Source organism: Candidatus Dormiibacterota bacterium, from assembly GCA_036495095.1.
Taxonomy (GTDB): domain Bacteria; phylum Chloroflexota; class Dormibacteria; order Aeolococcales; family Aeolococcaceae; genus CF-96.
Map to the genome: position 1 here is coordinate 1 of DASXNK010000200.1, position 57202 is coordinate 57202.

52 protein-coding genes and 1 pseudogene (1 of these 53 cut by a window edge) are annotated in these 57202 nt (G+C 73.4%); 22 read left to right on the plus strand and 31 right to left on the minus strand.

Features of this window, described 5'->3' with window-relative positions; all coding sequences use genetic code 11:
- Nucleotides 1-437 precede the first annotated feature (437 nt).
- Nucleotides 438-566 (plus strand): annotated as a pseudogene (locus VGL20_20335) (metallothionein).
- A 33-nt stretch (nucleotides 567-599) separates the two neighbouring features.
- The gene (locus VGL20_20340; protein ID HEY2706037.1) at nucleotides 600-740 is read left to right on the plus strand and encodes a metallothionein; all 141 of its coding nucleotides are present in this window, start codon (nucleotides 600-602) and stop codon (nucleotides 738-740) included.
- A 35-nt stretch (nucleotides 741-775) separates the two neighbouring features.
- On the opposite strand, the gene VGL20_20345 is transcribed toward VGL20_20340, so the two are convergent.
- A complete protein-coding gene (locus VGL20_20345; protein HEY2706038.1) occupies nucleotides 776-1138 on the minus strand; it encodes an amidase in 363 nt (120 codons plus the stop codon).
- A 17-nt stretch (nucleotides 1139-1155) separates the two neighbouring features.
- On the minus strand, nucleotides 1156-1734 hold the full coding sequence (locus VGL20_20350) for a sialidase family protein (protein HEY2706039.1): 579 nt from the start codon (nucleotides 1732-1734) through the stop codon (nucleotides 1156-1158).
- Nucleotides 1735-1762: 28 nt separating this feature from the next.
- Between VGL20_20350 and VGL20_20355 the strand changes: the two genes are divergently transcribed.
- Entirely contained in the window at nucleotides 1763-2122 is a 360-nt protein-coding gene (locus tag VGL20_20355; protein ID HEY2706040.1) for a hypothetical protein, read from the plus strand.
- 329 nt (nucleotides 2123-2451) lie between these two features.
- Here VGL20_20355 and VGL20_20360 read toward each other — a convergent pair whose 3' ends face one another.
- The gene (locus tag VGL20_20360; protein ID HEY2706041.1) at nucleotides 2452-2673 is read right to left on the minus strand and encodes a hypothetical protein; all 222 of its coding nucleotides are present in this window, start codon (nucleotides 2671-2673) and stop codon (nucleotides 2452-2454) included.
- A gap of 584 nt (nucleotides 2674-3257) precedes the next feature.
- Here VGL20_20360 and VGL20_20365 point away from each other — a divergent pair.
- The gene (locus VGL20_20365; protein HEY2706042.1) at nucleotides 3258-3968 is read left to right on the plus strand and encodes a hypothetical protein; all 711 of its coding nucleotides are present in this window, start codon (nucleotides 3258-3260) and stop codon (nucleotides 3966-3968) included.
- Between the two features lie 113 nt (nucleotides 3969-4081).
- Here the strand turns inward: VGL20_20365 and VGL20_20370 are convergent, their stop codons facing one another.
- Nucleotides 4082-4660 (minus strand): DUF5134 domain-containing protein, encoded by a 579-nt coding sequence (locus VGL20_20370; GenBank protein ID HEY2706043.1) that lies wholly within the window; start codon nucleotides 4658-4660, stop codon nucleotides 4082-4084.
- Between the two features lie 188 nt (nucleotides 4661-4848).
- On the opposite strand from VGL20_20370, the gene VGL20_20375 reads away from it, so the two are divergent.
- Both VGL20_20375 and VGL20_20380 read left to right on the plus strand, forming a co-directional pair.
- Nucleotides 4849-7605 (plus strand): heavy metal translocating P-type ATPase, encoded by a 2757-nt coding sequence (locus VGL20_20375; GenBank protein ID HEY2706044.1) that lies wholly within the window; start codon nucleotides 4849-4851, stop codon nucleotides 7603-7605.
- 5 nt (nucleotides 7606-7610) lie between these two features.
- The gene (locus VGL20_20380) at nucleotides 7611-7835 is read left to right on the plus strand and encodes a cation transporter (GenBank protein ID HEY2706045.1); all 225 of its coding nucleotides are present in this window, start codon (nucleotides 7611-7613) and stop codon (nucleotides 7833-7835) included.
- Between the two features lie 151 nt (nucleotides 7836-7986).
- Here VGL20_20380 and VGL20_20385 read toward each other — a convergent pair whose 3' ends face one another.
- Together VGL20_20385 and VGL20_20390 are read right to left on the minus strand one after the other, a co-directional pair.
- Nucleotides 7987-8658, minus strand: coding sequence for a hypothetical protein (locus VGL20_20385; protein ID HEY2706046.1), 672 nt, complete (start codon nucleotides 8656-8658; stop codon nucleotides 7987-7989).
- A gap of 185 nt (nucleotides 8659-8843) precedes the next feature.
- Nucleotides 8844-9509 carry a hypothetical protein gene (locus VGL20_20390; GenBank protein HEY2706047.1) on the minus strand — a complete coding sequence of 222 codons (666 nt, stop codon included), beginning with the start codon at nucleotides 9507-9509 and terminating at the stop codon, nucleotides 8844-8846.
- Between the two features lie 261 nt (nucleotides 9510-9770).
- On the opposite strand from VGL20_20390, the gene VGL20_20395 reads away from it, so the two are divergent.
- Both VGL20_20395 and VGL20_20400 read left to right on the plus strand, forming a co-directional pair.
- Nucleotides 9771-10478, plus strand: coding sequence for a hypothetical protein (locus tag VGL20_20395; protein HEY2706048.1), 708 nt, complete (start codon nucleotides 9771-9773; stop codon nucleotides 10476-10478).
- A gap of 91 nt (nucleotides 10479-10569) precedes the next feature.
- Entirely contained in the window at nucleotides 10570-11025 is a 456-nt protein-coding gene (locus VGL20_20400) for a hypothetical protein (protein ID HEY2706049.1), read from the plus strand.
- Between the two features lie 63 nt (nucleotides 11026-11088).
- On the opposite strand, the gene VGL20_20405 is transcribed toward VGL20_20400, so the two are convergent.
- The 5 genes from VGL20_20405 to VGL20_20425 all read right to left on the minus strand — a co-directional run bounded on the left by VGL20_20405 (nucleotide 11089) and on the right by VGL20_20425 (nucleotide 16690).
- Nucleotides 11089-11832 carry a hypothetical protein gene (locus tag VGL20_20405; protein HEY2706050.1) on the minus strand — a complete coding sequence of 248 codons (744 nt, stop codon included), beginning with the start codon at nucleotides 11830-11832 and terminating at the stop codon, nucleotides 11089-11091.
- A gap of 260 nt (nucleotides 11833-12092) precedes the next feature.
- Complete coding sequence (locus VGL20_20410) at nucleotides 12093-13862, minus strand: biotin carboxylase N-terminal domain-containing protein (GenBank protein HEY2706051.1); 1770 nt, start codon at nucleotides 13860-13862, stop codon at nucleotides 12093-12095.
- Entirely contained in the window at nucleotides 13859-14689 is an 831-nt protein-coding gene (locus VGL20_20415; protein HEY2706052.1) for a CoA ester lyase, read from the minus strand. The genes VGL20_20410 and VGL20_20415 overlap by 4 nt, the downstream gene beginning before the upstream one ends.
- Nucleotides 14690-14705: 16 nt before the next feature.
- Nucleotides 14706-16226, minus strand: coding sequence for an acyl-CoA carboxylase subunit beta (locus VGL20_20420; protein ID HEY2706053.1), 1521 nt, complete (start codon nucleotides 16224-16226; stop codon nucleotides 14706-14708).
- Nucleotides 16227-16228: 2 nt separating this feature from the next.
- Complete coding sequence (locus tag VGL20_20425; GenBank protein HEY2706054.1) at nucleotides 16229-16690, minus strand: MaoC family dehydratase; 462 nt, start codon at nucleotides 16688-16690, stop codon at nucleotides 16229-16231.
- 101 nt (nucleotides 16691-16791) lie between these two features.
- On the opposite strand from VGL20_20425, the gene VGL20_20430 reads away from it, so the two are divergent.
- Entirely contained in the window at nucleotides 16792-17376 is a 585-nt protein-coding gene (locus VGL20_20430) for a TetR/AcrR family transcriptional regulator (protein ID HEY2706055.1), read from the plus strand.
- Between the two features lie 159 nt (nucleotides 17377-17535).
- Nucleotides 17536-19008, plus strand: a complete 1473-nt coding sequence (locus VGL20_20435) for a PAS domain S-box protein (protein ID HEY2706056.1) — start codon at nucleotides 17536-17538, stop codon at nucleotides 19006-19008.
- Nucleotides 19009-19044: 36 nt separating this feature from the next.
- Here VGL20_20435 and VGL20_20440 read toward each other — a convergent pair whose 3' ends face one another.
- Both VGL20_20440 and VGL20_20445 read right to left on the minus strand, forming a co-directional pair.
- Nucleotides 19045-19998 carry an aldo/keto reductase gene (locus tag VGL20_20440; protein HEY2706057.1) on the minus strand — a complete coding sequence of 318 codons (954 nt, stop codon included), beginning with the start codon at nucleotides 19996-19998 and terminating at the stop codon, nucleotides 19045-19047.
- Between the two features lie 111 nt (nucleotides 19999-20109).
- Nucleotides 20110-20475, minus strand: coding sequence for a hypothetical protein (locus tag VGL20_20445; GenBank protein HEY2706058.1), 366 nt, complete (start codon nucleotides 20473-20475; stop codon nucleotides 20110-20112).
- A 301-nt stretch (nucleotides 20476-20776) separates the two neighbouring features.
- On the opposite strand from VGL20_20445, the gene VGL20_20450 reads away from it, so the two are divergent.
- The 5 genes from VGL20_20450 (at nucleotide 20777) to VGL20_20470 (ending at nucleotide 27110) form a co-directional block, all read left to right on the plus strand.
- Nucleotides 20777-21523, plus strand: a complete 747-nt coding sequence (locus VGL20_20450) for an SGNH/GDSL hydrolase family protein (GenBank protein HEY2706059.1) — start codon at nucleotides 20777-20779, stop codon at nucleotides 21521-21523.
- Nucleotides 21520-22236 carry an ABC transporter ATP-binding protein gene (locus tag VGL20_20455; GenBank protein ID HEY2706060.1) on the plus strand — a complete coding sequence of 239 codons (717 nt, stop codon included), beginning with the start codon at nucleotides 21520-21522 and terminating at the stop codon, nucleotides 22234-22236. The genes VGL20_20450 and VGL20_20455 overlap by 4 nt, the downstream gene beginning before the upstream one ends.
- Nucleotides 22233-24941, plus strand: a complete 2709-nt coding sequence (locus VGL20_20460; protein HEY2706061.1) for an FtsX-like permease family protein — start codon at nucleotides 22233-22235, stop codon at nucleotides 24939-24941. Before VGL20_20455 ends, VGL20_20460 begins: the two co-directional genes overlap by 4 nt.
- Before the next feature lie 64 nt (nucleotides 24942-25005).
- On the plus strand, nucleotides 25006-26349 hold the full coding sequence (locus VGL20_20465; GenBank protein ID HEY2706062.1) for an ABC transporter permease: 1344 nt from the start codon (nucleotides 25006-25008) through the stop codon (nucleotides 26347-26349).
- Nucleotides 26346-27110, plus strand: a complete 765-nt coding sequence (locus tag VGL20_20470) for a GDSL-type esterase/lipase family protein (GenBank protein HEY2706063.1) — start codon at nucleotides 26346-26348, stop codon at nucleotides 27108-27110. The genes VGL20_20465 and VGL20_20470 overlap by 4 nt, the downstream gene beginning before the upstream one ends.
- Before the next feature lie 24 nt (nucleotides 27111-27134).
- Here VGL20_20470 and VGL20_20475 read toward each other — a convergent pair whose 3' ends face one another.
- Nucleotides 27135-29006, minus strand: a complete 1872-nt coding sequence (locus VGL20_20475; GenBank protein HEY2706064.1) for a DUF4214 domain-containing protein — start codon at nucleotides 29004-29006, stop codon at nucleotides 27135-27137.
- A 313-nt stretch (nucleotides 29007-29319) separates the two neighbouring features.
- Here VGL20_20475 and VGL20_20480 point away from each other — a divergent pair, with 313 nt between their 5' ends.
- Nucleotides 29320-30534: a PHB depolymerase family esterase gene (locus tag VGL20_20480; protein HEY2706065.1), complete on the plus strand. Its 1215-nt coding sequence runs from the start codon at nucleotides 29320-29322 to the stop codon at nucleotides 30532-30534.
- A 133-nt stretch (nucleotides 30535-30667) separates the two neighbouring features.
- Here the strand turns inward: VGL20_20480 and VGL20_20485 are convergent, their stop codons facing one another.
- From VGL20_20485 to VGL20_20495, 3 genes are all read right to left on the minus strand, one after another.
- Nucleotides 30668-31606 carry an SGNH/GDSL hydrolase family protein gene (locus VGL20_20485; protein HEY2706066.1) on the minus strand — a complete coding sequence of 313 codons (939 nt, stop codon included), beginning with the start codon at nucleotides 31604-31606 and terminating at the stop codon, nucleotides 30668-30670.
- 106 nt (nucleotides 31607-31712) lie between these two features.
- Complete coding sequence (locus VGL20_20490) at nucleotides 31713-31886, minus strand: hypothetical protein (GenBank protein HEY2706067.1); 174 nt, start codon at nucleotides 31884-31886, stop codon at nucleotides 31713-31715.
- Nucleotides 31887-32016: 130 nt separating this feature from the next.
- Nucleotides 32017-32784, minus strand: a complete 768-nt coding sequence (locus VGL20_20495) for a DUF427 domain-containing protein (protein ID HEY2706068.1) — start codon at nucleotides 32782-32784, stop codon at nucleotides 32017-32019.
- Nucleotides 32785-32884: 100 nt separating this feature from the next.
- Between VGL20_20495 and VGL20_20500 the strand changes: the two genes are divergently transcribed.
- Nucleotides 32885-33940: a methyltransferase domain-containing protein gene (locus tag VGL20_20500; GenBank protein HEY2706069.1), complete on the plus strand. Its 1056-nt coding sequence runs from the start codon at nucleotides 32885-32887 to the stop codon at nucleotides 33938-33940.
- On the opposite strand, the gene VGL20_20505 is transcribed toward VGL20_20500, so the two are convergent.
- The gene (locus VGL20_20505) at nucleotides 33918-38150 is read right to left on the minus strand and encodes a multicopper oxidase domain-containing protein (GenBank protein ID HEY2706070.1); all 4233 of its coding nucleotides are present in this window, start codon (nucleotides 38148-38150) and stop codon (nucleotides 33918-33920) included. The two genes, VGL20_20500 and VGL20_20505, sit on opposite strands and share 23 nt — an antisense overlap.
- A gap of 118 nt (nucleotides 38151-38268) precedes the next feature.
- The gene (locus VGL20_20510) at nucleotides 38269-39522 is read right to left on the minus strand and encodes a hypothetical protein (protein HEY2706071.1); all 1254 of its coding nucleotides are present in this window, start codon (nucleotides 39520-39522) and stop codon (nucleotides 38269-38271) included.
- A gap of 178 nt (nucleotides 39523-39700) precedes the next feature.
- On the opposite strand from VGL20_20510, the gene VGL20_20515 reads away from it, so the two are divergent.
- On the plus strand, nucleotides 39701-41653 hold the full coding sequence (locus VGL20_20515) for an acetate--CoA ligase (GenBank protein HEY2706072.1): 1953 nt from the start codon (nucleotides 39701-39703) through the stop codon (nucleotides 41651-41653).
- Here VGL20_20515 and VGL20_20520 read toward each other — a convergent pair.
- The 11 genes from VGL20_20520 to VGL20_20570 form a co-directional block, all read right to left on the minus strand.
- The gene (locus VGL20_20520; protein ID HEY2706073.1) at nucleotides 41619-42485 is read right to left on the minus strand and encodes a dioxygenase; all 867 of its coding nucleotides are present in this window, start codon (nucleotides 42483-42485) and stop codon (nucleotides 41619-41621) included. The two genes, VGL20_20515 and VGL20_20520, sit on opposite strands and share 35 nt — an antisense overlap.
- 22 nt (nucleotides 42486-42507) lie before the next feature.
- Entirely contained in the window at nucleotides 42508-43593 is a 1086-nt protein-coding gene (locus tag VGL20_20525) for a maleylacetate reductase (GenBank protein HEY2706074.1), read from the minus strand.
- 53 nt (nucleotides 43594-43646) lie between these two features.
- Complete coding sequence (locus VGL20_20530) at nucleotides 43647-44513, minus strand: fumarylacetoacetate hydrolase family protein (GenBank protein ID HEY2706075.1); 867 nt, start codon at nucleotides 44511-44513, stop codon at nucleotides 43647-43649.
- Between the two features lie 114 nt (nucleotides 44514-44627).
- The gene (locus VGL20_20535) at nucleotides 44628-45158 is read right to left on the minus strand and encodes an SRPBCC family protein (protein ID HEY2706076.1); all 531 of its coding nucleotides are present in this window, start codon (nucleotides 45156-45158) and stop codon (nucleotides 44628-44630) included.
- A 157-nt stretch (nucleotides 45159-45315) separates the two neighbouring features.
- Entirely contained in the window at nucleotides 45316-45621 is a 306-nt protein-coding gene (locus VGL20_20540) for a hypothetical protein (GenBank protein ID HEY2706077.1), read from the minus strand.
- Entirely contained in the window at nucleotides 45588-47774 is a 2187-nt protein-coding gene (locus tag VGL20_20545) for a BTAD domain-containing putative transcriptional regulator (protein HEY2706078.1), read from the minus strand. Before VGL20_20545 ends, VGL20_20540 begins: the two co-directional genes overlap by 34 nt.
- 111 nt (nucleotides 47775-47885) lie before the next feature.
- On the minus strand, nucleotides 47886-48854 hold the full coding sequence (locus tag VGL20_20550) for an aldo/keto reductase (GenBank protein HEY2706079.1): 969 nt from the start codon (nucleotides 48852-48854) through the stop codon (nucleotides 47886-47888).
- 110 nt (nucleotides 48855-48964) lie between these two features.
- A complete protein-coding gene (locus tag VGL20_20555) occupies nucleotides 48965-51838 on the minus strand; it encodes an AAA family ATPase (protein ID HEY2706080.1) in 2874 nt (957 codons plus the stop codon).
- 132 nt (nucleotides 51839-51970) lie between these two features.
- Nucleotides 51971-52954 (minus strand): beta-propeller fold lactonase family protein, encoded by a 984-nt coding sequence (locus VGL20_20560; protein HEY2706081.1) that lies wholly within the window; start codon nucleotides 52952-52954, stop codon nucleotides 51971-51973.
- Nucleotides 52951-54219 carry a Dyp-type peroxidase gene (locus tag VGL20_20565; GenBank protein HEY2706082.1) on the minus strand — a complete coding sequence of 423 codons (1269 nt, stop codon included), beginning with the start codon at nucleotides 54217-54219 and terminating at the stop codon, nucleotides 52951-52953. The genes VGL20_20560 and VGL20_20565 overlap by 4 nt, the downstream gene beginning before the upstream one ends.
- Nucleotides 54220-54236: 17 nt before the next feature.
- A complete protein-coding gene (locus tag VGL20_20570) occupies nucleotides 54237-54452 on the minus strand; it encodes a hypothetical protein (protein HEY2706083.1) in 216 nt (71 codons plus the stop codon).
- Nucleotides 54453-54741: 289 nt separating this feature from the next.
- On the opposite strand from VGL20_20570, the gene VGL20_20575 reads away from it, so the two are divergent.
- Nucleotides 54742-55158 (plus strand): hypothetical protein, encoded by a 417-nt coding sequence (locus VGL20_20575; protein ID HEY2706084.1) that lies wholly within the window; start codon nucleotides 54742-54744, stop codon nucleotides 55156-55158.
- Between the two features lie 10 nt (nucleotides 55159-55168).
- Nucleotides 55169-55612 (plus strand): hypothetical protein, encoded by a 444-nt coding sequence (locus VGL20_20580; GenBank protein HEY2706085.1) that lies wholly within the window; start codon nucleotides 55169-55171, stop codon nucleotides 55610-55612.
- A gap of 17 nt (nucleotides 55613-55629) precedes the next feature.
- Here the strand turns inward: VGL20_20580 and VGL20_20585 are convergent, their stop codons facing one another.
- Nucleotides 55630-56226: a TIGR03086 family metal-binding protein gene (locus VGL20_20585; GenBank protein HEY2706086.1), complete on the minus strand. Its 597-nt coding sequence runs from the start codon at nucleotides 56224-56226 to the stop codon at nucleotides 55630-55632.
- A 199-nt stretch (nucleotides 56227-56425) separates the two neighbouring features.
- On the opposite strand from VGL20_20585, the gene VGL20_20590 reads away from it, so the two are divergent.
- Complete coding sequence (locus VGL20_20590; protein ID HEY2706087.1) at nucleotides 56426-56908, plus strand: DUF4395 domain-containing protein; 483 nt, start codon at nucleotides 56426-56428, stop codon at nucleotides 56906-56908.
- A 108-nt stretch (nucleotides 56909-57016) separates the two neighbouring features.
- Nucleotides 57017-57202, plus strand: the 5' portion of a protein-coding gene (locus VGL20_20595; protein HEY2706088.1) for a hypothetical protein. It continues 537 nt past the right edge of the window; only the first 186 of its 723 coding nucleotides appear in the window; it begins with the start codon at nucleotides 57017-57019; the stop codon falls past the right edge of the window.

Consider the following 57202-nt stretch of genomic DNA (forward strand, 5'->3'; position numbering starts at 1 on the left):
TTCTCGTCGAGGTGGTCGCCGGCACAGTGCGGGGGTAGCCGGCGACCACCCTGAGCGGGATCACGGTGGTCATCAGTCCGACATGCCGGCGATTTCGCACTCGTGCAGTTCTGTGATGCACGGTGCGCTCCGCCTCTGACAGGCCCTCTCGACGTCTCCGCCACCCTGACAGCCGTGCACGCGACCTCTTGAGGGCCGTCCCTCATCACGGCGCCTGGAATGGGGCGCAGCCTGTGATCGCCGCCGGACGTACGCCACCGACGAAGAGCATCGAGCCCGAAGGCGCAGGTTCCTTCGACGTGACCTCCACTGACACGGAGAGCCTCACCGAGCGAGCGTTGCGACGCTGACGACCGCCGATCGCCGCGTCTGACGCGAAGGCTCGCAGCCGCCGGTCCACACACGGCACAATGGCGCCCACAGGGACTGATGGAGGGATGGCCATGACTACGGTCGAAAGCGGCACCGCGCTCACCTGCGGTCACGAGGGCTGCGGCTGCCAGGTTCGCATCGACGAGGTCTGCAACTGCTCCGGCGCAGGCGACAGCTACACCTGCATCTGCGGTGCCACTCTCGTGGAGAAAACCGACGCCTCCCCGATCTCGGGCGGCGCCGTGCTCACCTGCGGCCACGATGGCTGCGGCTGCGCTGTTCGCATCGAGGCGGGGTGCAACTGCTCTGGCGGAGGCGACAGCTACACCTGCATCTGCGGTGCGCCTCTGGTCGCGAAGGCCGCCTGAGGTTCCGGGGCTGGCGAGCGCCCCCTCCGGGATCCTCAGCGGACCACGACCTCCCCGAGCATGTGGGGATGGATGGTGCAGCGGTACGAGTGGGTGCCGGACCGGCTGAAGGAGCGGTCGAAGCCGCCCGAGCTCTGGTCGGGGCTGGCGAAATCGTCACCGGTGACGTTGTGCGGGTTCCTGCCGCCCCACTGCCACTCCACCGTCGCACCCTCCGGCACGGTCAGGACCTGGGGCGTGAAGCTGTTGTCCTCCACTCGCACGGTGGCGGTCGCGGCGGCGGTGGTCCGGGTTGTCGTCGGGGTGGCGAAGCCGCCAGGCGACCGATTGCCACACCCGACGGTCAGCGCCACCACGCCCAGACCCGTGACCGCCCACCGCAGGGTTGCCGCGTTCACAGCAGCCACGGACGGGGTCAGACGTCGCCGTACTTCGTCCAGCTGGCTCCGCCGTCGGTGGAGCGCCACACGTGGACACCCCACTGGAAGGCGAGCAGGTCACCGTTGGGAAGCCCGAGCGCGTAGTCGATCAGCGGCTGGTCCAGGACCCTGGTCCACGTGGCTCCCCCGTCCACCGAACGCCACACCCCGCGGTTGTGGTCGGACTCGGTGGCCACCATGCCGAAGAGCGCACCCACGGTGGACGTGAAGGACACCACGCTGTCGAAGCTGAGGGTGGTCTGGACCCGCTCCCAGGTCTGCCCTCCGTCGCGGCTGGTGGTCACGCCGCCATGCTCTGTGGTGGCGACCAGGCAGGTGGTGCACGCCGACCACTGCGCCACGGAGTTCATCGAGGTTGGGATCGTCGGTGTCGCCGGGACGCTCGGCGTCGCGTCGCTGGTGATGTCGAGGCCATCCTGGGTCGAGTAGAGAAGCGACGCCCCGCTGTCGTAGATGGCGGTGATCAGTGCGTTGGTGGACAGCGCCTGCTGCCAGTTCCGACCGCCGTCGGTGCTCCGGTAGATGCCCTGACCGTTGATCGAGGCCCACGTCACCCTGCCATCGGGTGAGGCGACGAGATTGGTGACCGATACCCCCGACGGTAGTCCCTGGACCGACATCCACGTCCTGCTGTCGCCGGAGCTCCTGACCTCGGCGGGCCCGCTCATCGACATCGAACCCGTGGCACCGCCGGGGGTGGACCCCGCCGTCGTCGAGGACGAGCTCATCGAACCCATGCCCTGCATCGAGCCCATGGATCCGCCGGTGGAGTTGCCGCCGGTGATCGAGCCGCTGCCCGCGGCGCCCTTCATCGACGACATCCTCATGAAGGAGCCGACGTATCCACTCGGGACCCTGACGAGGGCGGCCACCATGCTGTCACCGGCGGTGGTCACCGGCTGCCAGGTGTGGCCGCCATCCTCGCTCCGCCGCAGCCCGTAGTGCGTGGCGATGAGGATCTCGTTCGGGCTCGCGCCCAGGACCGCGCCGTGCACATGGTTGGCGACCGCGTCTCCCGTCGCCACCGCGTGGGGGCTCGACCCTGTCGCCGGTGGCGATGAGCTTCCGCCACAGGCACAGGCGAGCAGCGAGCCGAGCCCGACCGCCACCATCCCGCCTCGGGATCGCGATACGCCTCCCATCATCACGAGACCCCCCCTGACCACCGATCGCACAGCCGGTACGCGGAGATGATGATGGATCCGCCCGCCCCTCTGCCAAATCTGTTATGGCGCAACCGAAAATGGCATCAGAGGCGGCTGGGCTGTGCGCTAGCCGGCGCTCAGGAGGGACTCCTCCAGCTCGCCGCTCTTCACATGCCTGACGAAGGTGCGGAACTGGTCCACGCTGATCTGGATCTGCTGACCGAAGTCATCGGTCATGACCACGCGCCGGTCCTCGGGCGCGTCCGGTGCAAGGAAGAGCTCCGGGCAACCGCAGTGGCAATGGCAGCAGAACTTCATCACCGGAACCCGACGCGCATCGCCGTCCATGTGCCGCACCTCCTACCGAGACTGTCATGAACCGTCATCGCTGTCGCATGGTACTGAAGGCCGGCCGATCCGTCCACAGGTGCAGCGCTTCGTGCGTCCCGGCGATCCTGGGTGGGTGACGGGCGTGGACCAAGCAGGGTGGGAGGGCGGCCGGCATCGGTGCCGGCCGCCCGCCCTCGCCGGGCTGGGCTACTTCCTCTTGGCGCAGGTGCAGTCGGGGCTGCACTTGTCCTCGGCCGTGCACGCGCAGTTGGGGCCGCACTTGCAGCCGGCGCTGCACCCGCAGCCGTCAGCCATCTTGATCCTCATCGGTCCACCTCGTCTTCGCCACTGATCATCGGGCCCGAGCGGTCCGGGCCGACGCCGGGTACCATACCCCCTCGGGGCATATGGCGTCAATGGGGCCCCCCGCGAAAGTGGCAACGGCTGCGAAAACGGCAACGGCCCGCACGACGGATGCAGATGCCGTCCGTGGCCGTCCGTGGCCGTCGCGGCGTCGTGAGGCGCTGACCCGTTTGCCGTGGTCGCACGTCTCGCAACAACCGAACTCGACGCCTCCCGCACCACACGCTATCCTCTGCGCGATGCGCGGCCATGCACGCCACCGCTGGACGGCAGCCGGGGCCGCCCTGCTTCCGTTGCTGGGCGTGTGGCTGGGCCACACCGCGGAGTACGTGCGGGTACACGGCCCGGCCGGTCTGCGCGAGGAGCTCGCCGGCACGGTCCACGGCTACATGCTCCCCGCCGGCATCCTGCTGGCGCTCCTGGCCGCCGCCGCCGGAGTGCGTTGCGCGCAGGTCTGGCAGGAGCTCGGCCGGCGGCTGCACATCGCGCGCGACACCCTCGCCCACGCGTGGAGGGGCGCGAGCGGCCCGGTGCCGGTGACGCCGCACCCGCTGCCCCGGAGCGGGCCGCTGCGCCTCTCCTCGGTGCTGCTCCGGCTGGCGCCGCTCCAGCTGGCGCTCTACGTGCTCCAGGAGAACCTCGAGGCCTGTCGCGCCGGCCTCGCCGCGCCCGGGCTGGGCGCGATCGGCGGCGCTCACCGGGCGGCGCCGCTGGTCCACCTCCTGGTGTCGGCCTGCCTCACCGCCGTCGTCGTGCTCCTCCAGCGGGTGCTGTGCCGGCGAGGCCGCGCCGTGCTCGCCTGCCAGCGCCTCGCCGGGGTGCTCCTCGCCGCCCTGCATCGCTCCGCGGCGGCGCCGCCGCCGCGGCCGATCTGGATCGCCTCCCCGCGTGACCGGTGGACCCTCCACCTCCTCCGCCGGCCCCCACCGGCCGCCCAGCCCGCCTCCTGACGTCCCGAGCGGGCCGTTCACAGCCCGCCGCCGCCCCCAGTCGCGGCGCAACCGTCAACAGGTAGCAGGTGGTCATGGTCTCCAGTGGTTTCCGCGTACGTCCCCGGTCCCGCTCAGCCGAGGTGGTGGTGGTGCACGCCCGCGTTCGCGAGGTCGTCCATGACCGCGAACATGTACACCATTCCCGACGCCATGAGGATGCGGCCTCCCCGGGTGACCGCATCCCACCACCGCCGGATCGCGCCACCGGAGGCCTCCTGGGCCAGGCGGCACCCATCCACGAGCACGTTGACCATGAAGTACGCGATCAGGATGGTGGTCAGGGTGACCACGGAGAGGCCGGGCAGGGCGAACATGTAGACCATGGCGCCGTTGGCGACCGCGTGGTGCAGCTTCGCGAGCATCTCCCGGCTGTGCTCCGACCTGCGGCTGCGTGCGGCGCCCATCAGGAAGTAGGCGGTGGCGGCGGCGAACACCGCCTGCCAGAGCCCTCGGATGAGAGCGCCTCCCATGAACGGCCCGAACATGAACACCATCCCCGCCGCCATCAGGGTGTGGGAGGCATGCTGCTCACGATGCGCCGACCCGGCGACGTGCCGGGTCAGGCAGCGGGTCGCGCAGTACAGACCGATGAGGGTGAAGGCGAGGAGGAAGAACCACCAGACGCCAGCAGGTCCCTCTCGGTGCGCCATCATCGAGACGGTCCCCCCGAGCGGTGTGCAGTCGGTCCACAGGGTACCGCCTCTGCGTCAATCGTGCACCCCGATGCGAAAGTGGCAACGCTGGCCAATTCGGTGCAGTCCGCGGGGTGTGCTTGCGTCCCACCCCGGGTGGGGTGGACCGGTCTCCACGACACCGACCGATCGCCGCAGGTGTTTCAATGAGCGCCGCCCCCGGCACCGCTGAACCCGCGGCGGCCCTGCGCCACCTGGACCTCGACATCACCGGGATGACCTGCGGCTCCTGCGCCGCTCGCATCGAGCGCGTGCTCGGCCGCATCTCCGGCGTCGCCGGGGTCAGGGTGAACTACGCCACCGGCCGGGCCGATGTCGATCACGACCCCGAGCTGGTCGACGTGCACGCCGTTGTCGCCGCCGTTCAGCGGGCGGGCTATGCGGCTCGTGACCGCGACCCCGCCGCGGCCGCTCCCGCCACCCCCGAGGCAGACCATCGGGGGGAGGACGGGCTGCGCCGCAGGCTGCTCGTCGCATGGCCGCTGACCGTCGCCGCGGTGGTGCTCAGCATGGGCTGGCCGCACCAGGGCTGGGCGCGTGCGACCGTCGCCGTGCTGGTCACCCCGGTCGAGTTCTGGGCCGGCCTGCCCTTCCTCCGCGGCGCGGTCGAGCGCGCCCGGCGCGGGGGCACCAGCATGGACACCCTGGTCGCCCTGGGCACCCTCACCGCGTTCGGCTACAGCACCTACGAGCTGCTCACCGCCGGCGGCGGCCACGTGCACAGGGTGGGCGGGCACCTCGGCCTCGGCGGCCACCTCCACTACGACATGGCCGCGCTGATCATCTCCTTCCTGCTGCTCGGCCGGTGGATCGAGTCGCGAGCGCGGCGCCGGGCCACGGCCGCGATCGGCGGCATCCTCTCGCTGACCCCGGGCGAAGCCCTGCTGGTGGTGGGGGGAGGCGCGGAGGTGGAGGAGCGGCGAGTGCCCGTGGGCACGCTGCGGGCCGGCGATGTGGTGCGGGTGCGCCCCGGAGACCGCATCCCCGCCGATGGGCGGGTGCTCGAGGGTGCCAGCGCGGTCGACGAGTCGATGCTCACCGGCGAGCCTGTCCCCGTCGACAAGCGGGCGGGTGACGCCGTGACCGGGGGCACCCTCGCGGAGCATGGCGCCCTGCTCGTCCAGCTCACCGCGGTCGGCGCCGATACCGCGCTCGCCGGGATCGCCCGGCTCGTCGAGGAGGCGCAGGCACACAGGGCGCCGGTGCAGCGACTCGCCGACCGCGTCGCGGGCGTCTTCGTGCCGGTGATCATCGGCCTCAGCCTGCTCACCGCGACCGCCTGGCTGGTGCTGCGTCACGATCCGGCGCAGGCCACGCTCGCCGCCACCGCGGTGATGATCGTCGCCTGCCCCTGCGCGCTCGGGCTGGCCACCCCGGTCGCCCTGATGGTGGGCACCGGGCGGGCGGCGGCGTGCGGCATCCTCATCCGCAGCGGCGAGGTGCTGGAGCGCTGCGGCCGCATCGACACCGTGGTATTCGACAAGACCGGCACCCTCACCACCGGTCGCATGAGCGTCCATGAGGTGATCGCGGTCGACGGCGATTCCGCCGGGCTGCTGCGCCTCGCCGCCGCGGTGGAGCGCGCCTCCGAGCATCCCGTCGGCGCCGCCCTGGTGCAGGCCGCCCGCGATCGCCGGCTGGACGTGCCCTTCGCGCTCGACTTCGCCGCCTGCGCCGGTCTCGGGGTTCGGGCGCGGGTGGAGGGTCGCGAGGTGATGGTGGGGCGTTGCCAGCTGTTCACGCAGTCGGGCATCGACCTTCCGGCCGCCGTCCACGTCGCCCTCGCCCGGGTCGATTCCGAGGGATGGACGGGGGTGGTGGTGGCCGCGGACGGCCGCGTGCTCGGGGTGATTGCCGTCGGCGACACGCTCCGTCCCGAGGCGGCGGCCGCGCTCGCCGAGCTGCGCGAGCTCGGGATCGAGGTGGGGATGCTCACCGGCGACGCGGCCGGTCCCGCCGCCTCGGTCGGCGGGCGGCTGGGCATCGACCGGCTGCGGGTGCTGAGCGGCCTGCTGCCGGGCGCGAAGGCCGCCGAGGTGACGCGCCTGGGCACGGTGGGGCGCCGGCACGTCGCGATGGTCGGCGACGGGGTGAACGATGCTCCCTCGCTCGCCGCCGCCGACCTCGGCGTCGCCATCGGCGGCGGCTCGGACGCCGCCGTCGACAGTGCCGGGATCACCCTCCTCTCCGCCGATCTGCGCGGAGTGCCGGCGGCGCTGCGGGTCGCCCGCGCCACCCACGCGGTGATCGTGCAGAACCTCGGCTGGGCCTTCGGCTACAACACCGTGGCCATCCCGCTGGCGGCCTCCGGCCTGCTCGACCCGGTGGTCGCGGGCGCGGCGATGGGCTTCTCGAGCGTCGCCGTCGTCGCCAACTCGCTGCGGCTGCTGCGTGTCGACCGCTCCCGCGGCATGCGCCGCCGGGCTCGCCTCAGCGGCCTCGCACGCCGCCGCGCGGTGTTGCTCGCATGGGTGGCTCCCGCGCTGCTGCTGGGCACCGTGGTCGGCGCCGTGCAGGTGCTGTCCCCGGGGCGCGAGCAGCAGCTGCTCACTCCCGCCTCGTCATCCCCCGTCGTCTCCACCGCCATCCCGGCGGGCGGGAGGCTGGCCAGCTACCTCGACCCCGCCACCGCGGGGTGGAACCAGCTGCACCTCACCTTCTTCACCAACGCCGGCGACGAGCTGGGCATCGCCAGCGTGAGCCTGGTGGCGCTCGGCGCCGACGGACGGCGGCTGCCGCTGCAGGCGCGACGGTTCGGCGACGGCCACTTCGTCTCGGACGCCCAGCTCAGTGCGGGTGTGTGGCGCATCCAGGTCGACGCCACCACCGCGGACGCACGCCGCCTCTCGCTGGAGACCCGTCAGACCGTCGCCCCGAACGATCAGACCCCATCCAGGAGGTAGGACACGTGATCACCGTGACTCTGCGAGTCGACGGAATGACCTGTGACGGCTGCGAGCAGAGCGTGCGCCGGGCCGTCGAGCAGGTGCCCGGGGTGACCGAGGCCACCGCCGATCACCAGGCCGGCATCGTCGCCGTGCGCATGCTCGAGAGCTCCGACATCGTCGCGGTGCGCGGCGCCATCCTCGACGCGGGCTTCACCACCGGCACAGGGCACGCGTCGGACGTCTAGGTCCCTCCTCCGCCGACGACGTGGAGGCCGTCGCCAGAGGGTGTGGCCGAGCCAGCCCTCCAGGACGTCGGGAGAGCCCGTCGAACGGGCCCTCCCCGGGGAGATCACGAGGTGCACGCTCGCACCGCGGGCGAGCGAGACCCGTTCCTGACTACGCGGTGGCCGTGCGCCGGCCGAGGGCGGCGACGAATACGGCCACGAGACCGACGACCAGGGCGATGACGGCCACGACGAGGGCGTGGGTCGCGCTGTCGTCGGCACTGCTGGTTCCCTGCTTCGCCGATGCCTGGACGGCGTCGATGCGTGGGGTCTGCTTGTCCACCCGGGTCGCGAGCTCGGCGGAGGAGGGCACCTTGTTGGGCCACTGCGCCGCGGTGCTGTCCTGCACCGTGTTGAAGGTCTTGTCGCTCGCGGTCACCGTCTCATCGACCGGCGTGCCCTTGACCGCTCCCTTGAGGTGGAAGGTGTAGTTGCCCGGCGCGGTGGGGATGAAGTGCATCTCGTACTCGCCGGGGATGCCCAGCCCGGTGTCGGGATCGGAGGTGGGGATCAGGGGCATGGGGCCCATCTTCTGAGCACCCAGGCTGACGTCGACGGTGAGGTCCTTGTCGGTGATGTCGGTGACCGGGCTGTCGCCCTGCTTGACGATCACCTGGACGGCATTGTCGGAGCCGACGTACGCGGGCTCGTGCACCCATCCCAGGGCGACCGTCAAGGGGCCGAAGGGGTGCACATCGTGGGCGGCGGCGGGGTGGACGATCGCCAGGCTCATCGTCGCCGCGGCGGCGACGGCGACGATCCGGATCGTGGACAGCGTTCGCATCGGAGACTCCCTCTCTGGTGTCTGGTGCGCGCCAGGGTGACGCGCGAGCATTCGCCATTCCTCGGGCCGGGGCCGACCCTCCGCCCCTCGCGTCGAATGCGAGGCCACGGCGGCAGACCTCCGGTTCCCGAGGTGCACGGGAACGGCGGGTTGGATCCCCGCGCCGCTCCGCGTCAGGGAGGGGGTCAGGCGGGTGGCGGCCGGCTCCAGAGTTGAGCGCCGAAGCGCTGCAGTGGGGTTGGGCTCCATGAGACCGACGCGCGCCGGGGTGTGGGGACACACCGACACGCCCGGCGGAGCGCGGCGACGAGGCGTTCGCAGTGGTGCAGCCGCGAGGCGCGGTCGTGGATCTGCCGGCTGATGACCGCCACCACGGCGGCGAGCAGCAGGGCCACCCCGCCATGGACGAGCGGTGCCGCCCAGTGCACTCCCGCGACCGCGCCCAGGCCGGATGCACGCCCGGTGGTGAGCACCGCCTCGAGGTTCTCCTGCAGGAGGTAGAGGCCGATCTGCCCGAGCGCGAGGGGCGGCCACAGGAGCAGGATCGAGATGGTCTCGGTGGAGCATGGCGGGGGCTCGTGGACGAGCGTGGAGGTCCGCCCCCTCAGCGCCCTCACCAGCAGCGAGTGGGCGACCTCGAGGCGGCGTCCCAGCCCCCTCCAGAGCCGCCACGCCCGCACCCCCAGATGCGCGGCGATCAGGGTCAGGAGAGCGCCGAGCGGCAGCATGTAGAGGTGCGTCCCGCCGAGCACCGTGGCGCGCAGCCCGAGGCCCCCCCCAAGTCGCAGGTACTCGAGGCAGTGGCCGAGCCACACTCCGAGGAAGGTCAGCAGGACTGCGCCCGCGCCCACCAGATGCCGCTGCCCCCGTCCCCTCATGGGCGGGAGGATAGCGCAGTGATGACACGTCGGTCGTGACCGATCTCGGTGTACTCGCGAGCAGTCAGGATCATCACGACAGGCGGTCACTCCGGGGCGGCGCCGTGAGCATCTCGGTCTGCTGCAGGTCGCGGCCGACCTTGCGAAAGCAGCAGCACTGGTGCCACTTTCGTCAGCGAATCCGGCAATCGCACCGGGGTGGCGGACCCACTCTGGTCAGCGTATTCTGTCCGGATGGTTCGTGGGCGGCAACGACGGCTGTTCGCGCCCACCCTGGTGCTGGTGGCACTGGTCGGCACCTGGTTGGCGCACACCCTCGAATACCTGCATGTGGCCGGCGGTGCGGGGTTGCGCGCGGAGCTGTTCGGCTCCGTCCACGCGTACATGCTGCCGGTGGGCGCGCTGCTGCTGGGCCTCTCGGCGGCCGGCGGTGTGGGCTGGTGGCGGGCCTGGCAGGCCATGGGTCGCCGGCTGGAGGCCGTTCACTCCGCACTCGCCGCCACCTTCCGCGGCCACCGCACCGTCGCACCGCCAACGATCACCGCGACCCCGTCGGGTGCGGCGCGCCTGGGCTCCCTGGTGATGCTGCTCGTCGCGCTGCAGCTGGGCCTCTACCTCGTCCAGGAGAACCTGGAGGCGGGGATCTCGGGCGCGCCGATGCCCGGGCTGAGCGCCGTGCTCGGCGCGCACGCCGCCGCCCCGCTCGTGCACCTCGCCGTCGCGACCCTGCTCGCCAATCTCATGGCGATCGCGAACCGGACGCTCCGGCGTCGCGGCGAGCGCATCAGCGGGGTCGCCCGGCTGCTGGTCGTCCTCCTCGCCATCCTCGCTCCCACGCCTCCGCCGCCGGCTCCGGCCGCGGCGTGGCGGCCATCCGCCCTCGACCGCCTCGGGCGCCACCTCTGGAGCCGCCCGCCCCCGACCGCTCTCCCCGCTCGCTGATCCCGGCCGGCGCGGCACACCCGCGCGGCCACAACGAGACAGGAGGAGAACCGTGCTCGCAAGCACCGTACGTCCGCATGGATGGCCCGTCATGGAGAGCCGCCCGGAGAAGCAGGTGCGGCTGGAGGCCGAGCTCACCGCCATCGACGAGAACATCGTCGACCACCCCAGCACGCTGCGGCTCGCGGAGCTGCTGGCCACGCGAAAGCGCGTGTACGAGGAGCTTCATCCCGGCAGCCGCCACGGCGGGGCCCCCGGGCGCGCAGGGGGTGGCAAGGCACTCCGCAGGGAGGCGGGGCTCCCGCTGGTTCGCTCTCACGCCGCAGACGCCGCCGCCTGCACCGGGCTCGCGGACCGCAGCGTGCGGCAGCTGGTGCAGATCGCCGAGGACATCCCCGCGCCGCTGCGCGATCTCATCCGCGACACACCGCTGGCTTCGCGTCAGCGATGGCTCCTGGGGATCGCCCGTCTCTGGCGCGACCCCGAGGAGCAGCGCCGCCGGATCAGCGCGGCGCTGCCTCCGAGCCACCCCGAGGGTTGTCGCTGAGCCGGAGAGCCGGGACGGCCGCCCGCCGGCGGGTGGCCGTCCTTGCGGCGGCACCAGCGGTGGTCAGCCGGCGGTCCTGCCCGGCAGCGACGGAATCGTCCGTGGCTGGAAGACGAACGTGCAGTCCGACTGGCCGAGCACGTGCACGTTGGCCCACCCGACGGACGTCGCAGGGAGCGACGCCGGTAGGGTGAAGAATCCGTTCATACAGATCGCTCCCACGGTGTTCGCGAGAAAGCCGCGTCCGGCGACCTCCCTGGCGCCGCCACAACCGGCGCCTCGCAGCGCAACCGTTCCGGGACTGGCACCGGGCAGCGGTCCCAGGCCCAGCAGCAGCCTCCCCTCCATCGGGATGTCGGCCTGCGGGATCGGGTTGTTGGGGTCGGCGCGCAGCGGCTGAAGCACCGAACCGTCGTTGAAGCGCATGACGCATTGATCACACGTGAACCGCGCCGAGTCCGCCCTGAGGGCACCGTTCCCCGGGTCGATCCAGAACTGCACACTGGCATGTTCGATGGCGCCGATCTCCGGCCCCGTCTGACTGTTGTTCACGACGCCGGTGACCGGATCGATCTGGGTGGCGCCGAAGGGTCCGGAGAAGCTGAATGTCACCACGCCCCTGGTGGGATCCAGGTTCTCGAAGCTGCCCACGACATGGAATTTGAGGACGAGCTTGCGAAGCGCATCGTCGGGGGTGGGAAGGATCGCAGCGTGCACGGGCGCGGTCGCCCCTCGTTGGGAGACGACACTGCCGGTCAACCCCGCCGCCATGGCGAGGGCTGCGGCGGAGAACCAGAATTTCTTCACGAATGTACCCCGGAGGCACGGCAGAGGCCGTCACGGAACGCCGCCTCCGTGACAGTGACGACGGCACCCGCGCAGGTGGACCGTCGCCCTGGCCGACCCGCCCGGTCCGTCGCCCCGGCAACATACCATGAGCAATCACACATATAGTGATACCAAACCGGAATGGCGTGATCAGCGGGTCGCATGACATCCGCACACCCTGCGAGACCGGTGAGGGGCGGGAGCGACCGGGAGCTGCGAGGCCAGACGCGCCTCGACCCTCAGGCGGCTTCGATCCGGCAGATCGGCACGTCCTGGGCGACCGTGTCGCCGACCCTGGCGGCCAGCTCACGGACCACGCCGTCGATGTGGGCGTGCACGCCGTTCTCCATCTTCATGGCCTCCACGACGGCGACGAGGTCGCCGGCCGTGACCCGCTGCCCCTCCTCCACCGCCAGGCGGACGACCGTGCCCTGCATCGGGGCACGGACGACGTCGCTCCGCGCCGGCTGGTCGTGGCCCCGCAGGGACCGGTCGGCGATGCCCGCCGCGACCGAGGCGGCGGCCGTCCCCCGGAGCAGGGCGAGACCCGGCAGCCGAACCCTGAGCGCCCGGGTGCCGATGCGGACCGCGACGGTGTCCGGAGGAGGATCCGGGACGGCGCCGGGTGGGGTGGCGCTGACGCCACCGGTGAGGTGGTGCTCCTCGATCCACCGCGTGTGGATGGCGAAGCCGCGGCCGTCGCCGACGAAGTCCGGGTGCTCGACCACCGAACGGTGGAAGGGGACGACCGTGGGCAGGCCCTCGATCCGGAGCTCGGCGAGGGCGCGACGGGCCCGGGCCAGCGCGTGGGTGCGGTCCCGGCCGGTGACGATGAGCTTGGCCAGGAGCGAGTCGAACCGGCCGCCGACGACGCTGCCGGCCGCGACGCCGCTGTCGATGCGGACGCCGGGTCCGCCGGGGAGCTCGAGGGCGGTGATGGTGCCCGGCACCGGCAGGAAGTTCCGGGCGGGGTCCTCGCTGTTCAGCCGGAACTCGAAGGCGTGGCCGCGACTGACGGGCTCGGCGGGCAGCTGCAGTGGCTCGCCCGCGGCGATGCGCAACTGCTCGGCCACGAGGTCGAGCCCGGTGGTCTCCTCGGTGACAGGGTGCTCGACCTGGAGCCGGGCGTTCACCTCGAGGAAGGACACGGTGCCGTCCTCCGCGACCAGGTACTCCACCGTGCCCGCGCTCTGGTAGCCGACCTCCCGGCAGATGGCGACGGCGGACTCGTGGATCGCCTGCCGCTGGCCGTCCGTCAGGAACGGGGCCGGCGCCTCCTCGACCAGCTTCTGGTGGCGGCGCTGCAGCGAGCAGTCGCGGGTGCCGACGACGACCACCGTGCCGTGCGTGTCCGCCAGCACCTGCGCCTCGACGTGCCGGGCCCGGGGCAGGTAGCGCTCGACGAAGCACTCGCCACGTCCGAAGGCCGCGGTCGCCTCGCGCCCCGCCGAGGCGAACAGCTCGCCGATGTCCTCGGCCCGATGGACGATCTTGATCCCCCGTCCCCCGCCTCCGAATGCGGCCTTGATCGCCAGCGGGAAGCCGTGACGCTCGGCGAACTCCTCCACCTCGCCGACGTCGCTGATCGGCCGGTCGGTCCCTGCCACCATGGGAGCGCCGACGCGGCGGGCCACGGCGCGGGCCGAGACCTTGTCGCCGAGTGCACGCATGGCCGGGGGCGGCGGACCGATCCACGTCAGACCGGCGCCGATGACGGCCTCGGCGAAGGAGGCGTCCTCGGCGAGGAAACCGTACCCCGGGTGGACGGCGTCGGCACCGGACTCCCTGGCCACCCCCAGCAGCGCGGTGCGATTGAGGTAGGTCTCCGCCGGTGCGTCGCCCGCAAGGCGGTGGGCCTCATCGGCCAGACGGGTGTGGGGAGCCCCCTCGTCGGGATCGGCGTAACAGGCGATGCTGCGCAGCCCCGCATCCCGGCAGGCGCGCACCACCCGGACGGCGATCTCGCCCCGGTTCGCGACCAGCACCGCGGTCACCGCTCTCGTGGTCACGACCGGCTCGCCGCCACGCCCGCTCGCTCGAGGACCTGGCGGGCCAGGCGGAGGTGGACGGCGTCCACCATCCGCCCGTCGACCACGGCCACTCCGAACGTGATCGCCGCCTCGACGACGCGCCGGGCGGCGGCGACCTCCGCCTCGCTCGGAGTGAACACGCCATGGGCGAGCGTGACCTGCCGGGGGTGCACGCACAGCTTCCCCGCGTAGCCGAGCGCGCGACCCGCCTCCGCGTCGGCCACGAAGGCGTCGTCGTCGTCCAGAGCGACGACGGCCTGGTCGATCACCGGTGTGCCGGCCAGTCGCCCCGCCAGCACCACCTCGCTGCGAGCGTGGAGGACCTCGAGCCCGCCGGGGGTCCGCCGGCCGCCGACGTCGGCGATGAAGTCCTCGGCGCCGAAGTAGGCGGCGGTGACGGCGCCGGTGCCGAGGACCTCGCGCGCCCGGCCCACCCCGAGTGCCGTCTCGACACCGACCACCAGGCACGCCTCGGCGCCCAGCGCGGTGGCGAGCCGATCGCCCAGCCCGGTCACGGCCTCGGGGTCGTCCGCCTTCGGGAGCACGACCCCGGCCGCGCCGCCGGCGACGGCGGCGGCCACGTCCGCATCGTGCCACGGCGTCCCGGGCGGGTTCACCCGCACCAGCACGGTGCTGCCGGGCACCCGGAGCTCCGCCCCCTGCACCGCCTCGCGGGCGGCGTCCTTGCCGGCGGCGGACACGGCGTCCTCGAGGTCGACGACGACCACGTCGGGTCGCCACCGTGGCACCTTGGCGAGCAGCTCGAGCCGGTGCCCGGGGACGAACAGGACGCTGCGGAACCTCATGCGGACGCCGGCACCGTCAGACGGGGCTGACGACGTGGTGGCGGCGGCCCGGCGTCCGTCCCCAGCCGTCGGCCGCCGCCAGGCGCGCGATCAGCTCCGCCCTCAGGGCGGGCGGGTCGACGACGGCGTCGACGACGAGCTCGCTGCCCAGGCGGAGAAGGTTCATCTCCGCCCCCTGCTCGGCCACCCGTGCGGTGATGTAGGCGGCGCGCTCCTCCGGGTCGGAGATCTCGGCGATCCGGTTGGCGTACATTGCGTTCGCCGAGGCCTCGGGCGACATCGTGCCGATCGTGGCGGTGGGCAGTGCGAGCGTGGCCCGAGGCTCGAAGCCGGGGGCGCACATCGCGTAGTAGCCGGCGGCGTACGCCTTGCGCATCACCACGGTGAAGCGGGGGACCTCGGCGCTCGCCATCGCCGTCAGCATCTTTGCGCCGTGGCGGATGATCCCCTGACGCTCGACGGCCACGCCCACCATGAACCCCGGGACGTCCTGGAGGAAGATCAGCGGGATGTTGAACGCGTCGCACAGCCAGATGAACCGTGCCGCCTTGTCGGCGGAGTCGACGAAGATCGCCCCGGCCCGCACCGACGGCTGGTTGGCCACGATCCCGATCACCCGGCCGTCGAGCCGGGCGAGGCCGGTGACCATCTCCTGGGCCCAGAGCGCCTTGATCTCGAAGAACGACCCGCCGTCGACGAATCGGTCGATCACGTCCCGAACGTCGTAGGCGAGGTTCGGATCGGTGGGGATCAGACCCTCGGGCCAGTCGAGGATGTCCGGGGGTCGGGACTCGATCGTCGCCGGCGGCTGCCGGAACGAGGCGGGCAGGTACGAGAACAGCAGGCGGGCGGCCGCGATCGCCTCCCAGTCGGCGCTGAAGACCTCGTCGCCACACCCCGAGACGGACGCGTGCATCATCGCCCCACCCATCTCCTCCAGGGTCGAGATCTCGCCGGTGACCTTCTCCGCCACCCGTGGTGACGCCAGGTACATCGAGGCGTTGCCCTCCACCATGCCGACCCAGTCCGTGAATGCCGGCATGTAGGCGCCGCCCGCGGCCGAGGGGCCGTGCAGGCAGCAGATCTGCGGCACCCGTCCGGAGAGGCGGATCTGGAGGTGGAAGATCGCGGCTGCGCCGCGACGCCCGGGGAAGAACCCCATCTGGTCCGAGAGGCGGCCGCCTGCGGCGTCGACGAGGTAGAAGACGGGAAGCAGGTCACGGTCGGCCCGCTCCAGGATCCGAACCTGCTTCTCGCAGCTCAGGCCGCCCCAGGAGCCGGCCTTGACCGTGAAGTCGTGAGCGATGACGGCGACAGGCCGTCCCTCGATGCGGCCGACGCCGGTGAGCACTCCGTCGGCCGGGAGGCCCGCGCGGCCTGCGTTGGCCAGCAGGCCGTCCTCCACCCATGAATCGGGGTCGAGGAGCAGGCGGAGGCGGTCGCGGACAGGGAGCTTGCCCGGCCACCTGGAGGCGTCGAGACCGGCGAGGGCGGCCGTCCGGGCGGCGAGCACGTCGGGCGCGGGATTCGGCGCCACGCTCAGGCGTCCGCGACCGGACGGCGGTACATGAGACCGGTGCGCCGGAGCCGGCAGACCAGCTCGTCGCGCTGGTTGTACGCCCGGTGCTCGAAGACGACCAGGCCGTTCTGTGGCCGGGACCGCGACTCCCTCGCCTCCACGACCTCGCTGATGACCCTGATCGTGTCGCCGGGGAAGACGGGGGCGGGGAAGGTCACGTCGCTGAGCCCCAGCTGGGCAACGATCGTGCCGAGCGTCAGCTCGGGCACCGACAACCCGACCACCAGCGCCACGGTGAACATGCTGTTGACCAGCGGCCGGCCGAACTCCGTCCCCGCGGCGTAGTCGGCGTCGAGATGCATCGGCGCGGGGTTCATGGTCATCGTCGTGAAGAGCACGTTGTCCGTCTCGGTCACGGTCCGGCGGATGACATGCTCGACCATGAACCCGACCGGCAATTCCTCGAACCACCGGCCCGACACGGCGCGGCCGCCAGCGGTACGGTCACCTGAGAGCACGCGCTTGACCCCCGGTCCGAGATTAATTATCGTTCATTCCGGTGGACATAATGTAGGCAGGGCCGATGGCGAAGTCAAGAGGGGTCTCGGCCGACGCGGTCCGCACGGCAGCCTGCGACCTGTTCGCCGACCGGGGCTACCGCGGGACGTCGATGAAGGACATCGCGCGCGCGCTCGGTGTGTCGGCCCCCAATCTCTACAACCACACCCTCGCCAAGCAGGACCTGCTCGTGGGGATCATGACCCTGGCCATGGATCGGGCCATCGCCGCGCACGACGCCGCGGTCGCGGGGGTGGAGGACCCGGCCGAGCAGCTGCGCCGGGCCACGGAGACGTCCGTCCTCGACTTCCTCGCCCACCCGGCCGAGATCACCGTCTGCAACACCGAGATCCGCAGCCTCGAGGAGCCGCACCGGGCGGCGATCACCGGCAGGCGAGACGCCTACGCCGCGCGCATCCGCGCGATCGTCGACCGCGGCTGCGCCGGCGGCCGGTTCTCCACCCTCCAGCCGCGCGTGGCCACGTTCGCCATCCTCGAGCTCCCGGCCAACGCCACGGCCTGGTTCAGGGAGCGCGGTGAGCTGTCGGCGGCTGAGGTCGCCCGCATCTACGGCCAGTTCGCACTGCACATCGTCGGCTATCAGAAATAGTGACTGGGATCGTATACTCCGGCGGGGGTGAACCGGAGAGGCACGCGGGAGAGCGAGGTGCAGGACCCATCGACGGGGGAGGGCCTGGATCGCTGCTCACCCACCGGTGTCCCGGCCGGGCACCGGACCGCCGCCCCGAGCCCGGACACCTTCCCGTTGATGGTCGAGAGCATCATCGACTACGCGATCTTCGCGATCAGTCCGGATGGCCGTGTGGCGACCTGGAACGAGGGAGCACGGCGGCTCAAGCAGTACGACGACCACGAGATCGTGGGACGTCATATCTCCACCTTCTACCCGCCGGAGGACCAGGCCTCCGGCAAACCGGAGCGGCTGCTGGCGACAGCGGACCAGGCCGGTCGTGCAGAGGACGAGGGATGGCGCATCCGGAAGGATGGGTCGCGCTTCTGGGCCAACGTCGTCATCACCGCTCTCCGTGGCCCGGAGGGAGGACTTCGCGGCTTCGTCAAGGTGACCCGGGACCTGACCGAGCGCAGACGCGCGGAGGAGGCGCTCCGCCAGAGCGACCAACGGTTCCGGGTCATGGTCGAGAGCGTGATCGACTACGCGATCTTCATGCTCGATCCGGACGGCGCGGTGGCGACGTGGAACGAGGGAGCGCGGCAGCTCAAACGGTACGAGGCGGCCGAGATCATCGGTCGTCATTTCTCCGCCTTCTACACGCCTGAGGACCGGGCCTCGTCGAAGCCTCAACGGTTGCTCGACGAAGCCACCCGCAACGGCCGTGTCGAGGACCAGGGGTGGCGCATCCGCAAGGACGGCTCCAGCTTCTGGGCGGACGCGGTGATCACCGCACTGCACGCCGGTGACGGCCGCCTCATCGGCTTCGCCAAGGTGACGCGCGACCTCACGGAGCGCAGGCGCGTCGAGGAGGCCCTGCGCGAGGCGGCCGAGCGTGAGCACGAGGCGGCGGAGCAGCTCCGCGAAGCCGCCCGGAGCAGGCAGGCCCTCGTGGCCATCGTCGCGCACGACCTGCGTGCGCCGATCAGCGTCCTCCATGGATCCGCCGACCTCCTCGTCCGCGACTGGGAGCGCCTCGACGAGGCGGACAGAGGGAAGCTGCTCGGCGGGCTGTTGTCGACCAGCTCCCGGCTTCGGGAACTCGTCGACGACGTTCTCGATCTCAGCCGCATCGAGGCAGGGAAGCTCGACTACCAACTGGATACCGTCGACCTCCTCGAGGTTGTCCTGCGCGCGGCTGGCGATGTGGATCCCGGCCGTCAGCGCATCGTCGTGGTCCCGCCCGCCGGGGGGGCGTTGGTACGGGGAGATGAGCGAAGGATCTGGCAGATCGCCACGAATCTGATGAGCAACGCCCTGAAGTTCTCGCCTTTCAGCGCCCCGGTCGAGGTGGTCGTCGACGTCGAGGGCGGGTCGGCTCGCGTCGCCGTGACCGACCGGGGCGTCGGGATCACCGAGGAGGAACAGCTGAGGTTGTTCCAGCCGTTCTCCCGGATTCGGGAATCGAGGGGCGCCGGTCCGGAATCGGGAACGGGGCTCGGTCTCTATATCGCGCGGTCGCTGGTGACGGCCCAGGGAGGCGACATCGGTGTGTCCAGCGAGCCCGGTGCCGGCTCGACCTTCCACTTCACGCTGCCGCTCGCCCTCTGAGCGACGTGCCTCGCCGCGGCCGGCCTCAGGCCCCCTTCACCCCTGGTCGGGCGCGGTGATCCGGGCGATCTCGGCCAGGTCAGCGGCGGTGGGCTGCCACTCACCGGCCCTGACGTTGGCAGCGACCTGCTCCGGCGAGGTGGCCCCGGCAATCACCGACGAGACGGTCCGCTGGGCGGCCAGGCCGCCGATCGCGACATCGAGCATTGTGATCGAACGCTCGCGCGCGAAGGCCTCGAGTTTCTCGAGCACATCAAAGGTATCCGCGGTGAGCACCGACTCACGTTTCCACACCTGGATCCGGCTGCCCTCGGGCGGGGCCTCGCCGCGTCGGTACTTGCCGGTGAGCAGGCCGCTCGCCAGCGGGAAGTAGGGCAGAAGACCGATCTCGTAGCGCTCCAGGGCCGGGACCAGGTCGGCCTCGATCGCGCGCTCGAGCAGGCTGTACCTGTTCTGCGCGCTGATGAAGCGCTCGAGGTTGCGGGTGCGCGCGATCCACTCCGCATCAGCCGTCTGCCAGCCGCTGAAGTTCGAATGACCGAGATAGCGTACCTTCCCCTCGTGGACGAGGTCGTCAAGGGTCGACAGGGTTTCCTCGATCGGGGTGGCCGGGTCGGGCACGTGCATCTGATACAGATCGATCCACTCGGTGCGCAGCCGGCGCAACGAGTTCTCGACCGCCCGGCGGATGTAGCGGCGCGATCCGCGCGCACCCCAGTCCATGCCGTTGTCCTGGCCGAGCCGGCGGACGTCACTGCCGAACTTGGTTGCGATCAGAACGTCGTCCCGGCTGCCCTGAAGGATCTCGCCAAGCCGCTGTTCTGAATCGCCATACGAGTCCGACGTGTCGAACAGGTTGATGCCGTGATCGAGGGCGGCATGGACGACCGCCCGGCTCTGCTCGAGATCGAGCTTCATCCCGAAGTTGTTGGTACCGAGGCCGACCACGGAGACGGCGAGACCGGACGTTCCGAGACGGCGTGGCGTCATGGTCACAGCATAGCGGGCGCATTCCGTCCGGCCGCCGCTCCTGACGGCAGCCGCCTTGGTCAGCGGCTCATCCCCCTCCCCTGGTGGCGGCCCGAACCGCGGGCCCCGGCATCAGGTGGAGCGACGCCGGTGCAGATGCTGCCGAACCACCCGTAGCCACCGTGGGCCGGCCTGGGCCGGCGGCTGCTCCAGTCCCTTCAGGCGTGCACGTGCGGATCGGAGCTGCCGGTCCGCCGCTGCCAGGCGCACGCGCAGCTCATCGCGCTCCCGCGTCACCTCCTCCAGGCGGCGCCGCAGAGCCCCCTCGGAATTCTGTGGTCTCGTCGCGACGCGGAGCGCCGGCTCCGCCACCTCGTCCTCGTCCGAGCCTCTCCGCGCACGCGAACGCTGGGCGAGTGCGTTCAGCACACCGTCGATCGCGCGCCACTGGTCGTCCAGCTCGGGATCGATCGCAGCCGCCGATCGCTCAGTGCTCATCCGTCATCCACCCCGGAGAGCGGTCTGCGCCTCCTCCGGTCCTCCGTCGAACGGCGCAGCATGGTCACTCTCGCTCTCATCATCGTCCAGCGGACGGCGGGTGGGCGACACCACCGCCGTGCACCCGCCAGAGACGATCGGCTCTTCCCAAAACTTGCGGCGACACGGGGAAGTATGTGACGGAGGGATGGTTCACACCGCTTTCGTGTCATCGGCGATCGGCCGCCGAGCGCTGGCCGGCCGACAGCCCTGAGCAAGGTTGGTCGGGTACCGTGGATGCTGTGGAAGCCCGTTCGGCGGCATGAGCAGGATTCTCGGTGCGGGTCTCCGCGCCGGCGCGGCGCTGGTCTTCGCCGCCGGGCTGGCAGGGTGCGGGTCGGCCTCGAGCGGTCAGGGCGGGCTCCCGCCGGCGCCACTCCCCACGCCGGCGATCACCACGCCACCCGCGGGCGGCCGTGTCGCCTATGCCGCCCTCGGCGCCTCCGAGACGTACGGGGTCGGCGCCAGCCCGATCTCCGACGGCTACGCCTACCGGCTGCGCGACGCCCTGCGGCTGACCGCCGCCGACTTCGCGGACGTGGCCATCCCGGGCGCGACCCTCGGCGACGCCTACCAGACCGAGCTGACCAACGCTCTCACCATCCAGCCGACGGTGTCGACGGTGTTCTTCGGCGTCAACGACATCCGTGCCGGGGTCCCGATCGCCCGGTTCACCTCGGACCTCAGCGACCTCGTCACCACCCTGCGGCGGGCCGGATCGAGGGTGCTCGTCGTCGGCGTCCCCGACCTCGGTGTCATTCCGGCGGTGCGGGCGGCGCTCCGCGGCGCCGACGCCGCGGCGCTCACCCGGCAGTGGAATGCGGCGATGCGGGGCGTCGCCGCCGCGACCGGTGCCGCCTTCCTCGACCTCGAGGAGCTCTCGAGGGAGATCTCGACCCATCCCGAGGAGATCGCCCCGGACGGCCTTCACCCGAGCGACGCGGGCCACGCACGGCTCGCGGCGGTCATCCTCGCAGCGCTCCGCTCACAGGGGTACGTCAGCGCATGACCATCGAGACCACCGGGCTCACCGAGACCTCCGAGCCCGCCGTCCTCGTCCCCACGCTCTGCTTCGAGGACGTTCGCACGTCGCTGTGGGCGGGCGGCGAGGAGGTTCGGATCCTGCGCGGGGTGAGCTTCCGGCTCGACCCCGGCGAGCTCGTCGCCCTGGTCGGCCCGAGCGGGAGCGGCAAGAGCACCATCCTCGGGATCGCCGCGGGCCTGGACGCGCCGACGTCGGGCCGCGTCGTCATCGACGGCACCGACATCAGCCGGATGCCCGAGCGGCCGCTGTCGCGGCTGCGCTCGCGGCGCATCGGCATGGTCTTCCAGTCGTACAACCTGCTGCCGACCCTGACTGCGCTCGAGAACGTCGAGCTGCCCCTGCTGGTCCCGGGCCAGCCGCGGCGGCCACCGGGCCGGGCGCGTGAGCTGCTCGCCGGGCTGGGTCTGGAGCACCGGCTCCACCACCGTCCGTCGCAGCTCTCGGGGGGCGAGCAGCAGCGCGTCGCCGTGGCCCGGGCCCTGGTCACCGACCCCACCCTGCTGGTCGCCGACGAGCCGACCGGGAACCTCGACACCGCAACCGGCGAGGCGCTCGTCGACGTGCTCCTCGAGGTGCGACGGCACCACGGGACCACGGTGCTCGTCGCCACCCACAACGACGCCCTGGCGCGGCGGGCCGACCGGGTGCTGCGGGTCCGCGACGGGGCGCTCGAGTGACCGGCGCGCTCCGCCTCGCCCTGCGGTACGTGCCCAGGGCGCTGGCGCGCGGCGGCCGCCGCGCCGTGGTCACGCTGCTCTGCATCGCCGTCGGGGTTGCGGCGATCGTCGCCCTCGAGGTCGCGGCGCTGTCCGTCGGCGACGCGCTCACCACCAACGTCCGCGCCGCCAACGGTGGCGACATCTCGGTGTCGACCAACTCCGCGCCGCTCTCGTCGAGCGACCTCGCCGTGCTCCGGCAGCTGGCCGCCCGCGGCGTGGTCAGCCGCTGGACCGCGGTGAGCCGGGTCCACGCCACCGCGGGCACCCCCGGCGGCCGCCTGGTCCCCTTCGACGCCGCCGTCGTCGACACCTCGACCTACCCCGTCGGAGGCCAGCCCACCTTCGTCACGCCCGCCGGCGGCAACGTCCAGCAGCTGCTCCGCCGTCCCGGCGACGTGCTCGTCTCCGCCGTGCTCGCCGACGAGCTGGGGGCGCATGCCGGCTCGCCGCTCCACGTCGACGGCGTCGGCGGAACCGGCCTGCAGGCGACCGTCCGCGGGGTGCTCGCCCAGGCGTCGCTCGAGCACGCGGCGGTGATGTACGTGCGCCTCGCCGACGCGGGCACGCTGACCTCGGCCCCACCGCAGTACGTCTCCGTGTACGCGAACGTGAACGGCGACGCCACCTCCACGGCTGCGCTGCTGCGCCAGGCCTTCCCTCAGGCGGGGATCACCACCGTCGCCGAGGCGGTGGCGAGCGCTCAGCAGCAGGTCCACGACTTCCACACCTTCGCCCTGCTCTCCGGCCTCGTCGCCCTGCTGGTCGCCGGGGTCGGGATCCAGAACGCGATGCAGTCCTCGCTGGCGTCACGGATCACCGAGGTCGCCATGCTCAAGGCGCTCGGCAACCCGCCGGCCGTCGTCGGCGGCCTCTTCGCGCTCGAGGCGGCCGCCCTCGGCGCCGCCGGCGGGGCGGTCGGCACGGCGGTCGGGATCGGGGTGAGCAGCGCCGTCACCGCGGCCGTGGTGCGTGCCACCGGGCTGGCGGCGTCGGCGCACGTCGACCCGGGGGTGGTCCTCGAGGGCATCGGTCTGGGCCTCGGCGCCACCGTCCTCTTCTCGCTGCTGCCGATCAGCGGGGCGGTCGCCGTCCGCCCCCTCGGCCTGATGCGCGGCGACCTCCTGCCCGCGCGGCGCTCGGTGCCGCGGCAGCTCGGCCTCCTGCTCGTCGTCGTCGCACTCTTCGCGCTGCTCGCCGCCTACGTCACCGGCGACCTCCAGGCGTCGGTCCTCCTGGTCAGCGGCGGGGTCGCGATCTGCGGCCTCCTCACCCTGCTCTTCGCGGCGGCGGTCGGTGCGCTGGCGCGGCTCCGGCGGCCGGCGCACACGGCGACCGCAGCCGGGGTCACGGCCGTGTCGGTCGTGGCCGTCGCCGTGGTGGCTCCGCGCGCGCCCGCCCTCGCGCCGCTCGCGCTGCTCGCGCTCGCCGTCTGGGTCGCGGCCGCGCTCGGCCCCCAGCGCTGGCGACTCTGGCTGCTGATGGCGGGTCGGAGCCTCGACCGGCGGCGCACCCGCAGCGCCGTGACCATCGTCGCCCTCTTCGCCGGCGCACTCTCGGCGGGGCTCACGATGACGATGGCGTCCGCGCTCCACGGGCAGATCACCGATGCCATCGCCAGCAGCGGGTCGACCAACCTCGTCGCCGTGGCCACCGACCCGTCGCGCGACGCGCTGCTCCGGAGCGCAACCCGCCTGCCCGGGGTGCAGATCTCGCAGGCGACGGTGATCGCCGCCGGACGCGCCACCGCGATCGACGGCGTGCCGGTGGCCGCGGCGCCGGCGCCCAACGCCACCGACGACCCCGGTGAGGGCCGTCTGCGGGCCCTGAACGGGCTGACCGGGTACGCCCTCGGCTCCGGGGACCTCCCCGGCTCGATCCGGGTGAGCGAGGGCCGGCCGCTGGGACCCGCCGACGCCGGCACCACCAACGTCCTCGTCGACCGGTCCCTGGGTGGGCCGCCCACATCGCTCCATCCAGGCTCGACCGTCACCCTCGCCGACGCCACCACCGGCAACCGGGTGACCGTGACCGTGGTCGGCACCTATGGGCGGGCCGGTCTGCGCAGCCAGCTGACGTCCCGCTACTCGCCCCGCGTCCTCGGCGACGAGACCGCCGCGCGCAGCCTCGCCGGCGGGGGCGTGGAGACGGTGCTGAGCATGTCCATCGCCCCGGCACAGCTCGACGCCGACAGCGTGGTGCTCCAGCGCGCCGTCCCCAGCGCGCTCGTGGCCAACGTCAACGACCTCACCGTGGTGGTGAGGACGGTCCTCGACAACCTCCTGCTGGTGCTCACCGTGGTCACCGCGATGGTGGTGCTCGCCGGGATCGCGGTCGTCGCCAACAGCGTCACCCTGGCGCTGATCGAGCGGGCGCGCGAGGTCGCCCTGCTGAAGTCGGTCGGCTTCGGACCCGGGCACGTCCTCACCGTGGTGGTGCTCGAGCACGGGCTCGCCGGATTCCTCGCGAGCGCGGCCGGGGTCGTGTCGATCGCCACCGCGCTCGCCATCCTCTCCCGGCAGGTGCTGGACACCCCGATCGCCGTCAGCGTGGGCATCAGCGCGGCGCTGGTGAGCGCCTCGGTCGTGGTGACCGCGCTCACCGCGTGGCTGGCGGCGCGCAGCGGAGCCTCGGCCCGGCCGTCGACGGCGCTGCGCAACTCCTGAGCGTGCCGGGAGCCCGACCCCCGGGAGTCATGGACCCGTCACCGCCCAGGAGGACGATCCGCCGGTGAGCCTGCGCGACGGCTTCGTCCTCGCCCTCCGGAGCGCCCTCCGCCGCCCGGCGCGGACGGCGCTGACGGTGGTCGCCGTCGCCCTCGGAAGCGCCCTCCTGGTCGCCCTCGCGGTGATCTCGCAGGTCGCCGACACCCGGGTGATCAGCCAGCTCGGCAGGGGCGGCCCGGCCACGGCGATCGATGTCGCCGCCGCCGCTCCCGACCCGGTGTCCCCGGGCAGTGACAACCCGACCCTGGGGCCGGCGAAGAACCTCGACGACGCCGCCCTGGCCGCCATCCGGCGCCTGCCGCACGTGACCTCGGCCCTCCCGATCGTCTCGCAGCCGGTCGTCGTCGTCCCGCCGCCGCGCGGCCCCGCCATCCCGACCCTCGCCGGCGACGACCCCGACCGCGGCCTGCCGCGGCCCTTCACCACCACCGCGGTCGGCATCGACCTGGGCGCGGTGCGCGACCTGCCGGTGACCCTCCTCGCCGGCCGGCTGCCGGCGGGCGGCTCGACCGTGGAGGTGGCGGTGACCCTCGACTACCTGGACCGGCTGCACCTCGACCTCCGGCGGCCGCAGGCGGTACTCGGGACCGAGGTGGAGATCGGGGCTCCGCAGGTGCCCGCGCAGCCTCCGGCACAGAACCGCGCCCGCTGGTCGCGGGCGGCGATCACCGGCGTGGTCGCCCAGCAGGTCGGCGGCGGGACCCTGCTCACGTCACTGACGCTGGCGCGCACCGAGCGCGCCTGGCAGCTCGCCGGGGTCGACGGGAGGAGCCTGGGGCTCCCCCTGCCGGTCTCCGAGTACGCCAGCATCGTCGTGGTCGCAGACTCGCTCGGTTCGGTCCACGCGGTGCGGGCCGCGATCAGCGGTCTCGGCTACTCGACCAGCGCGCCGGAGCAGCTGGTGGCCACCGTGCAGCGATACCTCCACGTCGTCGACGTCGTGCTCGGAGCGATCGGGCTCATCGCGCTCCTGATCGCGGCGCTGGGCATCACCAACGCCCTGCTCGCCGCGGTCCGCGAGCGGCGCCCGGAGATCGGCGTCCTCAAGGCGATCGGTGCCCGCGACTCCGACGTCCTCCGCTGGTTCCTGACCGAGGCGCTCATCTGCGGGGTCGCCGGCGGCCTCCTGGGGGCGCTCGGCGGCCTCGCGGCGGTGGCGTTGACGGCCGCGGCGGTCAACGGCTACCTCGTCCAGCAGGGGCTGGAGGGAGTCGATCTGGGCGGAGCGCCGTGGACGACGGGCCTCGCCGGTGTCGCCGGCTCGGCGGTGCTCGCCCTGCTCGCCGCGGCCTGGCCGGCGCTGCGTGCGGCGCGGCTGCCGGCGCGCGATGCGATGGCAACCACGTGACCCGCTCGCGCTTCGCCGCGGTGGCCACCGCCGCGGCGGCCCTCGCCGCCTGCGGAACCGCGCAGACAACACCGGCGATCGCCCCGGGCCCGGTGCTCGCTCCCGCCGGGATGCCCGTCGTCTTCGCCGCGCTGGGGGCCAGCGAGACGGCGGGGGCGGGCCTCTCCGACATGTCCCTGCAGCTGCGGGCGGCGTGGCCTCAGCTGTTCTTCAACGCGGCGCTCCCGCGGGCCGCGACCTATTACAACTACGGCGTCGGAGGGATCACCGCGGCCGAGGCGCTGCAGCTCGAGGTGCCCGCCGCACTCGCCGTGCATCCCACCCTGGCCACGGTGTTCTTCACCCTCAACGACCTGGTGCGGGGGGTGAGCAGCGCCCGATTCGAGGCCGACCTCGACGTCATCGTCCACGCGCTGCGCCAGGGCGGCCGGGCCACGGTGCTCGTCGCCAACACCCCCCACCTCGAGGACCTTCCCGCCTACCGCGCCTGCCTGTCGCCGCTGCGGGCGTCGACCTGCCCGTTTCCCACGCCGGTGACGGTGCCCCCGCCGAGCGAGGTGGCCGCGCTCGTCGACGCCTACGACGCCGCCGCAGCCCGCGTCGCCGCGCGCGAGGGGGCGATCCTCGTCGACCTCGCGGCGAACAGCGCGGACGTCATCGCCCGTCCCGAGCTGGTCGCCGAGGACGGATTTCACCCGAGCCCTCTCGGGCACGCGGAGATCGCGCGCCTCTTCGCGGTCGCGTACGCGCAGCGACGCTGACCCGGCCGGAGCCGCTCACCGGCGTCACCGCCCGGCGAAGTACTCGTCGGTGGCGATGACCGACGCGATCAGCAGCTCGTCCCGAAGGCCCGACTGCATGCGGCCGGTCCAGTAGGCGAGGCCACCGGCGTCGGGCTGGTGGCCCAGGAAGTGCTGGAAGACGCCTCGGACGAGGTTCTGGTAGCCCTCGGTGCTGGTCAGGATGGACGCCGACACCAGGTAGCGGGGCGCGCCGGTGTCGAGCCGTCCCCCCCAGTACGCCAGTCCTCCGGGCTCGGGACCGCGTCCGAGGATGTCGTCGTAGAGGACGCGCACGTAGGTGAGGTTGTCGTCGTGTCCGCGCAGGTGGAAGTACTCGTCCGACCCGATCAGGCTCTCGGCGAGCTGCTCGAAGGTCGCTCCCCTGGCGATGTACCCCACCCAGAAGCCCTCGCCCCCGCTGTCGGTGGCGCGCTGGAGGAACCGCGAATAGAGCGCCTGCACCTGGAGGCCGCGGTACTCGGTCGAGGCGGTCAGGCTGGTGGCAACCGGGTACCGGGGTTGACCGGCGTCGATCAGCCCGCTCCAGTATGCGAGGCCGCCGGCATCGGAGGGGCGCCCCAGCAGGTCCCGGTAGACACGGCTGACGAACCCCTGCGTACCGGCCGGCGCAGCCGGGGGCGCGGTCCCGTGGATGCTGCCCATGCCGGTGGGGCCGTCGTATCCGGGCTGTGCAGTGCAGAGATAGCCGGGCGTGCACACGCCGTTGCTGCCGCTGACCACATCGTTGGCGGCGCCGGGCAGATACAGGGAGGAGGCGCCGGCTCCCGGCCGGGTGGCTCCACGCAGCGCATATCCGGCCGCGACGATCGGAGCGGCGGCGCTGGTGCCGCCCACGCGCATCCAGCCCCCGTTCGCGTAGCTGTCGTACACGGCGACGCCGGTGCCGGGATCCGCGACGGCCGCCACGTCCACGACCGTGCGCCGAGAGCAGCCCGTGTCCTTCTGCCAGGCCGGCTTCGTCTCGTAGGCGCTGCAGCCGCTGCCGCCACCGCTCCACGCGCTCTCCGACCAGCCACGGGGGTCCGACGAGGGGCGAAGGCTGGTGCCACCGACGGCGGTCACGTAGGGGGAGGCGGCCGGATAGTTGACCCCGTAGCCGCCGTCTCCGCTGGCGGCGACGATGGGCACACCGGGGTGGTTGAAGAGCGCGTCGTCCTGCCGCTCGGCGGGGTACTCCGGCACTCCGAAGCTGAGGCTGAGCTCGGTCGCGCCCAGCGCCAGGGCCTCGTGCACCGCCTGGAAGACGTCGCCCAGGACGTCGCTGTTCGCCTCGACCAGCAGAATGGAGCAGAGTGGGCAGGCCGCCGACGCCATGTCCAGGTCGACTGACGTCTCCGTCGCCCAGTTCACCTGCGGCGGCGGATACCGGGTTCCGCCCTGCTGGTCGACCTTGCGGAAGCACCCGTTCACACTGGTGCAGGGTGACAGGGAGAACTGGCCCCGGTAGACGGCGAGATCCGCCTCGGCCGACGGATCGTCGTAGGCGAGGACGACGGCCAGCACGTGCCCGCGCCCGCCGCCGGCCGATGCGAGCCCGTACGCCGAGGTGAGGTCTGCCGGGGAGTAGCTGTTCGGGAGCGGACCCGCGCCCAGGGCGCTGCTCTCGACCCGGCCGCGGCGGGTGCTGACGTCGGCGAGGCAGCGCACGTGGCCCGGCGGGGCCGCTCCGCACACCCCGGCGCTGCCGAGCCCTGCGCCGTCCAGGGTGGTGACGGTCGCCGGGGTTGCCGTCGCCACCCGGGCCGGGCCCGTTCTCCCCTGGGGTGCCGCCAGCAGCAGCATCATGACCAGGAGCCACCCTGCTCCAGCGAGCTCGCGGAGGGCGCGGCGGCGGTGTCCTCCCCCTGCACTCATCGAGGTGGTAACGGGGCGCCGCGCGGTTTCTGGCGGCGCTCGGACGGTCACCCGCTGACCGCCGCTGCGGTCTCTGTGGAAACCTGAGAGCCGGCAGGCCTGGATTTCTCGTTTTCCTGCACGGATCCGGGCAGCCCGTCCACGTACGCTGGGGCACGCCTTATCGATCGATAGGGAAGTCCGATCAGCATCGGCCCCCTGAGGCGTTACCGGCGGAGGAGTGACTATGCCCGCGGCAGACCCTGTCGATGCGAACATTCGGAGGAGGCGAGGCGGCGGCCGGCGGCTCCTCGGCCTATCGGGAGCACCGCTGTTGGCGATTCTCGCCGCGGTCTCGGTGCCGCAGGGGGTGGCCCACGCCGGTGCTGTCCCGGGCACCAGCTTCTCCGGCAGCTACTCGAACGCGGCCGGCACCCGGGCCTACCTCGGGTACGTGCCGTCCTCCTATCACGCCGGGACGCCGGTGCCGCTGGTCGTCGCCCTGCACGGGTGCACCCAGACGGCGGACGGGTTCCGTCAGCTGACCCAGATGGACAGCCTGGCCGCGTCCAGGAACTTCATCGCGGTCTATCCCGAGCAGCCGTCGAGTGCCAACTACCTGCAGTGCTGGAACTGGTTCAACAGCCAGGACCAGCAGCGCGGATCGGGTGAGCCGGCCCTCATCGCCGGGATCACGCAGTGGGTCGAGCAGCACTACACCGTCGATCCGAGGCGGGTGTATGTCATGGGCCTCTCCGCCGGAGGGGCGATGGCGTCGGTCATGGGAGCGACCTATCCCGATCTCTACGCGGCGATCGGGGTCGGGTCGGGGATCGAGTACGGGGCCACCGGGATCCAGTACGTGGCGGGGTTCGGCGGCCTCGATCCGACCCAGGCAGGGACGATGGCCTACCGCGCCATGGGCGCACATGCTCGGGCGATGCCGGCACTGATCTTCCACGGCGGTCAGGACACCACCGTGCCGGTGATCAATGCCACCGACCTCGTGCGGCAGTGGCTGACCACCGCCGACCTCGCCGACGACGGCAGGGCCAACGACGGCTCGATCCCCGCCTCGCCCGCCCAGACGCTGAACCAGCAGAGCCCCGGCGGGGTCCCCTACACGGTCGCCAAGTACGTGGACGGCCACGGGCAGGAGCTCCTCCAGTACTGGCTGGTGCCGAGCATGGCTCACGCATGGTCGGGCGGCTGCGCCTGCCAGCCGTATGCGAGCCCGTCCGGCCCGGACGAGACCCGCGCGATGTACGACTTCTTCGTCAACCATCCGATGCCCGCGAGCGGTGTGTCGACACCGCCCGCGACGACACCCCCGGTGCTGCCCTCCATCCCCGGGCTGCCCTCCCTCCCGGGCCTGCCCACACTCACCGGGCTCCCCGGGCTCCCCACGCTCCCCGGGCTGACGGCCATCCCCGGCCTCCCGACCCTCCCGAGCCTCTCCGCACTCTCCGGGCTGCCGGCACTCTCCGGGCTGTTCGCACTCCCCGGGCTGTCGACCCTCCTGGGATTGTTGAGCCTCCCCGGGCTGTAGACACCCGGACACCCGGGGTCCTGTCACCAGGGGCACCCCTCCATCCGGGAGCCTTCGCGGCACCGACGCGGCGCTGCGGAGGCTCCCCTCCACGTCGCTGCCCGGGGCCGACCCTGATGGAGGAGCCCGCCGGTCAACCACCTCCCTGGCCGACCGCCAGGGGTGCGCCGCCGGGGAGCGGAGCGAGACCCTGGCGCTCGAGCACGGCGAGCATCTCGGTGGCGAGAGCCCGGTGCCCCTCGACGGTGGGGTGCACGTCGCCGTGGGCGAGGTCGACCAGCGTGCCGAGCGGCACGGCGCCTCCGTTGATCGCCGCGTGCCAGTCGGCGACGGCGGCGTTGCGCTCAGCCGCGACGGCGGCGATCGCCGCGTCGGCCTGGTCGACCGCCTGCGAGGCGGCGAGGTCGGACGGAGCGTAGGGGTCGTAGAGGTTGGCGAGGATCACGCGGACGCCGGGCGCCGCGGCGGCGAGGTCGCCCACGATGCCGCTCAGCCGGGTGTACAGCTGCGCCAGGGTGGTGGTGAGCGGCACCCCGTCGCGACGGGCGTTGAGCAGGTCGTTCGCCCCCAGCTCGACGACGATGAAGCGCAGCGTGGTCGCGTGGGCGCGCACCGCATCCAGTGCAGCCGAGCGCTGCGAGGTGCCGCTGAGCCAGCGGGCGAGCTGGACCAGGGGGCATGCGGAGGCGTAGCTCGCCGTCGTCTCCCCCGGGCAGGCGAGGTCGTCGGCGACCGGTCCGCCGGCACCGAGCATGGGCTGGATCTGCGTCACCCAGGACGAGTTGGTCCCGAAACGCCTCGGGTCGACGGTCAGGCCGAAGGAGATCGAGTCGCCGACGACCAGGAACCACGGCCGGTCGGCGACGTCCTCCGCGCCGGCGCGAGGGAAGATGGCGGCGGCGTCGGCGGTCGGCACGGGGGTCGCGGGAGCGGCGCTCGCGGTGACCGCGGGTGACGCCGGCCGCCCCGCTGTGGGATGCGCGGACGGCGTGGCGAGCACGGCCACCGCGACCAGGGCGGCGACGAGGCCGGCGAGGCCGCCGCCGATCCACCGGGTACGACGGTCACCCACGTGAGCCGGCCCCACCGAGGCACGGCGGGCGACGTGCGACGGCGATTGCGGCCACGCCCCCATCCTACGCGGCCTTCGGAGACGACGCCGGCGACCCACCGGCTTGTCACCCGGCGTGACGGCCGGGTCGGTGGCACACCGGCGCGACGATCCCGATGCCCACGGTGGCGTAGGTGCAGTGAGCGGTGTCGGCCCGTGCCCGTACCGCGCCGGGCCAGGCGGTGACGCTGACCGTGGCGACGGCGAGGACGGTCACGCCGAGACTGATGAGCTTGCGCATTCGCACTCCATGTCGCCATCAGTCTCGGTGCGGCTGAGGGATGCGGGGAACCGGTCGATCGGCCGGTCATCCCTGTCGAGCCGGCCGGTGCGGGTGCTCGGGCTCAGGGCCGCGCGCGCGTCCTCCCCGATCAGCTGAACAGCGTGCGCGGGCGCTCCTGCAGCACACCGTCGACGTGGAGGTCGACCCTCTCGTTGTAGAAGCTGGCCAGCCCGGCGATCTTCTGGCTCTCCGGAAGGGGTGTCCGGTAGATCCACACCGCGTCGGTGTGCACCCCGTGCCCGGTGTCGAGCGACCAGTAGGCGGCGGTTCCCTTGTAGGGGCAGTGCGATCGGGTGGCCGACGGGCGCAGCAGCTCGATGCGGACGTCGGTCAGCGGCAGGTAGTAGCGCGGCGGGAGGCCGGTCTCGAAGAGGATCCTCGGCTGGTGGGACTCGGCCACGACGACGCCGTCCACCTCGACGCGCACGTGTCGCGAGCTGCCGAGGATGTCGACGCGGGTGTACGGGTCGCGCGGGTGGGTGTAGACGGGCTCGTCCTCCTCGAGCCACTCGTCCATCGCGTCCCACTCCAGGCGGACGGTGTCGCGCAGCGGCTCGAGCGGCGAGTCGGGGTACCGGCGCGCCGCCCCGGGCGCGATCGCCGTCCCCACCCGGACGTCCAGGATCTGGGCGTCGCCGCGGCTCGGCGAGTGCTCGACCCGACCGGTGGGGACCAGCTCGGCGCGGATGTCCTCCACGGGGAGGTAGTAGGTGGGGTAGTACGGCTTCTCCCAGACGAACAGGGGCCGCGCCGAGTCGGCGACCAGCCGGCCCGCCAGGTAGGCCCGCACCCGCTTGTGGCCCGGCTCGGTCCGCACCCGCCCGCGGACGGTCGTCCCCGTGGTCGTCTGCGTCATGCTCATCTCCTGTCCGGTTGCTGTGGTCGAGCGTAGCGCACCCGCTCTCGACGCCGACTCAGCTGTGGGAGGCGTGAGCATGGCCGGCGTGGAGACGGGGATCGACAGGGGACGTGTCCGGGAGCTGATCGGGAGGCTGATCGAGTACATGACCGGCGGGGCGATGTGCCTCGGCATCTGGCTGGGCGACGAGCTCGGCCTCTACCGGGTGATGGCCGGGGCCGGACCGCTGAGCGCGGACGCCGTGGCCGAGCGGGCCGGCTGCCACCCCCGGCTGGTCCGCGAATGGCTCGACGGGCAGGTGGCGGGCGGGCTGGTCGACCGCCAGGCGGACGCCGACACCTACGCGCTCGGCGCGGAGGCGGCGATGGCCCTCGCCGACGACACCACACCGATCTTCGTCGCCCGCGGCATGAACACCCTCGGGTCGATGTTCATCGACATGGACAGGATCGTCGCCGCCTTCCGAGGTGACGGCGGGCTCAGCTGGGGCGAGCACCACCCCTGCCTCTTCAAGGGCACGGAGTGGTTCTTCCGCACCGGGTACCGGGCCCACCTGCCCGCGGAGTGGATCCCCGCGCTCGAGGGGGTCGGGGAGAAGCTCGAGCGGGGCGCCAGGGTCGCAGACGTCGGCTGCGGCCACGGCGCCTCGGTGGTGGTCATGGCCGACGCCTATCCGAGCTCGCGGTTCTGGGGCTTCGACTACCACGAGCCCTCGATCGACACCGCCCGCGAGCGCGCCGCCGAGGCCGGGGTCGCGGAGCGGACCAGCTTCGAGGTCGCCTCCGCCAAGGACTACGGCGGCACCTTCGACCTCATCTGCTTCTTCGACTGCCTGCACGACATGGGCGACCCGGTGGGGATCGCCCGCCACGCCCTCGAGCGCCTCGAGCCGGACGGCACCGTGCTGCTGGTCGAGCCCTTCGCCATCGACGGCCGCGAGGCCAACATCGCCGGCAACCCGCTGGCAGCTCTGCTGTACACGACGTCGTCGGCGATCTGCACGCCCAACTCGCTCTCCCAGGAGGTCGGTCTCGGCCTCGGCGCCCAGGCCGGCGAGGCCCGTCTCCGCGAGGTCTTCCGGGAGGCCGGGTTCACCCGCTTCCGCCGGGCGGCCGAGACCACGATGAACCTCATCCTGGAGGCGCGCCCCTAGCCGCCCTGGCCCGCCACCGGCGCACCGCGAGGACGATCGCGACCAGGCCGGCGACGGCGAGGCCGGGCACCAGCACCCGTTCCCGGACCGCGCCACCCGGGCAGTCGCCGGACAGCGGGCGCAGCGTGACCACGCTCGGGCAGGGCGGGCGCACCCGGAGCAGGCCCCAGAGGCCCGCCTCCTGGTAGGGGCCGCGGTGATCGCCGTAGAGGTAGTCGCCGGGCAGCCGGTCGGGCCCGCCCGCGCCCCCGTCGAGGCGCAGGGTGAGCGCCTCGAGCCCGCCGAGCGCCACCGAGCCCGCCATCCGGGTGCCGGGCCGGCCCGGCTCCTGCGGCCATCGATGGCCCTCGACGCTGAACACCTGCGCCTGCTCGCTGGTGGCGCCGATCACGTGGAGCCGCATCGGGTCGCCGGCGTAGGCCTCGACGAGCGGGGTCGACGGGTCGCCGTGGACGTCGCTGCGGAAGACCCGCGCGCGGTCGGGCACGCGGAGCAGACGGTCGGCGACCGGGGCGGCCCGGTAGTTGATGCCGACGGTGCCGTCGACGTGCTCGGCGTAGGGCATACGGTGGGTGCCGATGCCCGCGTCCTCGTCCTGGAGGAGGAGGGTGACGTCGCGGTAGGCGGGGCCGGACGGCGGGTGCACGTCGACCCTCCAGGCGGCGCGGCCGGACCCGTCCGCACCGGTCACCGGATCGGTGTAGCCGGCCCCGCGGGGACCGACGACGATGGCTCCGAAGAGGCCGAGCCGCGGGGTGCGCAGGACGTCGCCCCAGTCGCGCACCAGCGCCGCCGTCTCCCCGATCTCCGGGTGGGCGTAGTAGGTGTAGGTGCGCGAGGCGCCCGGGGCCACCGCCTGCGGCGCGTCGCGACCGGCGGCGACGCCGCCCGAGGCCCGCGGATCGGCGGCGAGCATGTCGGCGTGGAACGACACCGCGCCGCCGGTGGTGGCGTTGCGCAGCACCACCTCGATGCAGTCGCCGACGTCGACGTGGAGCACCAGCGGCTCGGCGGGCCGGCGCCCCGCGAGCACCGCCTCGCGGTCGCTCTCGAGCACGTAGATGCGGCCGGTGGCGCCCTCCAGCATCGGCAGCGGCGCCTCGACCGCGGCGACGGCGAACCGCCGGCGCGGCGCCCCGGGCGGGCAGACGGTGACCGCCGGGGCGGGAGGACGCTCGTGGCCGGGGAGCGGCTGGAGCCCCTGTCCCCGGCCGCCCTCGTGGACGCGCAGCAGCCCCCAGCTGCCCTCGCGGAGCTTGAACGACCTGCCGTTGTAGTACAGGTAGTCGCCGGGCATGCCCTGGGCGCCGCCGGCGCGGGGCAGCACGAGGTCGTACCGCTCCGAGATGCCGACGTCCACGGTGTCCACCGGCGGCGAGCTGCGGCTCTGGGACTCGACGCGGAACCAGTGCCCGTCGACGTGCAGAGTGTGGACGTCGTTGCTGGCGCCGACCAGGGTGCGCACGGTGACGGGATCGCCGAGGTAGGCGTCGAGGACGGGCGTCTCCGGATCGCCGATCTCGGCGCTGCTGAAGCGCAGCGCTGGGTCGCGCGAGCGCTGCTCGACCGGCTCGACGCGCAGGTTCATCGAGCTTCCGCTGGAGCGATCGATGGCGGTGAGCGGGTTGTCGTCCATCAGGAAGAGCACGAGCTCACGGAAGCTCCCGGTCACGTCGACGGAGAGGGGAGCGGCGGTGCGGATGTCGGCGATGGGACCGCTCTGCAGCTCGGCGCCGGTGCGGGGGTCGTGATAGGTCGACCCCGGAGGCTCGGAGACGAACGCCCCGGCGAGCCCGTGCTGGCCGGAGAAGAGGACGTTGACGTGGTCGTGGAAGAAGGCGGTGCCGAACTGCACGTCGGGATACCAGCGATAGCGGACGAACTCGGTGCTCACCACCTCGCCCGCGGCGTGCGCGCTCTGCAGCGGCGCGTCGAGCGAGAGGGTGTCGCCCGCGACCGCCTGGACGGTCCGGGTCTCGAAGGAGCGGTCCTGGTCCACCCCGACGCCGACCAGCTCACCCGGCTGGAAGCGGGCGGCGCCGCCGACCCGGAGGCTGCGGTCGCCGGCGGCGCCGGCGGCGGTCAGCGTCTCGCCCTCCGAGCGGAAGGGCCGCACCGTCTGCTCGTAGTTGAAGCCGGTGTCCACCCCGTCGCTCGCCTGGACGTCGAACTGCATGAAGTGGATGTGGGCGCTCACCTTGCTGAGGGGCTGGCCCTGGACGTCCTCGAGCTCGCTGCGGAAGAGAACGTCGACACAGTCCTCGCCGGCGTTGGCACGGAGCGCGAGGGGGACGCGGCGGCGGGGGTCGGCCCGCACCGCCTCCTCCTCGTCGCGGAGCACGTAGATCTCGCCGAACGGGTCGACGATGTTCAGGCGGCGGTTGAGCGGCACCGGCACCGTGATCGCGTTGATCGCCAGCGTCCGCAGGCGCGCCCCCGCCGGGCAGAGGCTGCCCGGGCCGTCCGCCCCCGGCGGCGGCGGCCCCTCCCCTGCCGGCGTCGGGTCGAGGAACGGCGCCGGGCCGTGGTTCGGGGCGAAGGGCGGTCGTCGCCCCAGGTGCGGACGGAGGAACGGATACGCGAGCCTGCCGGTGGCCGGGTCGAAGAGCAGCGGAGGCCGCCGCCCCGGGCTCGGTGATCGGTACCCGGGCCAGCTCTGGTCGCTCTCGGCCTCGCCGAGGTAGCGGTCGCCGCTGCGGCTCCAGTCGAGCACCGCGGCGTCGTCGCCGCGCGGGATCCCCGCCGGCGGAAGCTGCCGTTCGACCCATGCGGCCAGCGAGGACGCGTCGATGGCGGCGCTCCTGCCGTGGGTGGACACGGTCCGGCCGGCGAGGAGGTCGGAGGTCACCGCCGCCTCGACCCGGCCGGCGCGGTCGGCGAGCTCGTGGAGCGGAGCCAGGGAGTCGGTGGACGACGCCCCGTCCTGGCGGGTGTTGTAGACACGCCAGATCCCCCACATCCCCGCGAAATAGTGGTGGGTGACGTGGCAGTGGAACATGAAGTCGCCGGCGCTCTGCTGGCATCCGCCGCTGCCGCACTCGTCGGTGACGTCGAAGGTCTCGGAGGGACCGATCGACTGCGAGTCGGTGCGCTCCGAGGCCCGGGGACGCAGCGGTGGATGCTTATCGAGCCCGCTGTCGAAGGCCCCGGCCTCGACCCCCGGCTGGCGGCGCCAGCGGATGCCGCCGCCGTGCACGTGGTGGACGTGGAACACCTCGGAGCCGCCGTGGACGATGCGCTGCTTCACCGGGTCGCCGAGGTAGCTGCGCATGATCGGCGTCGCCGGGTCGCCGAAGGCGTAGGAGCTGTAGGCCACGGAGTCGTCGACCCGTCCGGTGAGCTGCTGCTGCCGCTGGAGGCGGTTCATGAACGCCTCGCTGCGGTAGTTGATGGCGCGGCCGTCCGGCCGGTAGGCGTGGGTGGTCGGGTCGACCTGGGGGACGAGACCGCCGCCGGCGTCGAGCGGCTGATAGTTCTCGTTGCCGACCTCGTGGTAGTACACCGCGAACTCGCGGAAGGCGGAAGCGGCGGGGGGCCGCACCATCGCCGCCCAGCCGGTCCGCAGGGGGGCCCCGGTCAGGGGGTCGAGCCAGGTCGCGCCGCGGGGCTCGACCACGACCGCGCCGAAGAGGCCGTGGTCCGCCTGGACGCGATCGTCGCCATGGCTGTGGAGGTAGTGGGTGCCCTCCGGCTCGGCGTCGCCCACCATCCACTCGTAGGTCGCCCGCCCCCCGGGCGCGACCATCGCACCGGGGTTGGTGGCGATCGCCGCGCCGCCGTCTCCGGCCATCCGCAGGCTCGCCCCGTGGAGGTGCACGCTCGCGGGCTCGCCGCCCCCGAGCGCGTTGCGCAGCCGGATCCGCAGGCACTCGCCCGGCCGGACCCGCAGCGTGAGCGGCTGGATCGCATCCCCCTGGAGCCCGGAGGACACCGCCGGCTCGCCGCCGCCGGCCCGGGCGCGCAGGTTCCGGGCCTCCTCGGCGCGGACCCGCCCGAGGTCCTCCTCGAGCACGTACATCCGACCCGCCGGGTCGTGGTCGAGGTACCGGTTGAGGGTGATGTCGACGTCGATGGCCACAACGTCGTAGCCACGCACCGGCGCGGCGGCGCCGCATCCGGCGCCGGCTCCGGCCGTCCCCGGGTCGGTCGCGGCGGTCAGCACGAACCCCTCGGCGCCCTGGTGGCCGGCGGGCTCACCCCGCGCCGGCACGGCCGGGGCCGCCGCCGCCGGGGTCCCGGGATGGGCGTTGTGCCCACCCCCGGCCGCGGAGGCCCCGATCAGCGGGAGGAGGCCGAGGAGGGCGAGCCGTGCCCTCAGCCGGCGCAGCTCAGCCGACCTTCACGTCCCCCTTCATGTCGGGATGGATCAGGCAGCGGTACGAGAAGGTCCCGGCGCGGCTGAAGGTCAGCTTCAGTGAGACGACGTTCTGGGGCGGTAGCGACTGGACGATCCCGGTGTTCTTGAAGCCGGTTCCGTCCCAGCTGCCGAGGTCGACGACGACGGGCGCGGTGTTGTCCGGCGGCGGGATGTTGATGCCCGCCTGCGGGGGGACCGTGAAGCCGGCGGGGGCTCCCGCCTTGGGGCTGAGGTGGATGCTGCCGTCCGCCGCCTTCTGGAGCACGCCGACGTCGCTGTCGGCGGCGCCGAAGGCGATGTTGTGGAAGTAGAAGTTCCTCCAGGTGACGGCGCCGCCGACCGGGATCGAGATGGTCTTCGGTCCGAAGTCGACGATCACCGCATTGACGGCGGCGGGATCGGCGATCACCGGGTGGGTGATGCTGGGATCGCCCGCACCGGAGAGGGCGGTCTCGGCGGTGGCGCCCTGCGCGGTCGCCGCGATCGGGGTGAGCGCGTCGACGAGGCGCTTGAGCTGCTGCTGGCCCCTGGTGGTGAGGTCGGCCTGGCTCTGCACCGCCTGGCCGCTGTCGACGACCTGGATCTGGGCGGTCATCGCCGAGCGGTGGACCAGGCAGATCACGTTGTAGGTGCCGGGCCTGATGCTCTTCGAGAGGGGCAGGCTGTAGGAGGCGCCGTCGTCCATCAGCACCCCGCTGCTGTGGAAGGCCTGGGTGCCGGTGAACTCCGGCTCCGCCCGCTTCGGGCAGGCCGGAGCGCCGCCCTTCAGCGACAGGGGGGGGACGCCGGTGTCCAGGTAGCAGGGCTGCGCCGCCGACTGGTTCGCGTCGGGCGGCCCCTGGATGCTGTGGGGGAAGACGTCCACCATGTCCAGCATCTCGGCCGAGTTCTCCTGGGCCGCCACCGTGGCCTGCGGCCCGAGCGCCTTCAGCTTCGCCGCCGCGGCGTCGACGAGCGTGCCCACGGTCACGGTGTGGGGCTCGCCGGAGAAGTGGGGCAGCCTGAAGGTCACCGTGTCGCCGGGGTGGACCGACAGCGTGTTCGGGAAGTAGCCGGTGAAGGCGCCGTGGAAGGCGTCCGCCCGTCCGTCGAGCTGAACCGCGAGGGTCTGCGGTGAGGCTGGCTGCGCGGCGGCCGATGCCTGCGGCGACGACCCGCCACCTCCGCAGCCGGCGACCGCGAGCCCGAGCGCAACCAGCGCCGTGACACGTGCGAGACCCGCCATGGCCGACCTCCTCCACCCGATGCCGGATTCGCGGCAAGTGTGTCGCCTCTCACCGGGGCCGGTCAACGAGCGCGTGGATCCCTCCGGGCTCCGTCCGACCGACCGCTCGGTCGGTCATCGCCGGGGCACGGGTCGCGCGGCCATACTGCGAGGGACTTTCGGCCAAGGGGGTGCAGCAGTGAGCGTCGACACCGGTGTCGAGGACCTGATCAGCCGGCCCATGCTGCCGCTCGGCGAGCACCGGCTCTCCACGGCCCAGGCCGCCGACCTGGCCACCGCACGCGCCCTGGAGGCGGAGAGCCCCGACCGGTACTGGGAATGGGCCGCGGGCCACCTCCGCTGGATGGAACCGTGGACGGCGCTTCGCGAGGGCGGGTTCCCGGAGTTCCGCTACTTCGCCGGCGGTCGCATGAACGTGGCCGACAACTGTGTCGACCGCTGGGCCGAGGATGCCGCGACCGCGGACAGGGCGGCGATCATCTGGGAGGGCGAGCCGGGAGAGGTGCGCACCGTCACCTATACCCAGCTGCGCGACCAGGTGGCACGGCTCGCCAACGGCCTGACGTCGCTCGGCATCGGTCGCGGTGACGTGGTGGCCGTCTACATGCAGAACGTGCCCGAGGTCTTCGTCGCCATCCACGCCTGCAACCGCATCGGGGCGATCTACACGGTCATCTTCTCCGCGTTCTCGCCCGACGCCATCGCGCTCCGGCTCCAGGGGGCGAGCGCGAAGGCGGTGATCCTCACCGATCGCAGCCACCGCCGGGGCAGGGAGATCCGGCTGCTCGAGAACCTGCGCAGGGCACGGCGCCAGGCGCCGAGCGTCGAGCACGCGATCGTCGTCGCACGCTCCGGCGACCGGGTGCCCCTGGAGGCGGGCGAGGTCTGGTACGAGGACCTCTGCGCGGCGCAGAGCACCGCGTGCCCGTGCGAGCCGATGGAGGCGAACGAGCCGGCCTTCCTGATCTTCACCAGCGGCACCGAGGCGCGGCCCAAGGGCCTGGTGCACTCGACCGCGGGCTTCCTGGTGGGCACCTGGGCCAACGTGAAATGGCAGATCGGGCCCGAGCCGGACGACGTCTACTGGTGCGCCGCCGACGTCGGCTGGCTCACCTTCCCGATCCAGGCGGTGATCGGCGGGCTCGCCCACGGCGCCACCCTCTTCGTCTACGAGGGTGCGCTCGACCATCCCACCGGAGAGCGCCTCTACGAGATGGCCGAGCGCCACGGGGTGACGAAGATGCTCACCGCACCGACCGCGCTGCGCATGCTCCGCCGGCTCGGGGATGCGGCTGCCGACCGTCACCCGTGGCAGCGGCTGCGGCTGGTGAGCGTCCAGGGTGAACCGCTCGACCCGGCGACCTTCACCTGGGTGACGGAGAGGCTGGGCGGCGGCGTGCCGGTCATCAACGCCTACGGGCAGACCGAGACGGGATCGACGTGGACCTACCCGGTGTACGGCGTCGACGACCTCAAGGCCGGTTCGTGCGGCCGGCCGGTGCCGGGCCACCACTGCTCGATCGTGGACGACGACGGCAACGAGGTGGCCGACGGGCACAAGGGCAACCTCGTCCTGCTCCACCCCTTCCCCACCCTCGCCCGCACCATCTGGGACGACCAGCGGCGCTACGTCGACAGCTACTTCGAACGGTTCCCCGGCCGCTACTGGACCGCCGACGAGGCGGTGCGCGACACCGACGGCCACCTCTGGGTGCTGGGCCGCGCCGACGACGTCATCAACGTCGCCGGTCACCGCATCAGCACCATGGAGATCGAGTCGGTGGTCACCGCGCAGCCGGGCGTCGCCGAGGGGGCGGTGACCGGTGTCGCCGACCAGATCAAGGGCACGGTCCCCGCGGCCTTCGTGATCGTCGGCGCCGGCCACGACCCGGGCACGGTGCGCCGGGCCGTCGAGGACGCGGTGAAGGAGACGATCGGGCCCCACGCCGCCCTGGGCGCGGTCTACGCCGTCGACGCGCTCCCCAAGACCCGTGCCGGAAAGATCATGCGCCGGCTGCTCCGCGAGGTCGCCGAGCGGGGCACGGTCACCGGCGACACCACCGGGCTCGAGGACGCCGAGTCGATCCAGGAGGTGCTCAGGGGCGTGCGCCGGACGGGCTCTTCGACGTAGCCGGAGCCGGGCGCAGCGCGATCTCGAACTCGACGGCGAACGCCCGCCGTGGGGCGGCGACGCCGGGCAGCTCGGTGGGCCGCGGGGTGACGACGAGCTCGGGCTTCACCGCGCCGATGACGTCGTCCCCCAGCCAGGGATCGCCGGCGATGAAGAGCATCGTGGTCAGCGCCTCGTGGCCCTCCGCGCTCGCCTTCACGTGGATGTGCGCGGGCCGGTTGTCGTGCCGGCCCAGCGAGGTGAGGAGCGCCAGGACCGGGCCGGCGGTGGTGGCGATCCGGTACGGGCCGGGCACCACGGTGCGCACCTCGTAGCCCCCCTGCGCGTCGCAGCGCACCCGCCCGCGCAGGTTGCCGTCGGGTTGGGCGGCGTCCTGGTTCTCGTAGAGACCCTGCTGGTTGGCCTGCCAGATCTCGACGATGGCGCCCCCCAGGGGCGTGCCCGACGCCGCCTCGACGACGCGTCCGCGGAGCAGCAGCGCGTCGTCCCCCTGGCCGGCGTGGTCGAGCACCGCGGGGGTGTCGACCAGGGGCGAGCCGGGCCGGTAGAGGGGACCCTCGACGTTGCTCGACGTCGCCCCATCGGCATCGGCGGGCTGGCCGAGCGCGTCGACCAGGATCGAGGTGTGGGTGATGTCGCTCAGGAGCATGAACTCGTCGGCCCTGCCCACCTCGGTGAGGAAGCCCACCAGGGCGTGGAGCTCCGTCTCGGTGAGGCGCAGCTCGCGGGCCAGCTCGTGGACGGCGGCGACGGCGCGGAGGACGCAGTGACGCAGCCGCTCGGTGGTCTCGGGGTCGGTGGTGAGCCGGGGAGGAGTGGTCGCAGCGGTCATCTCGTCGCCTCCTGGACGGGTGTCAGCTCGGCCGGGCAGCGGGGCTCGCGGCCGGCCGGCTGCCGCGAAAGGCATCGTCGAGCATCGCGCGGATGCCGCTCCGGCCGCCGGCGAGGGGATCGCCCTCGCTCGCCGCGGCGATCCGGTCGGCGGCCTCGTCGAGAGCGTCGGCGGGCATGCCGACGGCGGCGAGCGCGGTGGGCAGGCCCATCGACGCGGCCAGCTCGAAGAGCGCCTCGGCCGGCTCGCCGTCGAGCACCGAGGTGAGCTGCGCCATCGCCGCCGGAGCGCGCGGCGACACCAGCGCGACCGCATGCGGGAGCACGATGCCGTGGGTCTCGGCGTGGGGCAGGTTCCAGCCGCCGCCGAGGACGTGGCAGGTGCGGTGGTGGATGCCGCCGCCGACCTGGGCGAGCGCGGTGCCGGCCAGGCAGGCCCCGGCGAGGCACTCGGCGTGCCCGTCGACGTCCCCGGGGTCGGACACCACCCGCGGCAGCCCGCGCAGCAGGCGGCGCATCCCCTCGAGCGCCAGCGCCGAGGTGATCGGGTTCGCGGCCGCCACCCAGAGCGCCTCGGCGCAGTGGGCGAGCGCGTTCATGCCCGACGCGGCCGCGAGCCGTGGCGGCATCCCGGCGCAGAGCTCGGGATCGTACACGACCGCCCGGGGGAGCACCCGGAGGTCACGGCCGGTCTGCTTGCGGCCGTCGCGGGTGCGTCCGTGGATCGGCGTCATCTCCGACCCCGAGTAGGTTGTCGGGACGGCGACGAGGGGCACGTCGAGGGCGAGGACGACGGCCTTGCCGAGGCCGGTGGCGGAGCCGCCACCCACGCTGACCACCGCGTCCACCGCCGCGGCGCGGCCGCGCTCGGTCGCCTCGGCGGCGATGAGGTCGGGGACGTGCTGCGCGGCGCTGGGGACGACGCCGGCGACCCGGTCGCCGAGCTGGGCGGCGATGCTCGCGAGCGGGGCCGCGGTCGACCGGCCGCCGCCGATGAGCAGGACGCGCCGGCCCCCGAGACGCTCGACCTCGGCGCCGACCCGGCCGAGGGCACCGCGTCCGGAGACCACCCGCGCGGGCAGCGCCTCCCAGGTGAACTCCCGGATCACCATCCGAGCCTACTCGAACCGGCCCGCGGAGCTGGTCCTGAGGGATCCCGGGGTCACCGCCGGCCGTTCCGGCCGTTCCGGCCGTTGCCGACCAGGGGGTGGCGCATCTCCCCCACCCCGGTCACGTAGCTCTCCAGCACGTCGCCGGGGCGCAGATACCGGGGTGGGGTACGCACGGCGCCGACACCCGCGGGCGTGCCCGTGAAGATCAGGTCGCCGGGGCGCAGGGTGACGATCTCCGAGAGACGCCCCACCAGCTCGGGCACCGTGAAGATCATCGACGACGTCCGCCCTCTCTGGAGCTCCTCGCCGTTGATACGGCAGCCGAGCTCGAGGTCGTCGGGGTCGGGGAGCTCGTCGATGGTGACGACCGCCGGGCCGATCGGGCCGAACCCGGGGAACGACTTCCCGAGGCAGAACTGCGGCGCCGGCGGCCGATGCTGCACGTCGCGCTCCGACAGGTCCTGTCCCACCGTCACCCCGGCGACCACCGACCAGGCGCGCGCGGCGTCGATCCGGTGGGCCTCCCGGCCCACCACCACCACCAGCTCCACCTCCCAGTCGACCCGGTCGCTCGGCAGTGCCAGGGTGGTCCAGGGGCCGGTGATGCAGCTGGGGAACTTGGTGAAGGTGACAGGGTGATCGGGCAGGTCGAGCTCCGCCTCCTCGGCGTTGTCCCAGTAGTTCAACCCGATGGCGAAGATCTGCCCGGGACGCGGGACCGGGGGGCGCAGGTTCTCCGGCGCGTAGGCCGCCGCCGGCTGCGGCCCGAGCGCGGCCGCCCAGTCGACGAACCGGCCCCAGTCGGACCAGACCGACTGGGGGTCGGGACCGAACCTCCCCGCGCTGGCCGCAGCGACATCCACCGCCCCCTCGTCGGTGAGCAGCGAGAGCCGTCCCCGCACGTTCGCGACACGCATCACAGTCACCCCGTTTCGAGGCGCTCCGACCGGCTCCTCTCGCCTCGCTACGAGCATGCGCCGGTGCCGAAATGAATGCATCACCCGAGCGAGTAGTCGCGCCGCTGCGGCCCCTCAGGCCAGTGGCGACACCGGTTCCGCCTCGTCGTCGCCCGGCCGCGGCGGCGACGTCCACGGTTCCGTCCCGCCGGCCTCGACCAGCGCGGCGAGTTTCGCGAGCGCCATCCGTGTGCCGGTCTCGTTGTCGGCGGGCGGAACCCCGCGGGGGATCCCCTCGTGCACGATCAGGACATCGGTGCCACCGCCGTCCGCGTCGGTGAGCGTCGTGGTCATCGTCATCACGCCGCGCAGCTCGGGATCCGCGGTCTCGAACTCGAGCACCTCGACCACCTGCCGGTCGGGCAGCAGCCTCACGAAGCGGCCGTGGTAGGTGTCGGTGTGCGCCGCCGTCTTCCCGGTGCCGTCGTGCGCGTCGTAGCTGAGCGAGACCCGGAACGCGCCACCCTCGCGGGCGTCGAACTCGTGCACCCGGCTGGTCATCCCCGCCGGCACCCTCCACCGCGCGATCGCCTGTGCATCGAGCAGTGCGCGATACACCACCGCACGTGCCGCGTTGATGCGACGGGTGGCACGGGTCGAGCTCATGGCCTCATTCCAGCGCCGCTCCCACCGCAGACCGCACCTCCCGGCTGTTCCTCCGCGCCGAGCCGATGGTAGCAGCGGGCGTGTCATCGGTGACCGAAGCACGACGGTCCGCCCAGTTCCGGGCAACCATGACCACTACGCGCTGCGCCGGGACCGGTCAGCGAGCGTCCAGGCACACCTCGATGAACACGATCTCCTCGTCGAGGGCGTCGATCTGCTCCGCGACCACGGCGACCGGCGCCTGGCCCTGCACCGCGTCCTCGAGCAGCTGGATGCAGTCGGTCAGCGCCAGGCCGGCGGCGTCACCGACGCGCGCGCACCGGGGCAGGTGCGCCTGCAGCGCGTAGGCGTACGCCAGCTGGACGTCGGCGATCACGTAGGCGGCGTGGCCGGCCCTCCGCGCCCGCCCGTACCGGCGCCGCGCGTCCCTCAGCCAGCGGGGCTGGCTGGGGGCGCCGGACACGGCCGGGGACGGCTCTCCGATCGCGGCCGTTCCGGGGTCGCCACCCCGGGGCGAGATCCTGCGCTCGTTCGTGGGCCAGGCTCCCAGCGTCGCCATGCCGTCTCCTCCGCGGTCGGATCCCCTGCTCCGGGTCGCATCCTCACCGTCGCCGTTGCAGCGACGTTGCGCCGCGAACGCTCCGGTCGGACGGGGGCCAGCCCCACCGCCAGCACCGCCGCCCCGGCGCGGCGCGACGGGCGGGCGAGCCGGGCGGCGCGCCGCCGGCGGCTGGCCTGCAGGGGCTCGGGGGTGGTGTCCACCAGCACCCGGCGGATCACCGGGTTGGCGAACCGGACGCGGGAGCCGACCGCCTGGACCAGGCCCATCCACAGGGCCCGCTCGACGCCGCGCGCGGCGTGCTCCAGGCTGGTCTCGGTGAGGTCGGCGAGGACCTCCACGTCGAAGCTGTCGTCGTCGAGCGCGGCGGCGACCCGGAGCAGGTGCTCGACCTCCGCGCCCGCCCGTCGCACGCACCCGAGCACGAGGTCGCAGGCGGCCTTCGAGGGCTGCCGCTGCGTGGTCCACGGGACGTGGCGCGACGCCTCGTGCAGCATCTCGCTGGCGAGCAGGGCGTGACCCCCGGTGGCCTCGTGGACCTGGCGGGCGATGTCGGGCACGCCGAGGTGCCGGGCGAGCTCCTCCACGTCGACCTGCCGCAGCGGGCCGAGGGGGAGGTGGTCGGCGATCCCTGCGAGGGCCGCCTGCACCGCGTCGTCCTCGCCGTGCCGCGCGGTGACGAGGAGGAGGAGGTGGTGCGCCCCGGCCGGGCTCGAGCGCAGCCGCGAGGCGATCAGGTGGAGGGCGCCGACGGTCGCGACATCGGTGGCGTCGGCGTCCTCGACGATGAGCATCAGCGGCGTCCGCGCGGCGATCCGCAGGATGACCGAGACCATCGCCTCCAGCGCCCGGGTGCACTCGACCCGGGCGCTGACCGGACGCGATCCCTGATCGCCGAGCAGCGCGACGACGTCGGGCATCGGGCTGCCCTGCTGCCCCGGCCACGGAGCCACGGCCTCGCGCGCCCGGTCCGGCGGCAGCTGCTCGAGGCAGCCCCGCACCGCGTCGACGAGCGGCTGGAGGAACAGCGACCCGGTCGCCTCGTGACCACGGGTGGTGGCCACCATCCCGCCGGTCTGCTGGGCGAACCGCTCGAGCTCGGCGGCGAGCCGGGTGCGGCCCTGGCCCCCGGCGCCGGTGAGGAGCACGGTGCGGGAGCTGCCGGCGACGGCGTCGCTCCAGGCGGAGGTCAGGTGGGCGAGCTCGCGCGCGCGTCCCACCAGGAGGGCCTGACCCCCCGGCTCGGCACCGGGTGCGCTGGGGAGCGCGGGGCCGGACTCCTCCGGCAGCGGCTGGGACCGCAGCAGGGCGTGGTGCAGAGCGCGCGACTCCGCCGACGGGCCGATGCCGAGCTCGTCGGCGAGGACGGTGTTGAGCCGCCGGTGGGCATCGAGCGCCGCGCCCAGCCGTCCGGCCGCGTGGTGGGCGCGCATCACCGCCCGGTGCGCCTCCTCGTCGAGCGGGTCGGCGTCGACGGCCGCCTCGGCGGCGGACAGCGCTGCCGAGTGCTCGCCGAGGCGCAGCGCCGCGGTCCACTGCACCCGCCGCGACCGTCGCACCAGCCGTTCGGCCTCGCGACGGGCGGCGTCGACCGGCACCGCCTCGTCGTCCTCCCCGCCGAGGCGGCCCGACCCGAGCAGCTCGAGCGCCTGCGCCGCCGCCAGCCCAGCGAGCGGCGACCTCGCGGCGGCGGCCTGCACCTCCGCCTCGCGCACCATCGCGGCCGCCTCGTCGAGGTCGACGGTGCAGCCGTCGCGGTCGAGGGTGTAGCCGGTGGGTCCGCCGCGGATGCGGCCCCGGCCGAGGGCCTGGCGCAGGCGGCTCACCAGCGACGCCACCACCCGCGGCGCCTGGTCCGGCGGCGCGTCGGTCCAGAGGGCGTCGACGATCCGGTGCACGTCGACCACCTCGCCCCGATGCAGGACGAGGAGGCGCAGCAGCGCCGCCGCCCTGCCGCCGGGCAGCGCCACATCGGATCCGCGCGCCGTTCGCACCGTGAAGCGGTTGACGAGCGTGATCTGGATCGCATCCGCGGGCTGGATCTCGGCGGTCGACATGGGGCACCAACTGCGATGGTTGTCAGGTTGGATTGAGCATCGCCTCCACGCCGAGCCCGTCGCATCCGCGGGGACCCCGGTGGCACCCCAGTCGATCGCCCGGTGGTGCCGTCAGACGATCTCGGGCGAGGGTCCGCCGACGCTCACCGCGTCGCCCATGATGTCGTCGATGCGGCCGAGCACCTCGTCGTCGAGGTCGAGCTCCGCGGCGGCGACGGCGTCGTCGACGTGGTCCGGGCTGCGGGTGCCGACGATGGCGACGTGGACCGCCGGATTGGCCAGCGTCCAGGCCACGGCCAGGCGGCTCACGCTGACGCCGAGCTCGTCGCGGGCGAGCTGCTCGAGGGCGGCGACCACCTCCAGGTTGCGCCGGTAGGGCTCGCCCCGGAAGACCGCGCTCCGGGCGCGCCAGTCGCCCGGCGCGAAGCGGTGGCCGGCGCTGAGGCGGCCGCCCAGCAGACCGTGGGCGAGCGGGCCATAGGCGAGGACGCCGATGTCGTGCCACGCCGTGTAGGGCAGGACGCCATGTTCGATCTCGCGGCGGAACAGGTGATACGGAGCCTGCAGCGTCTCGACCGGGAGCGAGGCGCCGAACGCGTCCATCTCCTCGGGGCTGAAGTTCGAGATGCCGGCGTGCCGCACCTTCCCCTCGGCCACCAGCTCGCCGACCGCGCCGGCGGTCTCCTCGAACGGCACCCTCGGATCCGGCCAGTGCACCTGGTAGAGGTCGAGGTGGTCGGTGTCGAGGGCGCCGAGGCTCGCCTCCACCCCCCGCCGGATCCACGCCGGGCTGGCGTCCCGCACGATGCCGTCGCCGTGGGGCCGCAGCCCGCCCTTGGTGGCGATGACCACCTGGTCGCGCGGCCGCCCCTCGAGCGCTCGGGCGAGGAGCCGCTCGGAGGCGCCGAAGCCGTATCCCTGCGCGGTGTCGAAGAGGGTCACGCCCCGGTCCGCGGCGCGGCGGATCGCGGCGATCGCGGCGGACTCGTCCGTCGCCCCCCAGTCCCCGCCGAGCTGCCAGGTGCCGAGGGCGACACGCGACACCATCAGGTCGCTCCGTCCGAGCCTGATCTGCCTCATCGCGTCCTCCGACCGAAGCCGTCCGATTTCGTCGCGCCTTGATCGTCTGGACACGCGTTGCAGCCATGTTGCAGTGATCCACCCCGAGACCGGGACGGGGTCGCGAGGCCCTAGACCGCGGCAGGGACGTCGGGCGCACCCTCGGGCGAGGCGGGGCCGTTCCACGGGAACCCGCCGGGCCGCGTCGAGCCGTCGAGCGCCGCGCCGCCGGGGATGGCGCGCAGCCCCACCGGCCGGCGACGTCCGGGGGATCCGCCGGCGGGCGCGGCCCCGGGCGGCGGTGGCAGCGCCTGGCGGAGCTGGGTGCGCGAGGCGATGCCCAGCTTGGTGAAGACCTTGTGCAGGTGGTACTCGACGGTGCGCGGGCTGATGAACAGCCGGGCCGCGATCCCCTGGTTGGAGAGCCCACCCTGGGCGAGGCCGGCGATCTGGAGCTCCTGTGGGGTGAGCTCCGCGGTCGTCTCCACCGTCCGCCTGCGGGCGTGCTCGCCGGTGGCGAGGAGCTCGTGCTCGGCGCGGGCGGCGAAGGCCTCGGCGCCCATCGACACCAGCATGTCGTGGGCGATGCGCAGCTGCTCGCGTGCCTCCAGCCGCCGGCGCTCGCGGCGCAGCCACTCCCCGTGGAGGAGGTGGGCACGGGCCAGCTGCGGCGCCGCCCGGCTGCGGCCCAGGCGGTCGATCGCCTCGCGATAGAGCCGGTCGGCGGCGTCGCCGTCGCTGACCAGGGCGCGGGAGCGGGCCTCGAGGCCGAGCGCGCACTCCGTCCGGCTCGCCTGGGTCTGCTCGGTGAGCCGGGCCAGGGCCGCGGCCGCCAGCTCGGGCTCGCCGGCGCGCACCGCCGCCTCGACGTACTCGGGCAGCACCCGGACGGCGACCAGCCCCCCCTGCTCGCTCGCCTGCCGGGCGGCGGCCAGCGCGGCGGCGTAGTTGGCGCGGCCGTTCTCGAACACCGCGGTGGCGTACTCGGCGACGGTGATGAGCATCCCCTCACCCCGGGCCTCGGCATCCTCGACGCACGCCGCGATCAGCGCCGCGGTGTCGGCCCGTCCTCGCCAGGCGGCGAGCTTGAGGGCGCCGTAGCTGATCCGCGCGCCGCCGGTCGCGTCGGTGATGGCGGCCGCCTCCTCGATCAGGGACGCCGCCGTGGTGATCTCGCCAGCGTGGACGTGGATGCCGGCGAGGTGGTTGAGGGCGATCGGCAGGATGGTGAGGGCGCCGGCCTCGCGGGCCAGCTCGACCTCGCGGGTGGCGATGCAGTGGGTGGCGTCGTCGTCCCACAGGTCGGCGGCGGTGATCCAGGCGAGGCCGAGCCACCGGAGCTCGTCCTCCTCCTCGAACGCGCCCAGGGCCCGCCGCAGGAGGGGCACGCCGGCCGACCAGCCGTCGGTGAGCAGCGTCGCCAGGCAGTCGAGGAGGAGGTCGATGGTGCGCGGCGGGTCGGGGGCCGGCGGCGCCGCCCGGGCCGCCTCCGCGGCCTCCAGCACCCCGCGGCCGCGGCCGAGCCGGCCCGCGAACATCGCCGCCTCGAGCGCCTGCAGGTGGGTCTCGCGGGCGAGCAGCGGATCCAGGGACTCGAGCCGTTGGGCCGCCCGGATGAGCAGCGGCGGGGCGTCGCGGCCGCGGCTGGTGGCGAAGGCGATCTCGGCGCGCAGCCGCTCCAGCCGGGCACTCTGCAGCGGGTCGAGCGGCCCCACCTCGGCGAGGGACAGAAGGCCGAGGGCGGCGTCGTGCGCCCCCGCGCGCAGCTTGGCGCCGGCCGCGGCGAGCCTGCGCTCCGCCCGGCGGCCGGGATCGGCGGTCAGCGCGGCGGACCGCTCGAGAAAGGCCGCCGCCGCCGCCACGCCACCCCGGGCGTGCGCCTGTCCAGCGGAGCGCTCGAGATCGCCGGCGACCTCCTCGTCGGGCCCGACCGCCGCCTCGGCGCGATGCCAGGCACGGCGATCCGGGCTCAGCTCGGGATCGATCGCCTCGGCGAGAGCGCGATGGGCGCTGCGGCACTCCTCGGGCGTCGCCGCCTGCTGGACCGCCGAGCGCACCAGCGGGTGACGGAAGGTCACCTGGGTGCCGACGCGGAACAGCCCCTCGGCCTCGGCCGGGGTCGCGGCCTCAGAGCCGAGGCCCATCCGTTCGGCCGCGCTCCAGAGCAGCACCGGGTCGCCGGTGGGCTCGACGGCCGCGAGCACGAGGAGCCGGCGGGTGTCCGCGGGCAGCGCCTCGACCCGGCGCAGGAAGCAGCCCTCGATCCGGCCGGACAGCGGCTGCCGTGAGGTCAGCCCGAAGCCGCCGGCGAGCTCGGCGGAGGTCAGCCCGCGATGCAGCTCGAGGAGGGCGAGGGGGTTGCCCTGGGCCTCGGCGACGATGCGGTCGCGCACCTGCTCGTCGAGCCGCCCCGGGATCGCCGCGGCGATCAGCATGCGCGCGTCGGCGTCGGGCAGGCCGGTGAGCTCCAGCTCCGGGATCCCCGCGAACCTGGCCGGCGAGCTGTGGTCGCGCACCGCGAAGAGCAGGGCGACCGGCCCCGCGTGGAGGCGGCGGGCGACGAACGCCAGAACCTGCGCGGAGGCGTGGTCCAGCCAGTGGGCGTCCTCGACGACCCCGAGCAGGGGCCGGTCCTCGGCCACCTCGTGGAGCAGGCTGAGCACCGCCAGGCCGACCAGGAAGCGATCCGGTGCGGACCCGGCGGTCAGCCCGAGGGCGCCGCTGAGCGCGTCGCGCTGGGGGCCGGGAAGCCGGTGGAGCCGGCCGAGCATCTGTCCGCAGAGCTGGTGCAGCCCGGCGAAGGGGAGCTCCATCTCCGACTGCACCCCGGCGGCGCGGGCGATGCGGAAGCCCACCGCCGAGTCCATCGCGTAGCCGAGGAGGGCGGACTTGCCGATCCCGAGATCGCCCCGGATCACCAGGGCGGAGCTCTTCCCCGAGCGGGCCGCGGCGAGGCGCTCGTCGACCACCTCGCACTCGTGGCGCCGCCCCTGCAGTGTGACCATCGCTCCTCTCGACAGGGCCGGCTCCAGTGACCGTACCGTCGGTGCCCGAAGGATCGCCCACCCCGAGGGGTGAGGTCGCCGTTCACCCGAACGGCAGGTGTCCTCGTTCGTTTGGACCAGGGACCGGAGGCGTCAGCCGCGCCCGCGGATGGCGACCGCCACCCCGTAGGGGCTGCCGCCCGTCGCCACGGTGGCCACCACGCGGCGGGTTCGAGGGTCGACGACCGACACCGTGTTCGCCCCCTGGTCGGCGACGTAGATCGCGTCCCGTGTGGCGGCCACGCTGAAGGGGTCGGTGAGGAAGGGGCCGATGGAGATGGTGGCCGCGACCCGGCGGGTGTGGGTGTCGATGACGGCGAGGTCGCCGGGACCGGGGTCGGCGACGTACACGCAGCAGCCATCCGGGGCGGCGGCCACGTCGAACGGGCCGGTGCCCACGGGGATCCGCGCCGCCACCGTGCCGCCCCGGGTCTCGATGACCGCGACGTCGGCCGACAGCTCGTCGGCGACATAGACCGACCCGCCGTCGGGTGCGACCGCCACGCCCGCCGGGTAGCGGCCGGTCGCGACGGCGCGCCGGACCCGGTTCGTCCGGGTGTCGATCACCGACACGTCGCCGGACCCGCTGTTGGCGACGTAGACCGACCCTCCGTCGGGGGTGACGGCGACGCTCACCGGCTGGGTGCCGACCGGCACCGAGGCGACGACCCGGTCGCCTCGGGTGTCGACGACCGACACGGCGTTGGCGCCGCCGTCGGCGACGTAGAGGAGGCGGCCGTCTCGGCTCAGGGCCACGCCCCGGGGGCTGCTTCCGGCGGGGAGCGCAACCGTCGTGCGCACCGTCCTGGTGCGGGTGTCGAGCACCGCGACGGCGTTGTCGCCGCCCTCCGCGACGTAGGCGGATCCGCCGTCCGGGGACACCGCCACCGCCGTGGGCGAGGTGCCCACCGGCACGGTCGCGACCACCCGGTGGGTGCCGCCGTCGATGACCGACAGCGTGTTGTCGAGCTGGTTGGTGACGTAGATCGTGACCTCGGGAACCGCGGCACCGGCGGAACCGCATCCGGCCAGGAGCAGGCCGGTCCCCACCAGGGCCGCCGTCCGCGCGATGCTCACGTCAGCAGCGCCCGGCCGTACCAGTCCTGCGCATCCATCACCCCCGGCAGCGCGAAGAAGTAGCCGCCGCCGATCGGGCTGATGTACGGGACCAGCATCTCGTCCTCCAGCCGGGTCTGCATCGCGGTGTAGGTGCGCAGCTGCTGCTGGAAGCAGCAGAACGCGTGCCCCATGTCGGGGTTTCCCTCGACGTCGGGGCTGCGGTCGTACTGGAAGCTGCGACGCAGGATGGCGCTGGTGGCCGCGGCCTGCGGGGTCTGGGGATTGGCCAGGCGGATGTGACAGGTGAGCGGGGTGAGCAGGCCCTGGGGGTCGTTGGTGTAGATGGGGTCGAGGTTGTCCGATGCCGTCGGCGAGGTCGCGTACAGCGGCGCACCGCTGAGCCGGCGCCGGCCGAAGATCCGCTCCTGCTCCTCGACGGGGACGGTTCGCCACCGGTCGAGGAACATCCGGATGATCCGCAGCACCTGGTAGGTGCCGCCCGCGGTCCAGGCCGGCTCGGGGGGACCGGGCTGGACCCACACCTGCTGGTTCATCTGGGTGGCGTTGCTGGTGTCGGGGTTGGTGATGCCGTCCTTGAAGCCCATCCAGTCCCGCGGGATGCCGACCGGCCGCGGCGGGAACCTGAACCCGTCGACGCGCCAGCGCAGCCGCATGCGCCCGGCGGTGTGGGCGAGGATGTCGAGCATCGCGTGGCCGACGGTGTCGCGATGCCCGGCGCACAGCTGCACCAGCAGGTCGCCGTCGGAGATCGCCGGGTCGAGGCGGTCGTGGGCGAAGGCCCGCATCGTCTCGAGCTGCGCGGGCCGGCGCGGCCCCAGCCCGTAGCGGCCGTCGAACAGCGACGCGCCGAGCCCGAGGGTGACGGTGAGGTCGTCGGGCAGCACCGTGGGCCCGAGCAGCGCGTCGTCGGAGGGCGCCGCGCCCGGAGACGCCGGCGGCGGGGTGCCGCCCGCGGTCAGGAACGCCGCCCGCGCCGTGAGCGCGCGGAGCAGCTGGGTGAGCTCGCCGCGGCCGGCCGCGGTGACGTCGAAGGCGAGGAAGCTCGCGGCGGTCTGCGGCGGGGTGTCGATCCCCGCCTGGTGGGGGCCGTGGAACGGGACCGTCCGCAGCCCGGCCCGGGTCTCCTCCAGGTTGTACTGGTCCTGGCTGGCGGCCCGGGCCACGTCCCGGGCCGCCGTGCCCGCCGCCAGCGCGCCGGCGACACCGGCGACGCCCCGGAGGAAGGACCGCCGCGGCAGGAGGCGGGTCGGCACGCCACTCATGCCCACGTTCGCCTCGGCTACTGGACCAGCGCGGTGGTCCGCTGGTGGCAGCTGTCACACGAGAAGGCGACCACCCGCATCCCGACCTGCACGATCACGCCCTGGTCGGCTCCGCACCGGCCGCAGCAGACGAAGACGAGACGATGGTTGAGTGCCTCACGCGAGGTGAATTCCCGGTACCGCCGGATGGAGATGTCCTCCGCCGCGTCGGCGATGATCTGTGCAGTCCGCATCGGATGGTCCGCCTGTGTTCGGGTTCGATGCCTGCCATCCTGATCGGGGGTGTTTCAGCGACGTTGCACGGCGCACCGGATGTTCGCGTCGATGGGCGCGAACGCCTTCGGGGCCCGTGCCGCGCGCGGGCTGGCCGCCACCGGTGAGCAGGTGTGGCGCGGCCGAGGGTCGAGGCCGGTGGACTGGGGACTGCCCGGGGGGCACCCGGATGCGAGTCCCATCGCCGCGGCGGGAGCATGGTCCGCAGTTCAGCACCGACGACAGTCGGTCGCACATGGAGGTCCGACCGTGAGCAGTGTCGCAGCGGGATGCCTTGTCACCGTGCCCGGTCCGTCGATCGCTCGAGCGGCGGCGGACCACCGCCTGCGCCGGAGCGCGTGGCTCACCGACCGTGAGCTCCAGGAGAGGCGGCGGCGAGCGGTCCGCACCGTGGACGCCCTCCTCGAGACCGTCGAGGAGATCAATCTCGCCGGCCGAGGCCGCCAGCACGACCCGCTGATCCCCCATCGCCTGCGCCGGCTCGAGGCCGCGATCGGGCGGCCGGCCCCGCCGGGGGTGCACCGGGCGCGGAACAACCATCAGCTCCACGCCGCGCTGATGGACTGGCAGGAGGTGCTGCTCGACGAGGTCTGCCCCGCCCGCGAGCTGCATCGTGCCGTCGACGGCGAGCAGCTGGTGGAGTGGGCACGGGTGCCGTCCGCCTAGAGTTCCGGGCATGACAGAGCCCACCCTGGTGCTGCGGCCGGCCTTCAACAGCTACGTTCGCGCCTCCTTCGCCCTCAACCTCGTGGTCGTCGCCCTCCTGGTCTTCGAGCTCTTCGGGCACGCCTTCACACGGCCCGCGAACCTGTTCATGTGGATCGCGATGGCGGTGGTGTGCGTCGGGCTGCCGCTCTCCGGCTACCTCCGCAGCCGGCTGTCCGTCGATGCGACCCACCTGCGGACGGCGAACTGGCTGGGGACCCGGCGCGAGTACCCGAGACAGGCCATCCGCGGCATCGCCGTCGAGCGCTCCGGTGTCGCCTTCCTCGGACCCGCCGGTGAGCCGGTGCACCGGGTGTCCCGGGGGATGTGGCAGGACGAGCAGCTCGTCGAGCTCAGCCGCCACCTCGGGGTCCCGATCACGGGCCGGCGGCGCGACGCCGACGCACCGCTCTAGGGGGAGCGCGTCGGCGCTCAGAGCCTCTGGGAGGCCCCCGGTGACCGGCCCAGCCAGCCGGCGAGGCGGTCGTATGCCGGCGCGTCCTCGGGCACGGGCACCTCGGGCCCGAAGTGCTTGCCCTCGGCGGCGGTTCCCCGGAACTCGGGGCGGAGCATCGCCCGGGAGGAGGCCAGGGCGATCTCGGCGAGCACGGGGTCGAGCTCGCCGGTGCGCCCCCGCGCCGCCGCCACGTCCCATCCGTGGATCACCACCTCGATCCGGTGCACGCCGAGCGCGAACGCCGCCGGCACCGGGTGACCGCCGAAATCGCGGGTGCTCTCCAGAGCCCCAGGCGAGGACCAGGCGTCGAGCAGGCCGGCCGCGGCCTCGCGGTAGGCGGCGACCAGGTCGCCCTCCACGGGGTCGGACTGGCCCCGCTGCGGCGTGCCGCCCTCGGCGGAGACGCGCATCATCCGGATCGAGGCGACCAGGTGGCGCACCACCTCCGCGACGTCCCAGCCCGCACACGGCGTGGCCAGCGACCAGCCGTCGTCCCCCACCGACGCGATCACCCGGCCGGTCTGGGCCAGGGCCTGGTCGAGCGTCGCGACCTCGTCAGCCTCCGTGGTCACGGGTCTCTCCTCCTCCGTCGCCGTGGCCGTCATGCCGGCGGTGGCGCCCGTCCCCCGGTGGCCAGGCGATCAGCGGCCGTCCGATCTCCCCGATTGTGGCCGAACGGATCCTCGACCCGTCCCAGGCGCCAGCCGTGCTCGTCGCGCCTGATTGCTGATAAACTGGATCAGAATTATCAACTATGAGCCGAGAGGACCCATGTTCCGGTTTCCGAACCCGGTCGACGAGCACGCCGCCCGCACCGTCGCCCTGGGCGTCGTCGCGCTCTCGGTGCTGGTCCTCGCCACCGGCCAGCACTGGCTGCTGCTGCCCCTCGCCTACGGCTTCCTCGCCCGTGTCCTCACCGGACCGCGGCTCAGCCCGCTCGGCCTGCTCGCCACCCGCGTGGTGGTTCCCCGGCTGCCGATGACGCCCCGGCTCGTTCCCGGACCGCCGAAGCGCTTCGCCCAGGGGATCGGGCTGGCCTTCAGCGCCGCCGCCGCAGTGCTCGCCCTCGGCCTCGGCCTCGACCGGGCGGCGGACGCCGTCCTCCTCGCGCTGACCCTGGCGGCGAGCCTGGAGGCCTTCGCGGGCCTCTGCCTCGGCTGCAGGGTCTTCGCCCTGTTGATGCGCCTCGGGGTGATCCCCGGGGCGGTGTGCGAGGCGTGCAACGACCTCTCCGCCCGGCGGCTCGCGGCCTAGCTGCGCCGCGTACGGTGGGCAGATCCGGCCCGGGGGCGGCGCCGATCGCGACCGCGCCGTCGCGGTGAGGTGACCCCATCCCCCGCCCGGCCATTCCAGAATGGGCGCATGGCGATCCGGCGCGGCAGCGTGGTGAGCAGGGCGGTCGGCATGATCACCCGGCGCCCGACCGGCGATCCCCCCAACGCCGCGCACCCGGCATCGGTGCACACGACGCCCGGGGCGGTGGCCTGCTCGAATTCCGGCTGCGCGGCCGTGACCGGGCTCGCCTGCGCCTACCTCGACCGTCGCGGC

Bases quoted from the DNA above. Each gene is read 5' to 3' on its own strand.
- VGL20_20360 (HEY2706041.1), bottom strand. From the start codon at position 2,673: ATGGACGGCGATGCGCGTCGGGTTCCGGTGATGAAGTTCTGCTGCCAT.
- VGL20_20365 (HEY2706042.1), top strand. From the start codon at position 3,258: ATGCGCGGCCATGCACGCCACCGCTGGACGGCAGCCGGGGCCGCCCTG.
- VGL20_20370 (HEY2706043.1), bottom strand. From the start codon at position 4,660: ATGGCGCACCGAGAGGGACCTGCTGGCGTCTGGTGGTTCTTCCTCCTC.
- VGL20_20375 (HEY2706044.1), top strand. From the start codon at position 4,849: ATGAGCGCCGCCCCCGGCACCGCTGAACCCGCGGCGGCCCTGCGCCAC.
- VGL20_20385 (HEY2706046.1), bottom strand. From the start codon at position 8,658: ATGCGAACGCTGTCCACGATCCGGATCGTCGCCGTCGCCGCCGCGGCG.
- VGL20_20395 (HEY2706048.1), top strand. From the start codon at position 9,771: ATGGTTCGTGGGCGGCAACGACGGCTGTTCGCGCCCACCCTGGTGCTG.
- VGL20_20400 (HEY2706049.1), top strand. From the start codon at position 10,570: ATGGAGAGCCGCCCGGAGAAGCAGGTGCGGCTGGAGGCCGAGCTCACC.
- VGL20_20415 (HEY2706052.1), bottom strand. From the start codon at position 14,689: ATGAGGTTCCGCAGCGTCCTGTTCGTCCCCGGGCACCGGCTCGAGCTG.
- VGL20_20430 (HEY2706055.1), top strand. From the start codon at position 16,792: ATGGCGAAGTCAAGAGGGGTCTCGGCCGACGCGGTCCGCACGGCAGCC.
- VGL20_20435 (HEY2706056.1), top strand. From the start codon at position 17,536: ATGGTCGAGAGCATCATCGACTACGCGATCTTCGCGATCAGTCCGGAT.
- VGL20_20440 (HEY2706057.1), bottom strand. From the start codon at position 19,998: ATGACGCCACGCCGTCTCGGAACGTCCGGTCTCGCCGTCTCCGTGGTC.
- VGL20_20445 (HEY2706058.1), bottom strand. From the start codon at position 20,475: ATGAGCACTGAGCGATCGGCGGCTGCGATCGATCCCGAGCTGGACGAC.
- VGL20_20450 (HEY2706059.1), top strand. From the start codon at position 20,777: ATGAGCAGGATTCTCGGTGCGGGTCTCCGCGCCGGCGCGGCGCTGGTC.
- VGL20_20455 (HEY2706060.1), top strand. From the start codon at position 21,520: ATGACCATCGAGACCACCGGGCTCACCGAGACCTCCGAGCCCGCCGTC.
- VGL20_20475 (HEY2706064.1), bottom strand. From the start codon at position 29,006: ATGAGTGCAGGGGGAGGACACCGCCGCCGCGCCCTCCGCGAGCTCGCT.
- VGL20_20490 (HEY2706067.1), bottom strand. From the start codon at position 31,886: ATGCGCAAGCTCATCAGTCTCGGCGTGACCGTCCTCGCCGTCGCCACG.
- VGL20_20495 (HEY2706068.1), bottom strand. From the start codon at position 32,784: ATGACGCAGACGACCACGGGGACGACCGTCCGCGGGCGGGTGCGGACC.
- VGL20_20510 (HEY2706071.1), bottom strand. From the start codon at position 39,522: ATGGCGGGTCTCGCACGTGTCACGGCGCTGGTTGCGCTCGGGCTCGCG.
- VGL20_20520 (HEY2706073.1), bottom strand. From the start codon at position 42,485: ATGACCGCTGCGACCACTCCTCCCCGGCTCACCACCGACCCCGAGACC.
- VGL20_20530 (HEY2706075.1), bottom strand. From the start codon at position 44,513: ATGCGTGTCGCGAACGTGCGGGGACGGCTCTCGCTGCTCACCGACGAG.
- VGL20_20535 (HEY2706076.1), bottom strand. From the start codon at position 45,158: ATGAGCTCGACCCGTGCCACCCGTCGCATCAACGCGGCACGTGCGGTG.
- VGL20_20545 (HEY2706078.1), bottom strand. From the start codon at position 47,774: ATGTCGACCGCCGAGATCCAGCCCGCGGATGCGATCCAGATCACGCTC.
- VGL20_20550 (HEY2706079.1), bottom strand. From the start codon at position 48,854: ATGAGGCAGATCAGGCTCGGACGGAGCGACCTGATGGTGTCGCGTGTC.
- VGL20_20555 (HEY2706080.1), bottom strand. From the start codon at position 51,838: ATGGTCACACTGCAGGGGCGGCGCCACGAGTGCGAGGTGGTCGACGAG.
- VGL20_20565 (HEY2706082.1), bottom strand. From the start codon at position 54,219: ATGAGTGGCGTGCCGACCCGCCTCCTGCCGCGGCGGTCCTTCCTCCGG.
- VGL20_20570 (HEY2706083.1), bottom strand. From the start codon at position 54,452: ATGCGGACTGCACAGATCATCGCCGACGCGGCGGAGGACATCTCCATC.
- VGL20_20580 (HEY2706085.1), top strand. From the start codon at position 55,169: ATGACAGAGCCCACCCTGGTGCTGCGGCCGGCCTTCAACAGCTACGTT.
- VGL20_20590 (HEY2706087.1), top strand. From the start codon at position 56,426: ATGTTCCGGTTTCCGAACCCGGTCGACGAGCACGCCGCCCGCACCGTC.